Origin of the sequence: Flavobacterium ajazii (assembly GCF_010614725.1) — a bacterium.
Classification (GTDB): domain Bacteria; phylum Bacteroidota; class Bacteroidia; order Flavobacteriales; family Flavobacteriaceae; genus Flavobacterium; species Flavobacterium ajazii.
Genome location: NZ_JAAEHL010000001.1, coordinates 519,041 through 576,711, shown reverse-complemented (window position 1 = coordinate 576,711; position 57,671 = coordinate 519,041). Strand labels below are relative to the sequence as shown.

The 57,671-nt window shown below is 33.8% G+C and carries 40 protein-coding genes (2 of these 40 running past the window's edge); 39 read left to right on the top strand and 1 reads right to left on the bottom strand.

Annotated features, from left to right (window positions below; translation table 11 throughout):
- The 20 genes from GWR14_RS02175 to GWR14_RS02080 form a co-directional block, all read left to right on the top strand.
- On the top strand, positions 1-81 hold the final stretch of the coding sequence (locus tag GWR14_RS02175; RefSeq protein WP_163407308.1) for a glycoside hydrolase family 43 protein. Its footprint begins 1,656 nt before the window's first position; the window shows 81 of its 1,737 coding nt (coding positions 1,657-1,737); its start codon lies off the left edge, out of view; the stop codon is at positions 79-81.
- Between the two features lie 226 nt (positions 82-307).
- Positions 308-1,315: a GntR family transcriptional regulator gene (locus GWR14_RS02170; protein WP_163407307.1), complete on the top strand. Its 1,008-nt coding sequence runs from the start codon at positions 308-310 to the stop codon at positions 1,313-1,315.
- Between the two features lie 5 nt (positions 1,316-1,320).
- Positions 1,321-2,802: a xylulokinase gene (locus GWR14_RS02165; RefSeq protein ID WP_163407306.1), complete on the top strand. Its 1,482-nt coding sequence runs from the start codon at positions 1,321-1,323 to the stop codon at positions 2,800-2,802.
- Positions 2,803-2,811: 9 nt separating this feature from the next.
- Entirely contained in the window at positions 2,812-4,137 is a 1,326-nt protein-coding gene (gene xylA, locus GWR14_RS02160) for a xylose isomerase (protein WP_163407305.1), read from the top strand.
- Between the two features lie 234 nt (positions 4,138-4,371).
- A complete protein-coding gene (fsa, locus tag GWR14_RS02155) occupies positions 4,372-5,028 on the top strand; it encodes a fructose-6-phosphate aldolase (protein WP_163407304.1) in 657 nt (218 codons plus the stop codon).
- Positions 5,029-5,552: 524 nt separating this feature from the next.
- Positions 5,553-8,726, top strand: coding sequence for a SusC/RagA family TonB-linked outer membrane protein (locus GWR14_RS02150; RefSeq protein ID WP_163407303.1), 3,174 nt, complete (start codon positions 5,553-5,555; stop codon positions 8,724-8,726).
- A 12-nt stretch (positions 8,727-8,738) separates the two neighbouring features.
- The gene (locus GWR14_RS02145) at positions 8,739-10,373 is read left to right on the top strand and encodes a RagB/SusD family nutrient uptake outer membrane protein (RefSeq protein ID WP_163407302.1); all 1,635 of its coding nucleotides are present in this window, start codon (positions 8,739-8,741) and stop codon (positions 10,371-10,373) included.
- A gap of 18 nt (positions 10,374-10,391) precedes the next feature.
- Complete coding sequence (locus tag GWR14_RS02140) at positions 10,392-11,774, top strand: glycan-binding surface protein (protein ID WP_163407301.1); 1,383 nt, start codon at positions 10,392-10,394, stop codon at positions 11,772-11,774.
- 12 nt (positions 11,775-11,786) lie between these two features.
- Positions 11,787-13,994 carry an endo-1,4-beta-xylanase gene (locus tag GWR14_RS02135; protein ID WP_163407300.1) on the top strand — a complete coding sequence of 736 codons (2,208 nt, stop codon included), beginning with the start codon at positions 11,787-11,789 and terminating at the stop codon, positions 13,992-13,994.
- 102 nt (positions 13,995-14,096) lie between these two features.
- On the top strand, positions 14,097-15,752 hold the full coding sequence (locus tag GWR14_RS02130; protein ID WP_246236259.1) for a GH35 family beta-galactosidase: 1,656 nt from the start codon (positions 14,097-14,099) through the stop codon (positions 15,750-15,752).
- 37 nt (positions 15,753-15,789) lie between these two features.
- Positions 15,790-17,706, top strand: coding sequence for a sialate O-acetylesterase (locus GWR14_RS02125; protein WP_163407299.1), 1,917 nt, complete (start codon positions 15,790-15,792; stop codon positions 17,704-17,706).
- A gap of 284 nt (positions 17,707-17,990) precedes the next feature.
- Positions 17,991-18,737 (top strand): ThiF family adenylyltransferase, encoded by a 747-nt coding sequence (locus GWR14_RS02120; RefSeq protein ID WP_163407298.1) that lies wholly within the window; start codon positions 17,991-17,993, stop codon positions 18,735-18,737.
- A 226-nt stretch (positions 18,738-18,963) separates the two neighbouring features.
- The gene (locus GWR14_RS02115; protein WP_163407297.1) at positions 18,964-19,275 is read left to right on the top strand and encodes a TOMM propeptide domain-containing protein; all 312 of its coding nucleotides are present in this window, start codon (positions 18,964-18,966) and stop codon (positions 19,273-19,275) included.
- 99 nt (positions 19,276-19,374) lie between these two features.
- Positions 19,375-21,369 carry an adenylate/guanylate cyclase domain-containing protein gene (locus GWR14_RS02110; RefSeq protein ID WP_163407296.1) on the top strand — a complete coding sequence of 665 codons (1,995 nt, stop codon included), beginning with the start codon at positions 19,375-19,377 and terminating at the stop codon, positions 21,367-21,369.
- A gap of 77 nt (positions 21,370-21,446) precedes the next feature.
- Entirely contained in the window at positions 21,447-21,779 is a 333-nt protein-coding gene (locus GWR14_RS02105) for an NHLP leader peptide family RiPP precursor (protein ID WP_163407295.1), read from the top strand.
- 67 nt (positions 21,780-21,846) lie between these two features.
- Entirely contained in the window at positions 21,847-22,164 is a 318-nt protein-coding gene (locus tag GWR14_RS02100; RefSeq protein WP_163407294.1) for an NHLP leader peptide family RiPP precursor, read from the top strand.
- Between the two features lie 53 nt (positions 22,165-22,217).
- On the top strand, positions 22,218-22,541 hold the full coding sequence (locus tag GWR14_RS02095) for an NHLP leader peptide family RiPP precursor (RefSeq protein ID WP_163407293.1): 324 nt from the start codon (positions 22,218-22,220) through the stop codon (positions 22,539-22,541).
- Positions 22,542-22,593: 52 nt separating this feature from the next.
- Positions 22,594-22,917, top strand: a complete 324-nt coding sequence (locus tag GWR14_RS02090; protein WP_163407292.1) for an NHLP leader peptide family RiPP precursor — start codon at positions 22,594-22,596, stop codon at positions 22,915-22,917.
- 185 nt (positions 22,918-23,102) lie between these two features.
- Entirely contained in the window at positions 23,103-24,980 is a 1,878-nt protein-coding gene (gene lanM / locus GWR14_RS02085; RefSeq protein WP_163407291.1) for a type 2 lanthipeptide synthetase LanM, read from the top strand.
- A gap of 26 nt (positions 24,981-25,006) precedes the next feature.
- On the top strand, positions 25,007-25,894 hold the full coding sequence (locus GWR14_RS02080) for a hypothetical protein (RefSeq protein WP_163407290.1): 888 nt from the start codon (positions 25,007-25,009) through the stop codon (positions 25,892-25,894).
- Positions 25,895-25,912: 18 nt separating this feature from the next.
- Here the strand turns inward: GWR14_RS02080 and GWR14_RS02075 are convergent, their stop codons facing one another.
- Complete coding sequence (locus GWR14_RS02075) at positions 25,913-26,677, bottom strand: response regulator transcription factor (protein WP_163407289.1); 765 nt, start codon at positions 26,675-26,677, stop codon at positions 25,913-25,915.
- A gap of 337 nt (positions 26,678-27,014) precedes the next feature.
- Between GWR14_RS02075 and GWR14_RS02070 the strand changes: the two genes are divergently transcribed.
- The 19 genes from GWR14_RS02070 to GWR14_RS01980 form a co-directional block, all read left to right on the top strand.
- Entirely contained in the window at positions 27,015-27,674 is a 660-nt protein-coding gene (locus GWR14_RS02070) for a hypothetical protein (protein WP_163407288.1), read from the top strand.
- Between the two features lie 104 nt (positions 27,675-27,778).
- A complete protein-coding gene (locus tag GWR14_RS02065; RefSeq protein ID WP_163407287.1) occupies positions 27,779-28,429 on the top strand; it encodes a helix-turn-helix domain-containing protein in 651 nt (216 codons plus the stop codon).
- 52 nt (positions 28,430-28,481) lie between these two features.
- Complete coding sequence (locus GWR14_RS02060) at positions 28,482-28,820, top strand: NHLP leader peptide family RiPP precursor (RefSeq protein ID WP_163407286.1); 339 nt, start codon at positions 28,482-28,484, stop codon at positions 28,818-28,820.
- Positions 28,821-28,904: 84 nt separating this feature from the next.
- Positions 28,905-29,426, top strand: a complete 522-nt coding sequence (locus GWR14_RS02055; RefSeq protein WP_163407285.1) for a cyclic nucleotide-binding domain-containing protein — start codon at positions 28,905-28,907, stop codon at positions 29,424-29,426.
- A gap of 31 nt (positions 29,427-29,457) precedes the next feature.
- Complete coding sequence (locus tag GWR14_RS02050) at positions 29,458-31,029, top strand: TolC family protein (protein ID WP_163407284.1); 1,572 nt, start codon at positions 29,458-29,460, stop codon at positions 31,027-31,029.
- Between the two features lie 14 nt (positions 31,030-31,043).
- Positions 31,044-32,306: an NHLP bacteriocin system secretion protein gene (locus GWR14_RS02045; protein ID WP_163407283.1), complete on the top strand. Its 1,263-nt coding sequence runs from the start codon at positions 31,044-31,046 to the stop codon at positions 32,304-32,306.
- A 9-nt stretch (positions 32,307-32,315) separates the two neighbouring features.
- Positions 32,316-34,520: an NHLP family bacteriocin export ABC transporter peptidase/permease/ATPase subunit gene (locus GWR14_RS02040; protein WP_163407282.1), complete on the top strand. Its 2,205-nt coding sequence runs from the start codon at positions 32,316-32,318 to the stop codon at positions 34,518-34,520.
- Between the two features lie 12 nt (positions 34,521-34,532).
- Positions 34,533-37,445: an NHLP bacteriocin export ABC transporter permease/ATPase subunit gene (locus tag GWR14_RS02035; protein WP_163407281.1), complete on the top strand. Its 2,913-nt coding sequence runs from the start codon at positions 34,533-34,535 to the stop codon at positions 37,443-37,445.
- Between the two features lie 2 nt (positions 37,446-37,447).
- Positions 37,448-38,563 (top strand): DUF7005 family protein, encoded by a 1,116-nt coding sequence (locus GWR14_RS02030; protein ID WP_163407280.1) that lies wholly within the window; start codon positions 37,448-37,450, stop codon positions 38,561-38,563.
- Positions 38,564-38,975: 412 nt separating this feature from the next.
- Positions 38,976-41,150, top strand: a complete 2,175-nt coding sequence (locus tag GWR14_RS02025) for an alpha-N-acetylglucosaminidase (protein ID WP_163407279.1) — start codon at positions 38,976-38,978, stop codon at positions 41,148-41,150.
- A 29-nt stretch (positions 41,151-41,179) separates the two neighbouring features.
- Entirely contained in the window at positions 41,180-43,108 is a 1,929-nt protein-coding gene (gene nagB / locus GWR14_RS02020) for a glucosamine-6-phosphate deaminase (RefSeq protein ID WP_163407278.1), read from the top strand.
- A gap of 161 nt (positions 43,109-43,269) precedes the next feature.
- Entirely contained in the window at positions 43,270-46,281 is a 3,012-nt protein-coding gene (locus tag GWR14_RS02015) for a SusC/RagA family TonB-linked outer membrane protein (RefSeq protein WP_163407277.1), read from the top strand.
- 18 nt (positions 46,282-46,299) lie between these two features.
- Entirely contained in the window at positions 46,300-47,913 is a 1,614-nt protein-coding gene (locus GWR14_RS02010; protein WP_163407276.1) for a RagB/SusD family nutrient uptake outer membrane protein, read from the top strand.
- Positions 47,914-48,154: 241 nt separating this feature from the next.
- Positions 48,155-50,467 carry a GH92 family glycosyl hydrolase gene (locus GWR14_RS02005; RefSeq protein ID WP_163407275.1) on the top strand — a complete coding sequence of 771 codons (2,313 nt, stop codon included), beginning with the start codon at positions 48,155-48,157 and terminating at the stop codon, positions 50,465-50,467.
- A gap of 125 nt (positions 50,468-50,592) precedes the next feature.
- Positions 50,593-52,869 carry a GH92 family glycosyl hydrolase gene (locus tag GWR14_RS02000; protein WP_163407274.1) on the top strand — a complete coding sequence of 759 codons (2,277 nt, stop codon included), beginning with the start codon at positions 50,593-50,595 and terminating at the stop codon, positions 52,867-52,869.
- A gap of 6 nt (positions 52,870-52,875) precedes the next feature.
- On the top strand, positions 52,876-53,442 hold the full coding sequence (locus GWR14_RS01995; RefSeq protein ID WP_163407273.1) for a hypothetical protein: 567 nt from the start codon (positions 52,876-52,878) through the stop codon (positions 53,440-53,442).
- A gap of 56 nt (positions 53,443-53,498) precedes the next feature.
- Complete coding sequence (locus tag GWR14_RS01990; RefSeq protein WP_163407272.1) at positions 53,499-55,295, top strand: hypothetical protein; 1,797 nt, start codon at positions 53,499-53,501, stop codon at positions 55,293-55,295.
- A gap of 247 nt (positions 55,296-55,542) precedes the next feature.
- Positions 55,543-56,391 (top strand): DUF4861 family protein, encoded by an 849-nt coding sequence (locus GWR14_RS01985; RefSeq protein ID WP_163407271.1) that lies wholly within the window; start codon positions 55,543-55,545, stop codon positions 56,389-56,391.
- An 82-nt stretch (positions 56,392-56,473) separates the two neighbouring features.
- Positions 56,474-57,671: the 5' portion of a glycoside hydrolase family 28 protein gene (locus GWR14_RS01980; RefSeq protein ID WP_163407270.1), read on the top strand. Its footprint extends 380 nt past the window's final position; only the first 1,198 of its 1,578 coding nucleotides appear in the window; the start codon lies at positions 56,474-56,476; the stop codon falls past the right edge of the window.

Below are 57,671 nucleotides of genomic sequence, written 5' to 3'. Positions count from 1 at the left end.
GGATCTATTTTGAGTACAAAAGAGGCTGGTGGTTTTGTTGGGACGTATTTGGGGATGTATACTTCGAAGAATCATTTCTGAAAATAGTGTTACCGTAACTTCTTTTGAAACCGTTCGCGTAAGGGATAGAAAAGGAAAGCCCACAGCTGCGAGGAACGAGCGGGCGAGGACTTGAAACGGATAGCCCGACCCGTAGGGATACGCCCATATTTTAGCGGTGATAGAAAATTAACAATTTTAATATAAAAAATAATTTTTTGTAAAAGAATTTTATCTACTTTAGCATAACAGAACGGAACAGAACGGTATGCTAAAAGAAGAAGAGAAATTTGAATTTGTAATCAATCACGAAAGTGATATTCCGAAGTACCAGCAGTTGGTTGACGGAATTACGAATGCTATTGCTGAGAATATTTTACAAAAGGGAGATTTGCTTCCGTCAGTGAATGTAATCTGCAAGACATATCAGCTTTCGAGGGATACGGTTTTTAAGGCGTATTCGATTTTGAAAGATCAAAAAGTTATTGATTCAGTACCTAATAAAGGATATTATGTAGCTGGTGAAACCAGAAAAGTACTTTTGGTTTTAGACACTTTTAAGGCTTATAAAGAGGTTTTGTATCATTCGGTTGTGAATAATCTGCCTGAGAATGTGATTATTGATGTACAGTTTCATCATTATAATATTGATGTTTTTAAAACGATCATTAATAACGGAATCGGGAAATATTACAAATATGTGGTAATGAATTTTGATAACGCTGCGATTGGCCCGGCATTATCATCGATTTCGAATGATAAACTACTTTTGATTGACTGGAATATTCAGGCTAAAAAAGTTAGTAATTATATTTTTCAGGATTTTGGAAAAGCTTTTTATGATGCTTTGACACAGGCGGCTGATTTGTTTAAAAAGTATAAAAAAATAGAATTTGTATATCCGGATTTTACCAATCATCCTTGGGAAACGGTGGAGTTTTTCAAGAAATTCTGTGGTAATTTTGGTTTTCAATACGGTATTATCACCGATCCGAAAAAGTTCAATATCGAGAAAGAAATAGCTTATATCAGTGTAAGTGACAGGATTTTGGGACATTTTTTAGAACAGTGTAAAGAGAAAGATCTTGAACCCGGAAAAGATGTTGGTTTTCTGTCTTATAATGAAACGCCGATGAAGAAGTTTATCTATAAAGGAATTTCAGTTGTTTCAACTGATTTTAAAGAAATAGGAACCAAAATAGCTGCATTTATTACGCATGACGAAGAAACGCAGTGTTATGTACCAACGAAATTAATATTAAGAGAATCATTATAAAATTTATGTATTATATAGGATATGATATTGGAAGCTCTTCAGTAAAGGTTGCCCTTGTTGAAGCAGCTACAGGCAAAAAAGTTATTGTACTGAATGAGCCACAGAACGAAATGGAAATCTTGTCATTACAGCCTGACTGGGCAGAACAGGATCCTGAAATGTGGTGGCAGTATATTTGTACAGCAACAAAAAGAGCGATTAAAGAAGCGAATATTGATGCTTCTAAAATTCAGGGTATTGGTATTTCATATCAAATGCACGGATTGGTAATTGTGGACAAAGAAGGAGCTTCTTTACGAAATTCAATTATCTGGTGTGACAGCCGTGCGGTTGAAATCGGTAATAAGGCTTACGCTGAAATCGGAGTAGATAAATGTGCTGAACATTTATTGAATTCACCAGGAAATTTTACTGCTTCAAAACTGAAATGGGTAAAAGAAAATGAGCCTCAGGTTTACAGTAAAATAGATAAATACATGCTTCCTGGAGATTACATCGCTTTGAAATTGACAGGTGAAGTAACGACAACTAAAAATGGTTTGTCTGAAGGGATGCTTTGGGATTATAAAGAAAATAAAGTAGCCAACTGGCTTTTGGATTACTACGGAATTGATCAGTCGTTGACGCCAAATATTGTAGAAAATTTCACCAATCAGGGAATTGTTACTGAAAAAGCTTCGAAGGAATCAGGACTTCCTGTTGGAATTCCGATTGTGTACAGAGCCGGAGATCAGCCGAATAATGCATTGTCTCTGAATGTGCTGCGCCCGGGAGAGGTGGCAGCAACCGGAGGTACATCGGGTGTTTTTTATGCTGTTACAGAAACAAATTCAGGTAAAAGTACACGAGTAAACAATTTTGTTCATGTAAATTATTCAGAGTCAAACCCAAGAGTTGGAAAATTGCTGAATATCAATGGAGCAGGAATTCAATACAGATGGATGCGTAACAATACCGGAAATGAATCTTATGAAGAGATGAATGAAAAAGCCTCTCAGGTAAATGTGGGTTCAGAAGGATTGGTTGTTATTCCGTTTGGAAATGGTGCAGAAAGAATGTTTAACAATAAAAGCATCGGATCTCATATTTTAAATCTGAATTTTAATATTCATACCAACGCTCATTTATACAGAGCATCATTGGAAGCAATTGCATTTTCGTTTGTATACGGAATGGAATGTTTGAAAGATGACAATGCTACAATTAATGTGATCAGAGCAGGAAATGACAATTTATTCCGTTCAGAAATTTTCTCAAATACAGTAGCTACATTAATTGGATATGAAATAGAAATCTACAATACAACCGGAGCGGTAGGAGCAGCCAGAGCAGTAGGTTTAACTGATGGTGATTTTGAAAAGTTTGGTTCGGCAATTACAACCAACGATCATGTAATGACCTTTTTACCATTAAAAAATAAAGAAGAGTATGAAAAGGCTTATCAAAAATGGAAACAAGAATTAGAATTAATATTAACAAATAAATAAAAAAGTAAGATGATAATTTTAGGAGATAAAGAATACTACAAAGGTATTGGCCAAATTAAGTTTGAAGGAAAAGAGTCAGACAATCCTTTGGCGTTTAAATATTACAATCCAGACCAGGTTGTAGCTGGAAAAACAATGCGTGATCACTTTAAATTTGCTATTGCTTACTGGCATACTTTCTGCGGACAAGGTAGCGATCCATTTGGGCCAGGAACTCAAAATTTTGCATGGGATGCATCATCAGATCCATATCAGGCAGCTAAGGATAAGGCAGATGCTGCTTTTGAATTTATCAGCAAAATGGGATTCGATTATTTCTGTTTCCACGATTACGATTTGATTGCTGAAGGAGCGACTTTCGCTGAATCAGAAAAACGTTTGGCATTCATTACAGAATATCTAAAAGAGAAAAAAGCAGCATCAGGAATTAAATTGCTTTGGGGAACTTCAAACTGTTTCTCAAATCCAAGATTCATGAACGGAGCCGCTACAAATCCAGATTTTAATGTAGTAGCAAGAGCTGGCGGACAAGTAAAATTAGCTTTAGACGCTACAATCGCTTTAGGTGGAGAAAACTACGTATTCTGGGGCGGTAGAGAAGGTTACATGTCTTTATTAAACACAGACATGGGAAGAGAATTAGACCACATGGCACAATTCTTAACAATGTCAAGAGACTATGCAAGAGCACAAGGTTTCAAAGGAACTTTCTTCATCGAACCAAAACCAATGGAGCCATCTAAACACCAATACGATTTTGACTCTGCTACGGCAATTGGATTCTTAAAAGAGTACGGTTTAGATAAAGATTTCAAAATCAATATCGAGGTAAACCACGCTACTTTGGCACAGCATACTTTCCAACATGAATTAGAAGTAGCTGCAAAAGCAGGAATGTTAGGAAGTATCGATGCGAACAGAGGAGATTACCAAAATGGTTGGGATACAGACCAGTTCCCAAATAACATTCAGGAAACTACTGAAGCCATGTTGGTTTTCTTAAAAGCTGGCGGATTACAAGGCGGTGGAGTTAACTTTGATGCTAAAATCAGAAGAAATTCTACAGACTTAGAAGATGTTTTCTTAGCACACATTGGTGGAGCTGATACTTTTGCAAGAGCTTTACTGACTGCTGATAAAATCATTTCTTCTTCTCCATACGAGAAATTAAGAAAAGAAAGATACAGCTCATTTGATTCTGGAAAAGGTAAAGATTTTGCTGATGGAAAATTAGGTTTAAAAGATCTTTACACTATCGCTCACGAAAATGGAGAATTAAATCTTCAAAGCGGTAAGCAGGAATTGTTTGAAAACATTATCAATCAATACATATAATCTTAAAATAAATTCTGTTCATACAGTTGAGTTAAAAGAATAGTTACAATAATGATGAATCTTAAAGAGGTTCAATCTCAAAAAAGCCTTTATTTGAGATAATTTGATATAGCTATTTATAGAAAATTAGGGTCGGAGGTTTTAGTTAGTTCCGATGACCTTAATTTTTTTTGTACCTTTTTTTAACCAAATTATTGTTCAGTGAACTATCGAAACCATTAAAATTTAGAAAAAATGAAGTTTTTTATAGATACAGCAAATTTAGAAGATATTAAAGAAGCCCAGACTATGGGAGTTTTGGACGGAGTAACAACAAATCCGTCATTGATGGCCAAAGAAGGCATTACAGGGAAAGATAATATTTTAAAGCATTACCTTGATATATGTAATATTGTCGATGGTGATGTTTCTGCTGAAGTGATTTCAACAGATTTTGAAGGAATGATAAGAGAAGGTGAGGAGCTGGCAGCTTTACACAAACAGATTGTAGTGAAACTTCCTATGATTGGTGATGGAGTAAAAGCCTGTAAATATTTTTCCTCAAAAGGAATCAGAACCAATGTAACTTTGGTATTCTCTGCCGGTCAGGCATTATTGGCAGCAAAAGCAGGAGCTACGTATGTTTCTCCGTTTTTAGGAAGACTTGACGATGTTTCTACAGACGGGCTGAATTTAATTGCGGAGATCAGGGAAATTTATGATAATTACAATTATGAAACCCAGATTCTTTCGGCCTCAGTAAGACATACAATGCATATTGTAAATTGTGCCAAAATAGGATCTGATGTTATGACGGGCCCTTTGTCTGCTATCAAAGGCTTATTAAAGCATCCTTTGACAGATATTGGACTGAAGCAATTTGTAGAAGATGCTAAAAAAATGAACTTATAAATAGTTCATTTTCATTAAGTTTTATTTGCCCCACAAATCTAAATTTAAAAGTTATTAAACTCCTTTCAAATCTATTTTGGAAGGAGTTTTTCGTTTTTTGATTTTTCTTTCGCTTATTTTTTAAAACGCTGTTTTGTCTTTTGTAAGATTTTAGGGTTTATATCTTTATTTGGCAATATTTAAGCGTTAAAAATCTGGCAAAAATTTACTCGTATTTCGCTCTTAAGTAAATTTCTCTTTTTTATGTTTTTTTTAAGAAATAATTATAAAGGGTTAAATTAATGTAATGTTTAAGCTCTACAGGTTTCTTAAAATGAATAATATGTATCATTTTTCATTTATTAATATGTAATATGTTTTTTTAGTAAATATTTTTTTTGAAATTGATAAAAAAAATTAACGCAACCGATTGTGTATTGTTGTATTTTATATATATTTGTTTTTATAAAGGCCACCACAATTATTTTCATAAAATTTTAAAAACTAACAGACCATAACTTATTAACTAATTAAATCAATTATTTATGACTAACTTTTTAATTACTAAAAGCAAATCGAAATACTTCAAAAATTTAGGGTTCCTGATCCTAATGGCTGTATTTTCTGCTTCGGTAAATGCTCAAACAAATGTATCTGGAACAGTTTCAGATAAAAATGGTCCAATACCTGGAGTTAATATTATAGTTAAAGGAACAAAAAATACTACTGTAACTAATTTTGATGGTACGTTTAGTATTAATTCTGTTCCTGCAAATGCTATTTTGAGTTTTAGTTTTATTGGTTATAAAACCAAAGAAGTTTCAATTGGTAATCAGAATAAAATTAATGTAGTTCTTGAAGAAAACTTAAATGATCTGAAAGAAGTTGTAGTAGTTGGATATGGTACCATGAAGCGTAAAGATTTAACAGGTTCAGTATCTACCGTAACAAGCAAAGCAGTTACCCAATCTGTTACTACTTCTATTGAACAACTTTTGCAAGGTCGTGCTGCCGGGGTACAGGTGCAGCAAAATAGTGGTGCTCCAGGTGCCGCATCTTCGGTTCAAATTCGTGGTATTAGCAGTATAAATGGTGCAACCCAACCGATTTATGTAATTGATGGGGTTATTATAGATTCAAATAGTAACAGTAATGTAAATGTAAATCCAATTGCAACAATAAATCCTGCAGATATTGTTTCCATTGATGTTTTAAAAGATGCTTCTGCAACTGCAATCTATGGATCTCGAGCTGCAGCAGGGGTAATTATGGTTACAACTAAGAGGGGTAAAAAAGGAGAGTTAAGTTTGTCTTTTAACGGTTATGCAGGATGGCAGGAAATCCCAAAACATTTAGATGTGTTAAATCTTCAGGAATATGCAACTCTTAAAAATACACGTTCTGACTTAGGAATTGTTGAAAGGGATGCCAATTTTATTCGTCCTGATTTACTTGGAAAAGGAACAGACTGGCAAAATAAACTTTTTGATAAAGCTTTAATGCAAAATTATAATCTATCTGCTTCCGGAGGATCAGAAAAAAGTACTTATTATATGTCAATTGGGTATTTAGATCAGGAGGGTATTGCCATGGGGTCAAGTTTCGACAGGCTTAACTTAAGCAGTAACTTAGACTCACAGGTTAAAGATTATTTAAAACTAGGTTTAAATTTTGCTTTGAGTAATACAAAACAAAATACTACAATCAATGATGGGTCTTTAATCCTAACAGCTTTAAAACAGACACCAAACGTAGCAGTTCGTAATGCCGATGGAAATTTTGACGGTCCTGACACAGATCAGTTTGTACAAAATAACCCAATCGGATTGGCTTCTTTAAGAACTAATAATAATGAAAACATTAATCTTAGAGCCAATACATTTGCTGATATTACTTTTACTAAAGGTCTAACTTTTAAAACTCAATATTCCTTAGATTACGGTTTTTCAAATGCTTATACTTTTGATCCTTCTTATACATTTGGAGCTATCACTAATGAGATTCGTCAGGGGACCAGAACTAAAGGTTTTAGTAAAAACTGGATATGGAATAATGTATTAAGTTACAACCGTGATTTTGGAAAACATTCATTGAATGCAATGTTAGGACAGGAATTACAGGAAAATCATTGGGAAAATTTATACGGATATATCTCAGGATATTTAACCAATACTTCTACAGATTTGTCAATGGGAGATCCGGCTACAGCCAGAGTTGATAACCACAGTAGCAATAGCGCTTTGAGTTCTTATTTCGGAAGATTATTTTATTCTTTTAATGATAAATATTTATTAACGGCTACTATTCGTCGTGACGGATCTTCTAAATTTCATGAAGATAACCGTTGGGGCTGGTTTCCATCAGCTGCATTTGCCTGGAGGGTTTCAAATGAAAGTTTTCTAAAAGATAATAAAGTAATCAATAATTTAAAACTCCGTTTGGGATGGGGAGCTGTTGGTAATCAGAATGTACCAAATTATGCTTATACTTCAACGTATGGATCTAGTGCAACAGCGAATTGGGGGACTGGGTTACTGGCTTCAAATACAGCAAATAAAGATTTAAAATGGGAAACCACATATGCAACTAATGCGGGTATCGATTTAAGTCTTTTTAATAACCGAATAGAACTGACTGCTGATGTGTACATAAAAAAAACAATTGATTTAATAAACCAATTGGCTTTACCTGCGTATGTAGGAACATCTGGCCAGGGGGCAACTTCTTCGCCTTGGTATAATATTGGAGATCTTGAAAATAAAGGTTTTGAAATCTCTTTAAATACCATTAATATTGAAAATAAAGAGTTTAAATGGACATCAAACTTTACTTTTTCAATGAATAAAAATAAAGTTTTGAAATTAAACAGTGATTCTGGTCATTACGACGGAACAGTTCAGCAAGGTTCTGATGTTACTGTAGTTACCCGAACTGCTGTAGGCAAACCAATTAGTCAGTTTTATGGTTACAAAGTAATTGGACGTTTTGAAAAAGCGACAGATTTCTACTATAAAGATGCGTCCGGAAATATTTTACCAACTGCTTTACCAAAAGACATGCAAATTGGAGAAAACGGAGTATGGATTGGAGATTATATTTTTGATGATGCCAATAAAGACGGTGTAATTGATGATAAAGATTTGCAATATATTGGGAATCCATTACCTAAATTTACATACGGAATCAATAATACTTTTACTTACAAAGGATTTGACATCAATATTTTCCTTGATGGTTCTTACGGAAATGATGTTGTGAATTACCAACGCCGATGGTTAGAAAATCCAAGAGAAAACACTAATTTATTTAGTACAGCTTTAGGGTATGCGCAATTAGCTTTAATCGATCCAAATGGACCGAATGATTACCGAAATGTCGAAATAGTTGGAGGAGATCCTTATATGCCGCGTATAGCTGCTTCATCTGCTGCTTCTACATCGAATTATCGTTTCAGTGACAGATTTGTAGAGGATGGATCTTTCATTCGAATCAGAAATATTTCATTAGCGTATAATCTACCAGCATCATTTGCTAACAAATTAGGTGTTGCCGGTATCAAAGTATATTCTAATATGCAAAATGTGCTTACCTTCAGTAAGTATTCAGGTTATGAACCGGAAGTTGGATCCCTAAATAATAATGCTCTTTATTCAGGTATTGATAATGGACGTTATCCTTCTCCTCGTATTACTTCATTTGGAGTAAATGTTAATTTCTAAACATAAAATAAGATGAAAAATTTATATATAAAACGCATTTTCCTTTTTGTCACTTTATCTTTTTTGGGGACTAGTTGTAGCGACTTTCTTGAAGTTGAACCAAATGATCTGATTACAAAAGAAAATTTTTATAAAACCGAAGATGATTTTAAGGCAGCTACAGCTCCTTTGTATAATAAAGTATGGTTTGATTTTAATGACAAATTCTACTATGGTTTAGGTGATGGAAGATCTTATAATTTGTATGCTCCATATTCAGATTATATTTATCCATTTGCCGATTTGACTGAAACTGGGTTAACAGGTCCGTTAGTTTCTGCCTGGGGGTCTTTGTATAATGTTGTGCAGCAATCAAACAATGTTATTATAGGAATTGAAGGCAGTACTGTTAATGAAAGCATTAAAAATAAATACATTGCTGAAGCCAGATTTATGCGAGGAACAGCTTATTGGTATTTAGCTTCTTTATGGGGAAATGTCATAATTTCTACAAATCCGGCAGATTTGGTTAAAAATCCTGTAGTTAATACCAATCCGGTAAAAGATGTTTATGAATTTGCTATCCGTGATTTAGAATTCGCTGCAAAATATCTTCCGGAAACTGCAGGTCAGGCTGGGCGTCTGACTAAATACAGTGCTTTTGGAATGTTATCCCGTTTTTATTTATCGGTTGCGGGGTTAAGTGACAATCCAAATTCAGGAACCAGAAATCAGGATTACTTAGAATTAGCAAAAAAAGCGGCTTCAAAAGCTATCTCTGAAGGGCCATACACGATATTGCCTAGTTACGCAGATTTATTCAAAATTGACAATAATAATAATGTTGAGTCAATGTTTGCTTTGCAATGGGTTCCGAACGGGAGTTATGGCGTAAACAATACACAACAGGCCTATTTTGCATTAGGATCTGACATTACCGGAGATGATGCTGCCTGGGGATACTGGACAAGAGCTTCAAATGATATTTTATATGAATATGAAACAAAAGATATCAGACGTCATGCAACCTGGATGGCTGATGAAGATTTTTACCCGGAAATCAATGTAGCAAATGGCGGTTATACTGTAGATCATGCCAATACTTTTGTAAACGTTAAAAAAGGTGTCGTTGGTTCAACAAAAGATAACAGTAAAATTTCGAAACAAAACTCAGCTCTTAATACCTATATGTTGCGTTTAGGCGAGGTATATCTTAATTATGCAGAAGCAATTTTAGGAAACAGTACTTCTACAACAGATGCAACCGCTTTGGCAATGGTCAATGCACTTAGAACCAGAGGAGGTGTTGATTTAAAAACAAGTCTTACTTATGAAGACATTAGACACGAACGCAGAGTAGAGTTGTGTATGGAAGGACAATACTGGTATGATTTGGTTAGAAGATCGTACTATAAACAGCAGGAAGTTATCAATTACATCACAGGTCAGACAAGACAAACCATTGTTCCAATTACTTATAATGCGGCAACCAATACAGTATCTGTTGATGCAACAAGAACAAATTCACCAAGAGCAATCGGAGTAATTGATTCTTCAATCTTTTTGATGCCTTATCCGGAATCAGAGGTAATTCAGAATCCATTGTTAAGTGAGAGCCCTGTTCCTTATGAGTTTAAAGAAAGTAAAATAACTGATTTATTTAATTAAAACAGAAATTCAAGAAATATGAAAAATTATATTTTAAATAAAAATTACTGGACACCCATATTATTCCTTGGCTTAATGGTTTTCAGTATATTGTTTACGGCTTGCGACAATAGCGATTCTAATGAAGGCGGCGGACCAATAACGATTACAAAAGTGTTTTTGGAAGATGTAAATTCATCTGTACCAGACAGAGAAGTTTCTTTTGCAAGATTAGGACAGTTATTACGCATTGAAGGTTCTGGCTTTAAAGGATTAAAAAGAGTTTACATTAATGGCTATAATACTTATTTTAATGTTGTTTATGTAAGTGATAAATCAATGTTGGTGAATGTTTCGGCTGATACCCCTATTTTAGATGCTGATCCTTCAGTTAGAAATACTATTCGTTTTGCAAATGATTCTCACGAATTTACATTGCCTTTTGAAATTCGTGCCGGAAAACCAGTAATTACAAATGTTTCAAACACAATGCCTAATGTAGGCGAAACTATTACCATAACCGGAACTGGTTTGACAGAAGTAAGTAAAGTCATTTTTCCTGGAAATGTTGAAGTAGGTACTGGAATTACTTCAGATGAAGATGGTGAATTTTTTACTGTAACTATGCCAAATGGCGTTTCGGATACTGGAGGTTCATTATATGTACAAACTTCTAATGGAGGAGTTTATTCACCGGCTTATTTTAACTTTAAAAAAGGAATTATTTTAGATTTTGACGGAAACGGAACTCAGGGCTATTGGAGTACATCAACGATACCAGGTATGATCACACCGACAGATCTTGGGTCAGCTGCTATTGGTCAGACAAATTTGTCTCATGGAAAATATGTACCACATCGTCCTGATCGTATTGCTTCTATTCCGGCAGCAACTGTTAGAGCAACAGAAGTTTGGACCGCTGGAACAGGAGTAGACAATTGGAGAACACAATTAACACCTTATATTCCGGCAAATACTCCTCTTGATAAAGTAGCATTTCAGTTTGATATTTATGTTCCTGATGCCTGGAAAGATTCAGGTTACTTAAAAATATGTACCATCAATAATTTTAATGGAGGAACCTGGACTGGTGGAGTTTATAACTATATTCCATGGTTGATTGACGGAAAATCAGTTGCTTTTCAAACTACGGGCTGGGTAACAATTACTATTCCTTTTAATAAATTTTATCAATGGTCTAAAGCTGATTTCACTTTCGAAGCAGTACTGGCTTATCGTGAAGCGGCAACGTATCAAAATTTTGGAATATGGTTTGAAAATGCCGATGTAAAGATGAAAGATGTACTGGGGAATGACAGTGAAGTTGAATTTGCTTCAAAACCAACTACGGTAAAAGTTTATACTGATAACTGGAGAGTTGTATCATTAAACACACCGGTTTATGATGATTTTGCTAACTAAAAAAAATATCCAATGAAATATAAATATATAATACCAATAATCGCTTCATCCTTAATGTTACTGACATCATGCGATGATAATCTGATGGAGTGGAAAAAAGTTGAAGGACATGGTGAAATTGCATCATCTGAACTGCCTTTAGCATTAGCCGAAAAAATTACGAGATACGAACCTCTTAAAAATTATTCTACTTTTAATTTAGGAAACGGAATAGGGGTAAGTTTGTATTTAGAAGATGAAACCTATAGAAGTATTGTTAATGCAAATTTTGACGAAGTAGTTCCGGGTTACGAAATGAAACACGGGGCCATGGTAAAATCAAACGGAAGCATTGATTTTACAACGATGGATAAATTTGTAACAGAAACTAAAAAGGCTGGTTTATCACTTTATGGGCATACACTGGTTTGGCATTCCAATAATAATGCGAGTTACTTAAACGGATTATTAGCGCCAACTATTATTCCCGGATCAAGTGGGGCAAATTCATTGAATATTGCCGGATTAAAAGATGGTACTTTTAGCGGTTGGTCAAGAAATAATCCCGGTGCAGGAATTTCAATAGTTGATGGCGCCGGATTAACGAGTACCTCAAAGGCCATAAAATTAATTTCAAGTGCGACTTCATCACAAGCTTATAATTTGCAATTAACTTCACCAGCAGTTCCAATTGTGAGCAATCATAATTACGAAATCTCTTTTTACGTAAAATCAGATGTAACTGGTAAGGGACGTATTTCTTTCAACTCAAGTTTAACCAATATGTATCCTTGGAAAGATTGGTTTGCTACAGGTGGATCATTTACAGAAGCATTTTCAACAACATCAGCATGGAAACAAGTAAAAATTAAACTGGCTCCAGGTGATTTTGCTACAGGAGCTACCAGTTTTCAGTTCAATTTAGATTTAGGATATTTGCCAAACGTTACTTACTTGATTGATGTAAATACTTTGGCAGTTGTAGATCTTGATGCTGCGACAGGACCAGTTAATTTGATTGCTAATGGAACTTTCAATTCAGGCATTACCGGATGGAACAGAATCAATGGTGCAACTGACGCTTTAAGTGCAGGAACAGGAGCAGCAAATGTTTACGAAGGTAGTGGATCTATGAAAGTAGTAAATGCAACATCTGATGCTGGAGGCCAATGGAAAACTCAGATTCAGACCACTTTTATTTCTTCATTGGTAGCAGGAAAAAGCTATACGATTTCTTATATGATTCGTTCTGAAGCTAATGGATCAGTAAGATGTTCAACTACACCATCGACAAATGCAAGTTATCAGGCAGATCAGTCAACGACAACTACATGGAAACTGATAGAATGGAAAATCACAGCAAAAGGAGGTGAGACTGGTTTTGGATTTGATTTAGGAGGAACAGCAGGAACATATTATATTGACAATGTTTTGGTTACAGATGGATCATCTTCAGGAAGTGGACAAACGGATCCAATAACAATCGAAAAAACAGATGCAGAAAAAACACAGCTGATTGATGGAGCTATGACTGACTGGATTTCAAAAATGATGACACATTTTAAAAATGATGTTCATGCTTGGGATGTAGTAAACGAACCGGTAAAAGAAGATGGAAGTTTACGTGACGGAGTTGTTACTGATATGGCAAATGATGAATTTTACTGGGTGAAATATCTAGGAAAAGATTATGCTGTTAAAGCATTTAAACTGGCTCGTCAATATGGTAATTCTACCGATAAATTATTTATAAATGATTATAATTTAGAATCCAGACTGGATAAATGTGACGGATTAATTAACTATGTTAAATATATTGAAAGTCAGGGAGCTACTGTTGACGGAATCGGAACGCAAATGCACATATCTTTGACAACAGACAAAGCTAAAATTGATCAGATGTTCCAAAAATTAGCAGCATCAGGAAAACTAATTAAAATCTCTGAGCTGGATATTCGTTTAGGAACAAAAAGTCCAACAGCTGTACAATTAGCAGATCAGTCAGCAATGTATCAGTATGTTATTGATTCCTATAAAAAATACATACCAGTTGCTCAACAATACGGAATAACGATTTGGGGAGTATCAGATAACGAACAAGAACACGAATATTGGTTGCCTGACGAATCTCCAAACGTGTGGGATGCCAGCTATAAACGTAAACATGCCTATAAAGGGGTAGCTGATGGTCTTGCCGGTAAAGATGTAAGTAAAGACTTTTCAGGCGAACTGCAACCTTAATTTTTATTATTATAATGAATCCGTATTAAAGCCTCAATCCATATGAGGTTTTGATATGGATTCATTATTTTTAAATATTTGATTTTAAAGTGAAATTGAAAAATGATTTTTAATATTAAAAAAGACAGAATGTTTAATTTTAAAAAAGGCAGATTTATTTTATTAGTTTTCCTGGTAATTCAATTTGGATTTGCGCAGGATAAAATTCCTCATCTTCAAAAAAAAGGAAATAAAACTCAGTTAATTGCCAAAGGAAAGCCATTTATTATTCTTGGAGGAGAATTAGGAAATTCTTCTGCTACAAGTATGGAAAGTATGGAACCTATCTGGGCTAAACTTTCTGATATGAATCTGAATACAGTATTAACTCCGGTTTATTGGGAACTCATAGAACCTCAGGAAGGTAAGTTTGATTTTTCATTAGTAGATGATTTAATTACAAGGGCGAGAAAAGAAAACTTAAAGTTGGTATTTCTTTGGTTCGGATCATGGAAAAACAGTATGTCCAGCCACGCACCGGAATGGGTAAAATTAAACCAGAAGAAATATCCAAGAGTTAAGGACGATAAAAATAAAAGTCACGAAATTCTAACTCCTTTCAGCGAAAATAATTTAGAAGCCGATTTAAAAGCTTTTCAGAAATTAATGAGTCATATTAAAGATGTTGATCAAAAAGAACAAACGGTAATTATGGTTCAGGTTGAAAATGAAATAGGGATGCTACCAACTGCCCGGGATTATTGTGGATTAGCAAACGAAGCTTTTAATAAACAGGTTCCTGATGAATTGTTGAAATACATGCAGAAAAACAAAGAAAAACTAGTCCCTGAATTTTTAGAAATCTGGAAGAAGAACGGTTTTAAAACTTCAGGAAACTGGGAACAAATATTTGGTAAAGGTCTTCATACAGACGAAATTTTCATGGCTTGGTATTTTGCAAAATTCACTAATAAAATAGCCAAAGCAGGAAAAGATGTTTATGCATTACCACTATTTGTAAATGCAGCCTTAAATGCTCCTGAAAAGAAGCCGGGAGAATATCCGAGTGCCGGCCCATTACCGCATTTAATGGATATCTGGAAAGCTGCAGGTACATCAGTCGATTTACTTTCTCCTGATTTTTATAACCCTTTGTTTAAACACTGGAATGATTTGTTTACCCGTCAGGGAGATCCTCTTTTTATTCCCGAACATCGTTTTGATGAAAGTGCTCCATTTAAAGGATTATACGCTATTGGTCATTATGAAGCCATTGGTTTTTCTCCTTTTTCAATCGAATCTGTTGCTGATGCTAAAAAAGAGCCGCTCGGAAAAATTTATAATCTTGTAAAACAATTGACACCTGTTATTGAAGCGAAAAAAGGGCAAGGGAAAATCGATGGTGTTTTATTAGATAAAGAAAATCAATTACAGGTAATTAAGTTAGGTAACTTTGAGTTTACATTTAAACATGATTATACTTTAAACTGGTCCGATGGTGCAAAAGCAGATGTTTGGCCAATGTCAAGCGCTATTATAATCGAAATCGCTCCGGATGAATTTTATATCGCCGGATCCGGAGTTGTAGTAACTTTTAAATCCTTAAAAAGTACAGCTCTTAAAGTCGGAATTTTAAAAACAGATCAGGGGAAGTTTGAAAATGATGTCTGGAAGACGGTAAGGCATTTTAACGGTGATCAGACCCATCAGGGGAGGCATCTCAGAATCTCTGTTGGCGATTATGAAATTCAAAAAATCAAATTGTATACCTATGAATGATTTATCGGTTTAAGCAATAAAATTCAACGATCCTATGATGAAAAAAATAATAGTACTGATTATATTATCTATCAGCCTTGGTTTAAACGCTCAGATAAAACTGCCCAGATTAATTAGCGACGGCATGATCTTACAGCGTGATACCAAAGTGAAAATTTGGGGATGGGCTGCTGCCAAAGAAAAAATAGAATTAAATTTTAATCATAAAATATACAAAACTATTACAGCGGAAAATGGGACATGGGCTATTACTTTACCTCCGCAAAAAGCAGGCGGCCCTTACGAAATGACTTTTTCAGCGAATAATACTATCACATTAAAAAATATTCTTTTTGGTGATGTCTGGATTTGCTCGGGACAATCTAATATGGAACTTCCGATGGAAAGAGTTAAGGACAAATATAGTCATGTAATTGCAAAAGCAGACAATTCGGCTATCAGACAATTTTTAGTACCTGATCAATACGATTTTGAAAAAGAAAACACAGATTTTTCTTCAGGGAGTTGGGTTTCAGTAACTCCTGCTAACATTCTGCAATTTTCGGCGGTTGGTTATTTTTTTGCCAATGAAATCTATGAAAAGTATAAAGTTCCAATCGGATTGATTAATGCTGCTTTGGGAGGCTCTCCGGCCGAATCCTGGATTAATGCTGAAGGAATTAAAAAGTTTCCGGAATACTATAAGGAATATGAAAAGTTTAAGGATAAAAACCTGATAGCTCAAATTGAATCAAATGATAAAAAAATCAATAACGAATGGTATCAGTTAGTGAATAAAACTGATGAAGGTTTAAAGAATAAATGGTCAAATCCGGAATTAAATGATGCAGACTGGAATACGATGCATGTTCCGGGTTATTGGGCAGATAATAGTTTGGGAAATGTAAACGGGGCTGTCTGGTTTAGAAAAGAATTTGAAATACAGAAAGTTAAAGATAATTCAGCTAAACTTATTTTAGGACGAATTGTGGATGCTGATTCGGTTTTTGTAAACGGTCATTTTGTGGGAACAACTTCGTATTTGTATCCGCCAAGAAAATACACTTTTAATTCAAACATTTTAAAAGAAGGAAAAAATGAAATTACCATCCGTGTCATAAACAACTCAGGCAGGGGAGGTTTTGTTATGGATAAACAATATCAATTGGTAAATGGTAATGATTCCATAAATTTAAGTGGTTTATGGAAGTATAAATTAGGAACAAAAATGCTGCCTTTGCCATCGCAAACATTTATCAGATGGAAACCCGTTGGACTGTATAATGCTATGATTGCTCCGTTAAAAAATTATGCGATAAAAGGAGTTCTTTGGTATCAGGGAGAATCAAGTACCAAAAATCCTGCAGAGTATTCGGCTTTAATGGAAACATTGATTGCCAATTGGAGAGCAGAATGGAAACAAGGCAATTTTCCTTTTATATACGTTCAGTTGGCCAATTATATGGAATCGAAACCTGAACCGGTTGAAAGCAATTGGGCTGAATTGAGACAGCAGCAAAAAAATACTTTATCAGTTCTCAATACGGCTATGGCAGTGACAATTGATTTAGGGGAGTGGAATGATATTCATCCTTTAAATAAATACGATGTTGGTTACAGACTGGCTTTGCAGGCAAGAAAAATGGTTTACGGAGAAAAAAATCTGATTTCATCCGGACCACTTTTTAAATCAATGATGCAAAAAGAAAATAAATTAATACTAAGCTTTTCGGATATTGGAACAGGTTTAATTGCAAAAAATAATGTAGTTTTAAAAGGATTTGCGATAGCCAGAGCTGATGGAAAATTTATATGGGCAAATGCCAGAATTGAAAATGACAAAGTGATTGTCTGGAGCGATTCAGTTGCAAATCCGATAAAAGTTAGGTATGCCTGGGCTGATAATCCTGTGGAAGCCAATTTATATAATAAAGAAAATTTACCTGCTTCTCCTTTTGAAAGTACTCTTTTTTAATATTTAAAAATAATTTACTTTAACCCGTTGGGTGAAATTGATTAAAAAATTGATTTGGTTATAAAAAGTATAAAAATCGGTAGTCAAACATCATTTATAACTCAAGGAATTGATGTCATCCTGAGACGGAGTCGAAGGCTTTTGAACACGAAAAGGCTTCGCCTCAGCCTGACACTTATTTTTAGTTTCATTCAACGGGTTACTTTAACTTGCTGATATGTAAATTTTTAACTATTGTTTATTGAGCTAAAACTGCTTTTTTATTTATTTTTGTAAGAAAATATATGAAAAATAACTACAGCAGAAATAGACTTTATATATCTCAGGAAGAACAAAAAAAGCTAAAAAGAACTTCTATCCTTTTGGGTGGAGCGGGTATTGGTAGCGTTATTGCAGAGTGTTTGCTAAGATTAGGTTTTGAAAAAATTACAATAATTGATGGCGATGTTGTAGAATTGTCTAATTTAAACAGACAAAATTATGTTGAAAATAATATCTCAACAGCTAAAGTAGAAGCTATTAAAGAAAGATTACTTTCAATTAACAAAGAAGCTAAGATTACGGTACATAATTGTTTTTTAACACCTGAGAATGTTGATAAATATATTAAGGATCATAAAATTGCTATTAATGCTTTAGATTTTACCTCTGAAGTTCCATTGTTATTTGATGCTATATGTCAAAAGAAAAAAATTCCGGTTCTACATCCTTATAATTTGGGATGGGGAGCTCTGGTATTAATAATCCCGGAAAATCAGGGGTTAGATACTTTAGAAAAACCTGATGAAAAATTCAACGAAGTTAATGTAGTAGATTATGTTTCAAACTATATGAGATATTCCGGAAATCCTCAGGAATGGCTGGAGGAAATAATCGATAAATATAAAAAAGAAAATAAAAAACTTCCTCCTCCTCAGCTGTCAATAGCATCCTGGCTTGTAGCTGCTGTCTGTACTAAAATTGCGTTTGATATCAGTACCAACAAACCTGTAAAAAAATTCCCGGAATTTTACCTTACAACAATCAAATAGAATTTCAAAAATTAATTTAAAAGCTGTATTAGAATGAAAATTTTAATGCAGTTTTTTTGTGGTAAGAAAGGTCTATAGTATATGAAAAAAGAAATTATGTAATACTACAAAAAAAGGTAAAAAATAAGCTGTTTGATCTTTTGTCAGTCTATTTGGCAATTCTATATTATTTTATGCTGATAATTTTACAATAACAAAAAATAACTTTAATCATAAATATAGAAAAATGGAATTAACTGATGAAAGAATTTTAGAATCTATTGTTAAAAAAGCATGGACAGATCCTGTGTTTAAGAACAATTTAATAACCAGCCCGGTTGCAACATTAGAAAACTTTTTAGGACAGCCAATCCATTTGCCTGAAGGAAAAACAATTAGTGTTGTAGACCAGTCGAATACATCTGTAATATTTATTAATATTTCGCCTAATCCTAATTTAGTTGAAGTTGAAGATGATACAGAATTATCGGAAGAACAATTAGACATCATTTCCGGAGGCGGTGGTGATGGACAAACACCTCCAATTATTGTTAAATAGTCACTTTTTGCCGGATAAACAGAAAACTCATTGTGAAACGTATATGCTCCTTTTGAACATATACGTTTTAAAATTAAACATAAATGAATAGTGAAAGTTTTGCATACATATTCAATTTTATTTCTTTTTCTGATATTCGGAACAAGTATAAAATTACATGCACAAACAAATCAAGGCAAAAGAAGTGCAAATCTCAACCTTGAAAATATAAGAATTGCAGATAGTTTGTTGAGTATAGGGGAAAAGCAACAAAACGCAGGGAAATTTTCAGATGCGATGATGCTTTTTCAAAAGAGTTTTAAAATTTACCTAAAGTCAGGCAATCAAAAAGGTATTGGAAACAGTTACAATAAAATTGCAATAACATATTATTATCAGGGCGATTATTTAAAAGCCCTTTCTTTTTATACGAAATGTAAAGAAACTTATGAGAAGATTGATTACAAAAAAGGAGTTTCTTCTGCATTAAACAACATGGGGGCTGTTTATTATTATTTAGGTAATTATCCTAAAGCCCTAGAATTCTACAATCAGGCAATTAAAATTCAGAAAAAAATAGGCGATAAGAAAATTATTGCTGCAACAACGCAAAATATTGGTGGAATATATATCGATATAAAAGATTATTCCAATGCCATGATTTATTCTAAAAAAGCTAATGCCTTTTATAGGGAGTTAAAAGATTCTGCAGGAATTTCTCATAATTTAAACGGTGCAGGTAAAATTTACATGATGCAAAAACATTATGCCAGAGCTTATGAATACTTCAGTCAGGCTTTAGCGATTGCAGAAAAAATAAAGGATGAACAAAAAAAAATAGAAGTTCTGTATAATTTAGGAGAACTATTTAATTTTCAGGATGATTTTACAAAATCTCTTTCTTATTATAACCACTGTTTAAAATCATCGCAAAAAATCAACAGTTTACAATATACGAGTATCTCCGAAGTAGCCATTGGTACCATATTAAATAAGGATGGAAAAAGTAATTTGGCAATAAAAAAATGCAAAACAGGACTCAAAATTGCAGAAAATTTGGGAGCATTATCTGTTAAAAAAGAGGCTTGTAAGTGTCTTTATGAAGCATATAAATCTTCTGGAAAAACTACATTAGCCTTAGAGTATTACGAAAAATCCAATGCATATAACGACAGCTTGCAGTCTGAAGAAACTTCCAATAAAATTCTTAATATGGAATTTCAAAAAGCACTATTAATGGATAGTATTGCTTATGTTACCAAAGAGCATAAAATTCAGCTTAAACATAAAGAAGAAGTCCAGAAAAAAGAAAAACAAAGGAATATCATTATTATTTCTTTGGGCTTTTTACTCTTAATTGCTATTGCTTTATGGAACAGATTAAACTATGTGAGAAAATCCAGAGAAGCATTAAAAATCGAAAAAGACCGTTCAGAAAAATTGTTACTGAATATCCTTCCTGAAGATATAGCCGAAGAATTAAAAGAAAAAGGGTTTGTTGATGCCCGGGATTTTAATTTGGTTTCTATTCTTTTTACCGATTTTAAATCCTTCACTCAGACAGCCGAAAAAATGTCTCCACAGGATCTTGTTGAAGAAATCAATGTTTGTTTTAAAGCATTTGATTTAATCTCTGAAAAATACAACATAGAAAAAATCAAAACCATTGGGGACTCTTATATGGCAGCAGGTGGTATACCTAATCCAAACAAAGATTCATTAAAAAATATTGTATCTGCAGGATTGGAAATGCAGGAATTTATGATACAAAGAAAAATTCAAAATTCAGTTATAAACAAACCAGCTTTTGAAATGCGTCTCGGTATACATGCCGGACCTATTGTTGCCGGAATTGTAGGGGTTAAAAAGTTTCAATACGATGTTTGGGGAGATACAGTAAACACTGCCAGCAGGGTAGAAAGTAACGGAATGGAAGGCAAGGTGAATATAAGTGAATCCCTTTATAATTTGATCAAAGACGAAAAATGCTTCCTGTTTCAATACCGTGGTCATATTTATGCTAAAGGGAAGGGAGAAATTAAAATGTATTTTGTTGAAAGGAATAATTTTTATATCGATAAAAATACATTTTTAGTCGACAAAATACATAATTAAGTATTTTTTGTCAGTTTATTTGGCATTTTTATAATGTAAGACAATTCTAATTTTACATTGTACAAAAGGAATAAACGATGGAACAGAAAAAAGAAGAAGAAGTTTTACGATTAATAATCTCCAAAGCCTGGGAAGATATTAATTTTAGAAAAAGCCTGGTTTCAGATCCTATAAAAGCAATAGAAAATCTGACAGGAGCCAAGATTGTTTTACCAGAAGGAAAAACACTGGTAATTAATGACCAGACAGATAAATCTAAGGTTTACGTGAATATTCCGAGTGAACCAAATATCGATGATATAGAACTTACAGAAGATCAATTAGAAATAATTGCAGGAGGAGGACAGGCCATTTGGAGAGATTTGGTAAATAGTCTTTTTCCAACATTAAAAGATTATATCATAGTCTAGATTAAATAATGCGATCATTCATTTTTATTTATAACTATTAATTAAAAACCATTAAAATTTTAAAATTATGAACACAAATCAAGCAAATTCAGAAGCAAACTTCAAAAAAATCATTAGCAAATCTTGGGAAGATGAGTCTTTCAAACAAGAATTAGTAAGTAATCCGGTTCAGGCTATCGAAAAATTATTTGGTCAGCCAATTGATTTAAAAGGAAAAAAAATAGTAGCTGTCGATCAAACAGATCCATCTACTTTCTACATTAATATTCCTGTAAATCACGAAAGCATGGAGTTAACTGAGGCAGAATTAGAAGCTATTGCAGGTGGTTTTAAATTTGAATTGGGATGGACATTACTTTGTCTTGACACATCATCAAGTTTCTAATCAATAACATCAAAATAAACCAATAAAATATTAATATTATAAAATTTAACATCATGGACGTAAATCAAGCACAATCGAATACAGAAGCAAACTTAAAAAAAATCATTACCAGAGCCTGGGAAGATGAAGCTTTTAAACAAGAACTAGTAAGCAATCCTGCTAAGGCTATCGAAAAATTATTTGGTCAGCCATTAGATTTAAAAGGAAAAAAAATAGTTGCTGTTGATCAGACAGATCCATCTACTTTCTACATCAATGTTCCTGCTAACCCGGACAATGTAGAGCTAACAGAAGCTGAATTAGAAGCTGTTGCCGGAGGCTTTAAATTTCAATTGGGATGGACATTACTTTGTCTTGATACATCATCAGATTTCTAATCAGCATCATCAAAATAAATCAATAAAATATTAATTTTTAAAATTTAACATCATGGACGTAAATCAAGCACAATCGAATACAGAAGCAAACTTAAAAAAAATCATTACCAGAGCCTGGGAAGATGAAGCTTTTAAACAAGAACTGGTAAGCAATCCTGCGAAGGCCATCGAAAAATTATTTGGTCAGCCATTAGATTTAAAAGGGAAAAAAATAGTTGCTGTTGATCAGACAGATCCATCTACTTTCTATATCAATGTTCCTGCGAACCCGGACAGCGTAGAGTTAACAGAGGCTGAATTAGAGGCTGTTGCCGGAGGTTTTAAATTTCAATTGGGATGGACTTTATTATGTCTTGATACATCATCAGATTTCTAATAAAAAATTCCCTTTGTGTGTTATATAGAAAGCTATAATTCAGGTTATTAAAAATCAAATTTGCTTAAATATACCACGCTAAACAATTGGTAATCAAAAAAGCATTGTTAATTTATGTGGTTTATTCACATAGATTAGCAATTCTTTTTAACAAGATATTTTATAACCCTTTAATCTTAAAATCTATGGTACATTATAGATTTTTGAAAGAATTATATTTTAAATCTCTAACTCCTTTTGAAATATTGGCAGTTAGTAAAAAAAATAAATATGATTTTAATAAAAACGAAAGTTTCGATTATCTGGATTATTGGAAAAAAACAATATCTACAGAGGATTCAGATCTGGCTTTTCAAAAATATTGTACAGTAAATAATCTGGATCATTTAGACATTTCTATAATGCTGTCTAACATAAACGAAAACGATCAAAAAATCAATTTTCCTGCCTGGATTCTTTCTTTAGAAGAAATTTTAAGTTTAATAGATGCAAAATGCATACAATCAATTGCAGAATTGAAAAACGCTACAGATGCATTCTATCATCTATTTATTCCCTTTATAGATTATTTTTTAAAAAAATTAAATCAAAATTTAACTAAATCAAATGTAGTATTAATGCATGATCTTATCGATCAGGTAAAAATAGCTTTACATAAAGATTTATTAAATGTTGCGTATTTAATTTTATTTGACGAATTCGATCAGTTTAAAAAAGAGAATTTAAGTAAAGATTCTGGCGACGATTACAATTATAAAAAATTTGTCTCAGAAAATTTATCTAATAAATATCAATATTTATTTTTTAAATATCCGGTATTGGCAAAAAAACTGGTGACAAGAACAGATAAATATATTCATTTTATAACCAATATATTTACAAGGTTTGAAGCAGATAAAAGAGATCTGGAGGTTTTATTTAATAAAAAACTGGATTCGATTTTTAAAATATACTTTAATTCTGGAGATTTGCATAATGGTGAATCTACAGTAATTATTGAATTTAAAAACGCAAATAAAATAGTTTATAAACCCAGTAATATTGGTATTACAAAAGCTTACAATCAATTTTTGAACTGGATTAATATAAGTTTAAAACAAGACCTGAAAACGTTTAAAATACTTGATAAAGAAACGTATGGCTGGATAGAATTTGTCGAAAATTCTCAGTGTAAAACGATTGACGATGTTAAACTTTATTATGAAAGAGCGGGTATTTTATTAGGAATTGCTTATTTTTTGAATTCCAGAGATTTTCATTTTGAAAACATTATAGCATCCGGAAACAGTCCTGTTTTAATAGACCACGAAACTATACTTAATCCTTTAATAGCTTTACAGAGTGATGAAACTTATGATGATACTATTTCAGGAACAGTTTTAGAGTCTTCGCTTTTACCAATAAAAAAATTAGAATTACCTTATTATATGTACGGTTTTGGGTCTTCGACCTCATTAGAAGGTAAAATTCAGATGCTGAAAATTAAAGATTATAATAAGGATAAGATGGTTGTAATATCTGAGATAGAAGACAAAAAATTATACAAATCAAATAAGCCTCTTTTTAATAATTCAATCGAAAATCTTGCCGATTATGAAGAAGAATTTAAAACAGGATTTGAAAAGTTGTATCATTTAATTTTAGAAAATAAAAAATACCTTCAATCTGAAAATTCTCCGATTATTAATTTCTATAATTTTAAAATTCGTTTTATCAATAGGCAAACTAAGGTTTATTCTAAAATTTTAAAATTTCTAAACAAGCCAGAGTATCTGTCTGATGCTATTAAGTATGGTATAAAACTCGAGATTCTGGCCAAAGCATATCTGGTATCAAATAATTGGTCTTCTCTATTAGATTTTGAACGAGAGCAAATGTTGCAAGATGATATTCCTGTATTTTATATCGATGTCCTGGACAATAAGATTAATGTACCCCACAAAAAAAGTGTCAATTTAATCAAACGTAATGCTATCGAAAATATATATGACAAATTAAGAAACGCAAGCATTGAAGATTTTAAGAATCAAATGATACTAATTGATGATTCTATTAAACTTTAATCAGAAATTGAATAAAAAACAAATTTATGAAGTTGAATAAAACACATTACTTTTTGTATACATTTTGTCGCTATTTTATGGCAACAATGATTTTATCTTATGCTTTTGCTAAAATTTTAGGAACACAATTTGTAGCCCAGCCCAGCACGTATGATAAACCTATAGGATCATTAAACGGGTTTGAATTAACCTGGTATTATTATAGCTTTTCTCATTGGTACGGCATACTTATCGCGGTATTGCAAATAGTAAGTGCCTTTCTGTTATTTTTTAGAAAAACAACAAGAATAGGTGTTGTGTTGTTTTTATCTTTTATGGTCAATATTCTTTTGGTTGATTTTGCCTACAGCATTAGCGGTGCGCAAGGCATGGCAGTTTTATTGACTATAATGGGGCTTTTTGTTTTCTTTTCAGAATTTCCGCTTTTTTATAAATGTTTTTTTATAGAACCTCCATTGTTTTCTAATCAGGAAAGACCAAATTGGGTTAATCGATTAAAAAAAATAAAATGGTTTTATATTATAGTAGTTGTTATAGGATTATTTTGTGGATTAAGTTATTTGAAAAATAAATTTATGGGGCAAAATCAGTTTTATGGCACATGGAAGAATACAGATGCATCATCTGAATTTGAGCGATTAAACTTTGAAGCTCTTACTACTTTCTCTATCAATCAAAAATGCAATAATATCAAAGTAAATGAAGGAGTGTACTCTTTTACCAAAGATTCCATATTTTTTAAGAATTTAGTAAAAGATCATAACAAGAAATTGAATTACGATGAAGGAAATTCGATTGTAAATCAAAATGCTGCAAAGGTAATTTTGCTTAAAGGAAAATATCAGATTAATGATAAGTATTTAACGATTGTCACTAACGGAAACAAAAAATTAAATTTTAAAAGAGTTCGTTAAATAAAAGTTACGAAGTTTTTATATTAATTTATTGCCGGTTACAAATGCAATTGCTTCTGAAATATTAGTGACTTCTAATTTTTCAAAAAGTTTTCGTCGATGAAATTTTACGGTATCAGGCGAAATAAATAAAACATCTGCAATTTCATTTATAGTAAAACCACGGCTGGAAAGCTGCAAAATTTCTGTTTCTCTTTTAGATAAAGAAACTTTTTTAGACTCTTCCCAATGATCTTTAGCCAGATTATAATTGTGAACTTTATTCTCGCCGTTTTTATGAATTTTAATATTTCCCGCCTTACGTTCAGACGATAACGAAATAACACAAATAGCTTTCCATATTTTTCCGGTATTGGTTAAAAAAACCGGAGTAAGTTTTTGGTTGATCAAAATCAATTTCCCTTCTTGGTTTTTTAAATGAAAATCATAAGAGATCGTATAGAGAATCCTCTCTTCGTGTGGTATTTTTTCATAAAAATCAAATCCAACAGAATTGACTTTCAATAACAACTCCAGGTCTACCGGAGGAACATGTTTAAAATAAAAAGCATATCCCATTTCCAGAACTTCTTGTGGCGTATTTCCACATAAAAATAGTGGATTATCTGAAACAAACTCAAATCCTTGTTCTAAATAATCTATAACGTAAATGCTTGTATATGTAGCTCTTGCAAATGCTTTTATAGGCTCTAAATAATCATTTTTTTGTGCCTTCTCTTCGTTTGTTAATCCTTCAATTATATTTCTGGAATCAAAAAACGAATTTAAATTTGGGTCTTTCATTTACCTAATTTTTATCAAAGTTACTTTTTTTTTATTATGTATGAAAAAAATTACATTATTCTTGTGTAAATAAGAATAATAACACTTTATCAGTCTTGAAAATTTTGTAAATGTTTTTTAGGTTTAAAATTGATCTAGGATTTCCTTTAATCCTGTAAAACTGCATTCGTATTGCAAAACAGCTTTTTTCTCACAATATAATTTTTTTATATGGTCTAAAATTAACAACTACACTAAAAGGTAGTTTGTTGGTAATCAGTAAACTACTATTATTTAGTGTAGTGATATAACGCCATATGAAAATTAGATTTGTTACTAACCAAAAGAAATAAGCATCATGACTATAACTCAAAATTACCTGGAAAGATTAGAATTAAATCAGCTCACAGAATTAGCCAAATTCGTAGTTGAAGAAAATTTTAGTCATCATTGCGAAGATGTAACTACAACGGAACTTGTAAACGACACTCAGGAAGTGTACGATGAAGAATTAAATTACTTTAAGGATTCTGAAATTTTTGTGGCCAAAGATGTTTCTGGAAATATTCAGGGCTCAATACGGGTGATTAAGTGGGATTATAAAGTTAGGCTTCCCATCCAGAAAATTTTTGATATAAATCCATTAAGTGTTTTGAATTACCCCGAAAATTTATCCTCAGTATGGCATATAGGAAGATTTGCAACCAGAAAGAATATTAAGGACAGAACTTTGTTCAGAAGATTAATGGTATGTGCAATCGCTCCTATATGTGAACAAAAAAGTGGCGTTGCTTTTGCAGAATGTGACAGCAAGTTATTAAGAATCATGAACCTGCTCGGAATAAAAACAGATGTTATAGGAAATTCAGTCAATTATTTAGGCTCTGAAACCATTCCAATAGCAATGAGTTATGACGGATTAAAAGAGTTCTATTCTAATAACAAGGATTTGGTAACATCTCAATATATTGATAAAATATCCAGCTTTGAAAATGCTGAATATAAACTTCAGGCTTAAAATCTCAATAGAAATCTTTTTTTTAATTATAAAATAGATTTACACTTAAAGAACCTTCAACTATCATTTAGAATTATTGATTAACCAATTAATTAAACTGTAAAATGATTAACCAAATAACAAAAAATACGATAGATTGGTCATCTCCGGATATTTTGATTCAGATTGTTCAAAATATTAAAAGCCCTTTAGATACAATTATTACAGCAAGTACTGATACTGTGGATAATAAAACTCAAAATGAAATTATATTTTCCAGCAGCAAACAAATAAATGATCTGATTGAGGAAATTTTAAAAGAAATCAAATCAAAATCTGTAAGCCTGACAATCCAGGGTCGTCCTGATATTTTTGAAATATATGAATCCAATAAAAATGTTCAGAGTTTGTGCCTGAATAAAATAAATCCACAGAAAGTCACAAAATTAGATCAGGACTGGCTTATAAATTTAGAAAAAGAAATTTACAGTTCAATCAATCAAAATGATATGAACTTGTATGAACTATCATATAAAATGGCAGTTAGTGAAAGACAATTGCATAGAAAAATAGCCAATTTGGTTCATTTGACACCCAATAAGTATATACGCATCCTGCGATTGCACAAAGCAAAGCATCTGATTGATAATTATATTCAAAATTCAATATCGCAAGTTGCTTATTCTGTAGGATACAATGATGTGCATTATTTTTCAAAACTATTTTCAAGTCAATATGATATTTCACCTAAAGAGTTAATAAATTCTTTGAGATGAAAATATAAAAGACATAAACTATCAGCATAAATAAAATTTAAATAAGAGAAAAATGATATTAACAGAAGAACAAAAAAAGGGACAGGATGTTTTTTTCAGAATTATCACAGAAGCCTGGGAAAATAATGATTTTAAAGAATCACTAATTGCAAATCCTGAAAAAACATTGGAAACGTTTTTTGGAAGAAGTCTCCCAACAGGAAAAAAAATAATGGTAGTTGATCAGTCTAATCCAGAGTATATATACATTAATATTCCTGTAAGACCAAATATTAAAGATGTTGAATTAGATGAAGAAAAGCTGGATACGGTAAACGGAGGCATCTCAAAAGGTTCTGTAATTACTGATTATGAAAGTTTATATGATTCTTTAAGGAGAATGCATAAATAAATTTTAGTGTCAGATATATCAGTTTTTTTGTCTTAATCAACAGTATGGATTCAAATAAATTAGTATAACCTTAAAAAAAACATTATGAAACGAGCACTTTTTTTCTTAGGCCAGTTAGATAGCAGAGATGTAGAATGGATGATGCAAAATGGTCAAAAAATAGAATTAGGAATTGGAGAAAAACTAATTCAGAAAGGCAATTTTATTGACAGTTTGTTTATAATATTATCTGGTCAGTTATCTGTATGTGCAGAAAATGGAGATAAAGAGGATATTGCAACTCTAGGATCAGGAGAGGTTGTAGGAGAAATGTCTTTTTTGGAAACGAGACCTCCTTCAGTTTCTGTAATTGCAAAAAAAGCATCAACAGTGTATAAAATTTCCCGGCAGGCTGTAGAATTAAGACTTTCTACTAACCCAGATTTTAAAGCCAATTTTTATTATGCACTGGCATTATTTCTTTCCAACAGATTAAGAAAAACCACAGATCAGTTAGGATACGGTACGGCTGAAGAAGAAGATTTAATTGATACAAAAATATTAGATGGCGTCGCTCAGGCAGGTTCTCGCTTCGGGCAAATTTTGAATAGATTTTCTCAGGCATAATAAAGTATAAATCATAAAGATCAGCATTTGTATGAGGGCTTACTATTTCTTTTTTATGGGATTGATCGTTACCGTTAACAGTCTATATGGTCAATCTAAAATTAAATGTGATTTGATCGAAATTTCGGGTATAGCATTTAATAAAAATCCAAATATTATAAGCACTTATTATACAATACAAAATGCAGAAGCCAGTGTACAGGTACAGTCAGGTACATTTGATTATAATTTAAATTCAGGACTTTCTTACCAGCGGAGTAATTATAATTTATACGATGCTGATCCCAGAAACGAATATGTTGATAGTCCTTTAAAATCCAATTCAGTTGAATTTTCGGCTAACCTGCAAAAAAAATTCAGGACATCACAAATTGCAGAAGTAAGCCTAAGATATCTTTATAAAGACAGCAATTTTCCATTCAATAACTTTAATGAATATGTGGGACCTTTTTATGGCAACCATACCGGAGTCGCTAATTTTTCACTGACTCAGCCACTTTTAAGGGGGCGAGGAAGAAGAATTGCAACCACAGGAGAGAGAATTTCAAATCTTTATACTGATAAAAATAAATATGATTATGAGTTTACCAATTCATATGAAATTTTACAAATAGGGACTGCATACTGGAGTTATTACACGGCATTTAAAAGTTTAGATGTTTATATCCAAAATGAAACCAGAGTACGAAACCTGCTGGAAATGACAAAAGAATTAATCAAGGCAGATAAAAAACCTCAGGGAGATCTGGCTCAAATTAATGCAGATTTGACTAATCAGGAAAGGCTAACCTTTGTGGCCAGACAAAATCTATACAATGCAAGGTTAACCCTGGGAAGAGCTATCGGATTATCTGATGAAGAAAGCCAGCAATTGGATGTTCCTGTAAATGATTTTCCGGAAGTTTCACAAAGCGGTTACAGGGAAAATATCAATAAAAATCAATTTATTAAAGCAGCTCAGGAGAACAGAGGCGATTTAAAAGCTATAAAAAAGATTTCTGAAGCTGTAGAACTTCAATATCAATTGGCTGAAAATAATTTAAAACCTCAACTGGATTTGACCGGATTTGTTTATTACGGAAGTACTAGTAATGGAAATGGAGTTGATAAAACCTTATCCTCATTTGTAAACAATCAGGGGCAGGATGTTGGGGGAGGAGCAAAACTGACGTTTTTATTTCCATTAAATAATAATGTTGCAAAAGGAAATTATTCAATCAGTAAAATTGCTGTAAAAGATCAGTTAGTTATAAGTGATAATGCACAGAGAAACATTGAGTTAAATGTTAATATCGCATTTAATAATTTAACTAATAGTGTTTTTATTCTGGAAAAAGCAAAAGAATCTATGGCATTCTATCAGGAAGCTTTTAATAATGAACAAACAAAGTTTCAGATGGGTTTGACAACTCTTTTCAATTTGATGCAGTTTCAGGAAAGATATACTTATTCAGAACTCGAATACCTCAATGCAGAACAACAGTTTTCAAATGCAATTATAAGCATCAGACACGAAACAGGAACTCTTATATCTAAGGATAAACTTGATTTTAATGTTATTCAAAACGCATTTTATACTGTTCCTACAATAGAAAATCAATAAAAAAACAGGAAATCATGTCAGCAAGTTTTTTCAGAAAATCGGCGTTAGAAAAACTTTCTACTCCGGAAAAATTAGATCAGCTAATTAAAGTTACAGGTCCAAAAGCATGGATTGCCCTAATTACAGTTGCACTGGCATTGTTTACAGGTGTAATTTGGGCATTTGCGGGTACCGTAAAAACAAAACTGGATGTAATTGGAGTAGTATTGGGCGGAGAGGTTCATGAAGTTGTTGCTACTTCAGAAGGGCAATTGGTAGAATTAAAAGTTGCGATAGGTGATAAGGTAAAAAAAGGAGATATTATTGCAGCCATCAAGCAGCCTGAGCTTTTTCAGCAAATAGAAGATGCTAAAGCCGTTGTCTCTGACAGGAAGTTTGAAATGGGAAAATTATCAACTTATGGAAGCCAGGGTACACAGTTACAGGGAGAAATGATTAGACAGACACAGACAAGTATTCAGGGGGAAATTGAAACAGAAAAAAAGAAACTATTATTTTTAAATACTCAGCTGGAATCTGAGAATGGTCTTTTAAGTAAAGGACTGATAACAAAATCTGAAGTAGCCAATACCAAACAGCAAATTGAAAATTCAAAAAATACTATTCAGAGACTGAAAGGTCAAAAAGTAGAAACTTCTAATCAACAGCATAATCTGGGATTTGATCTGCAGCAAAAAGTTACACTGCAAAATCAAAGAATAGCTGAGGCTGAAAGAAATCTGCAATTTTTAACAGAACGATATGATAATCAAAGAAATATAAAAAGCCCGTACGATGGAGAAGTGGTAGAAGTTTTAACCGATGCCGGGGTGGTGGTTGGTGCAGGAACTCCTTTATTTAAGGTTAAAAATAAAACTAAAAATAAATTGTCCCAATTAAAAGGTGTGCTTTACATTCCTTCAAAAGACGGTAAAAAAATTAAAAAAGGGATGGAAGCTTTAGTTGTTCCATCAACCGTTCAGCCACAGGAATATGGATTTATAAAAGGAAAAGTAACGTATGTTTCTGATTTTCCTGTGACACAGCAAGGGATGCTTATATCGGTCAAAAATGATCAGCTTGCAAAAAGTCTTTTGGCTTCAGGAACATTATTTGAAGTTCATGTGGATTTTGAAAGTGATCCTGAATCTTACAGTGGCTTTAAATGGACTTCGGCAAAAGGACCTGATGTTTTTATTAAAGAAGGTACTTCATGTATGGGAAAAGTTACTATCAAAGAAGAACCTCCTGTAACGATTGTGGTTCCGGCATTCAAGAAATTTTTTGACTTATATTAATGAATACAGATGGAAATTAGCGCAAACTTTGTTATCGAAAAACAAGCCAGACCCGTTAAGGTTCCAACTGTTTTACAGATGGAAAGTGTCGAATGCGGTGCAGCGGCTCTAAGTATTATTTTAGGTCATTTTGGTAAGTTTGTTCCTCTTGAAAAATTAAGAATTGCCTGCGGGGTTTCGAGAGACGGTTTAAAAGCAACCAATATTTTAAAAGCGGCAAAAGAATTCGGATTGGAAGGCAAAGGCTATGCAAAGTCTATCGAAAAACTGATGCAGATTAAAACACCTGCCATTATTTTTTGGAATTTTAACCATTTTCTGGTTTTAGAAGGTTTTACTAAAAAGAGAGTATATTTAAGTGATCCTGCTCAGGGAAGATACCATGTAAGCCACCAGGAATTTGATGATTCGTATACAGGAGTTGTCTTAACTTTTGAAACGAATGAAGCTTTTGAAAAAGGCAACGAAAAAAGAGGTTTAATAGCTTCATTGCTTTCAAGAGTAGCTAATTCTAAATTAAGTATTTCTTATATCATTTTAGCAAGTTTGTTTTTAGTAATTCCCGGTTTAGTAATTCCGTCATTTCTAAAAGTGTTTATAGATAAATATCTGATAAACAGTTTTTCAGGATTTGTAATGCCATTATTGTTGATAATGGGAGGAATATTGATTATCAATTCAGTCCTGGTTTATCTTCAGCAATACTTTTTACTCAAATTAGAAACTAAACTCGCATTAGTGACTTCCAGTAAATTTCTATGGCATGTTTTTCATCTTCCAATAGCTTTCTTTACTCAGCGATACAGCGGTGAAGTGGGTAACAGGGTTTCACTGAATGATAAAGTTGCTAAATTATTAAGTGGAGATTTAGCAAATGCAGCACTAAATGTTATCGCGGTACTGTTTTATGCAGCCTTAATGTTTTCATATGATGTTATCCTGACCTTAATTGGAGTTTTCATGGCAGGGTTAAATATATTAATTCTCAGATATGTTTCGACTGCACGAAAGGATGGAAGCCGCAGATTAAGCAATGAAACAGGAAAGTTATTGGGAACCACAACTTCGGGAATTAGTATGATTGAAACCCTAAAAGCCTCAGGAAGAGAAAATGATTTTTTTACGAACTGGATAGGATATCTTGCCAAAGTGATGAACGCGCAGCAGGAATTAGGATGGCTGACTATAAGGCTAAATATTATGCCTAACCTCATTACCTCATTGACAAATTCTTTGATCCTGGGGATTGGAGCTATTCAGATTATGAACGGAGAAATGACTTTGGGAGCCTTAGTTGCTTTTACGTATTTAATGTCCAATTTCATTAATCCTGTTAATCAGCTCGTAAGTGTAGGAACCATGCTTCATGAAACCGAAAGCGATATGGGCCGGATTGACGATGTACTAAATTATGAAATCGATAATCAGTTTATTAGGGAAAAGGAGCAAAATAAAGCCCGTTCAGATGCAAATAATGAATTACCTAAAAACAAACTGATAGGCTATTTTGAAATGAAAGATGTCACATTTGGGTACAACACAACAATGCCGGCATTAATTGAAAATTTCAATTTAAAACTAAGACCCGGAAGCAGGGTTGCGCTGGTAGGCGGTTCCGGAAGTGGGAAATCGACAGTAGCAAAAATTGCTTCGGGACTTTATGATCCGTGGAAAGGAGAAATTTTGCTGGATGGAAAAAACAGAAAAGATATTCCAAGACACATTATAACTAGTTCGTTGGCAGTAGTAGATCAGGATGTAATTGTTTTTAACGGTACAATTAGGCAAAACATCTCTTTTTGGGATACAATGATTCCTGAGAAACATATTATCAATTCTGCCCGCGATGCTGTTATTCATGATGTGATTGCTGCCAGAAATGATGGATACGACAGTGCCGTAATGGAAGGCGGAACCAATTTTAGTGGAGGACAGCGCCAGCGTATTGAAATAGCAAGAGCGTTAGCTGGAAATCCGACTATTTTGGTAATGGATGAAGCAACCAGTGCCTTAGATCCTACAACTGAAAAAACGGTGATGGATAATATCAAAAAAAGAGGATGCACCTGCCTCATTGTAGCTCACAGATTAAGTACTATAATGGACTGTGATGAAATTATTGTTATGGAATACGGTAAGATAGTAGAACGGGGATCTCATGAGGAACTATTAAAATTGAATGGTACTTATTCTCATTTGATAGAAACTAAATAAATCTAAAAGAATATGTCAGCGAAAGAGAAAATACATATCGGTGTTGAAAAACCATTAATTCTTGATAGTACAGACCATTTTTGGATGATTATTTCGGGCGAGGTAAATGTATTTTATACCAAAATTGATGAACGGGGAGAATATTTATGTGCCTTAAAATATCTTTATTCTGCAAAACAAGGAGAATTATTGTTTAGTTTATTGCCTAAGGAATGTAACAATAACATCAGGCTGATTGTTTTTTCGAATGAAGCGAAACTGTTATCAATTCCGAAAAGAGAACTCCTGAATGTTGATCATTTCTTTTTAAAAAACATGATCAATAAATGGATTTTAAAAACATCCACAGAATTAAGTTTCAACAAAACTCCAAGAGTTTATACTGTACTAAACGATTATGGTTATGTTTTTTTAAGAGAAAAAAATATTGCATATCCTTCAAATGGAATAAATTGGATTAGTTTAATTAAAGGAAATATTTCAGTATTTTCAGATGAAATTAAGATCAGTACCGCTGTTGATGAACTGGGTTTTCCAATACCGGTATCCAATAAATTATGGATAAAATCCTTGTCAGATGATTCCGAGATAAAAGTCTTAAGTACCAGAGAAGTTATAGAAGAAGAAATCCATTTTTTAATTTCTTTAGAAAAAATGCAATCCTATTTTTATAATCAGCTTAGTAAAGACATAGAAAGCAACAGCTTATTAGAAAACATACATTTTATTGATAAAATTGCCAACGAGGAAGATGAACTAAAAAATACGTTAGAGAAGATAAAATCAATAGTATCAGGCAGCAAAAAAAATGTTCCGCAGATAACGCTCAAAAATGCAAATAAGCAAAGCATACTTTATTCGACATGCCAACTGATTGGAGATTATAGCGGATTTAAATTTGAAGAACCCAAACATATCGAAACAACTCAGAACAGTGCAAATAATTTACTGTATGCCATCGCAAAAAGCTCTAAAATAAGAGTACGCAAAATTATTTTAAGAGATACCTGGTGGAAAGAAGAAAACGGCCATTTACTCGCTTTTTTGAAATCTAATAACGAACCTGTTGCGTTAATGCAAAAAACGTCAGATTCTTATTTAATAAAAAATTTGGGAACAGGAACGGAATCTGTGGTTAATCAGCAGATAGCAGAATCTTTAGAACCGATTGGTTATATGTTTTTTTCAGGATTTAATGTAAAAATGGATTCCATGAAAAAAGTACTGGGTTTTGCCATGAATGGAGTTCAAAGGGATGCTAAACTATTAATTTTAGCATCTTTTGCAGGCAGTTTAATTGGTTTACTGGTTCCTATATTGTCAGGGATCATATTTGATGATGTTATTCCGACAGCAGACAGGTCAATTCATTTTGAGGTATTAAGTATTATGATCATAATAGCTCTGGTTACTGCTGGTTTACAGCTTGTTCAGGGAGTTTTGCAAATGCGTGTGGAATCAAAATCAAGTATTAACCTTCAGGCCGGTGTTATGGATTATATACTAAGATTACCGGTAACTTTTTATAAAAAATATACAGCGGGTGATCTTACTAACAGAGTTCTGAGTATTAATTCAATAAGGCAAATTCTTTCTACTACTCTGATGACAGCTGTATTGAGCGGGGCTTTTTCGTTCGTTAATTTGATACTTCTTTTTTATTATGACTCGGGTTTAGCCTGGGTTGGGGTAGGATTGGCCTTAGTTGCCGTGGTATTTATGATTGTTATGGGCTGTTTTAAATTAAAATATGACAGGGAAGTTTCTAAATATCAGGGGGAAATTCAGGGTTTTCTTTTTGAATTTTTATCCGGAATCAGTAAAATAAGAATAACGGGAGGAGAAAAAAGGGTTTTTGCTCTTTGGGCAGATAAATTTTCAAAACTAAAAACCTTAGGTTTTAGTTCCGGCAGTTATCAGAATTTCGTAGAAGTTTTTAATAGTTCGTATCCGCTCTTTACGAGTATTTTCTTTTTTTCATTTATCTATTACACAGTTTTGAATGCGGATAAAGCAACCAGTATGATAACCGTAGGTGCTTTTATGGCTTTTATAACAGCATTTAATAAGTTTTTAAGTGATAGTTTAAGGTTAAGTATGGCTTTTATAACTTCGCTCAATGTTATTCCGTTGTACGAAAGGGTAAAACCAATTTTAGAAGAAGAAACAGAATCTGTTGAACAAAGTGTTGACCCGGGGGAATTGGCAGGTGAAATTGAAATGAATTCAGTTTCATTTAGATATAACGAAAATCAGCCTTTGATTTTAAAAAATATTACCTTCAAAATTAAGCCAGGCGAAATGGTGGCTTTTGTTGGTGCTTCGGGTTCCGGAAAATCTACCATCATGAGGCTGCTGCTGGGATTCGAACATCCCGAAATGGGATCTATTTTTTATGATGGAAATACTTTTGATTCCATGAACAAAGAGTTGGTAAGACGGCAAATTGGGGTAGTTTTGCAAAACGGTTCATTGATGTCAGGAAGTATTTATCAGAATATTGTTGGAAATTCAGAGTTAACTTTGGATGATGCCTGGGAGGCTGCACGTATGGCCGGAATGGAAGAGGATATCAAAACCATGCCAATGGAACTGCATACTTTTATAAGCGAAGGAGCTGGAACATTTTCCGGTGGACAAAGACAAAGACTTATGATTGCAAGGGCGATTGTACATAAACCAAGGTTACTTTATATGGACGAAGCAACAAGCGCACTTGATAACAGAACACAAAATATTGTGGCAGAAAGTTTAGACAAACTACAGGCAACCCGAATTGTGATTGCGCACAGATTGAGTACCATAAAAAATGCAGACCGAATTTTTGTTCTGGATAAAGGAGAAATCACTGAATCGGGTACTTATGACGAATTAATGCAGCTGGATGGTTTGTTTACCCAGCTTGCTAAACGTCAAATTGCATGATAATGAATTATTCAACTCCCATAAAAGTTAATCAGAAAGTTTCTTTGGAAGTGTCAGGAAATCTTAAAGAATATCTTTTCAATAAATTTGATTCATCTAAAAAGAATTCTTTTTCGAAAGAATTTGATGTTGAATTTTGGGAGAACTGTTTTAAAAAGGACAATTCAGAAAACACTTTTGATACATTAAAAAGATGTTATCCTCAATTAAACTTTCCAATTGAAACCGGAATAGAAAAATCAGAAATATACAAAGACTTTGTACTAAGAGGTAAAATTGATTGTTCAAATTTGAAAACTTCGCTTGAACTGATTGATCCAAAAAATATAAAATTTGAAATAAATGATTCTATTGCTGGCAAAGTACCCCTTTTGACAATTTCTAATGAAGAAGATTTTATAAAAATAATCCAGTCTTTACTGCACAAAAATAATCCGGTTGAAATTCCGCTCTCAATGGGAGCTGTATTAATAAATGGTATCAATAACTGGGAAAAACTTAATGTTTTAAAAGAAAACTGGATGGGAAATAATCCTTTAGGGAACTGGAATGCCGAATTTTCGAATGTTATACGAAATACCTCTTTATATAAAGATCAATTAATTGTTTTAAGTACAAAGCCTTATAGTAACGTTCCTGCAAATCAACTAGGTCTGCCTTATGATTTATGGATTTCACACTCTGTCTCAATTAGAAGAGAACATGAATTTACCCATTTATATACATTAAAAAAACATGGACTTGCTTCAAACAACCTGCATGATGAGTTAATTGCAGATTATATCGGGATCATTAAAACTATAGGATATTATGATAAGACGTGGATGCTTAATTTCATGGGACTTGAAAAATACCCAAAGTATAGAAAAGGAGCAAGGCTGGAAAATTATGTAAAAGAGAGTAAGCTTTCTGAAGATGATTTTAAGCAACTAACAACGATTGTCAAAAATGCTATTGAAACGATTAACGCCTTTGACAAAAACTTAGGGAAATTAAATTCAGATAAAGATCAGATTTGCAGAATGGATGCCTTGTGTGAAACGGGTCTCATGGAATTAGCTTCTCAAGACGGTAATGCTTCACTTTTGGAAAAGTACTATGAAAACTTCAATAGCTGAAAAAATTCTTCAGCATTTTATATTAAGAATAACTACTCTTTAAAATAACTACTCAAAGGGTTTAATAATCTTAATAACATTTCCAAACAAAATTATTGATTCACCCTAGTGGCTTCTTCATCCTTAGGGGTGATTTTTCAATTTTAAACAATGGATAATACGTCCATAGTTTTGAACAATTCGTCCATTTCTTAAAGATTCTTTAGCAGTAATTTTATCATTAATTAATCATTAAAGTTGTTAGAAAGATTAAGTGTTTGATGTCAGTATTTTTCATAAAGAATATTGAGCTTAAATTTTGTGTTAGTTTTTAAGTTGATTTGAAGGGAGATTAATTGATTAATCTCCCTATTTTTTTACGTCAGTGTTTTTAAGAAAATAAAATTGTGTTAATCTATAAATAGGTATTTGTATGAAAAGTGAGTGTTTGGAAATTAAAAACGATTATTCCTTAATAAATGATGTTATACTGGTTTTTGTAATGTTATTTCTTTTTGGTTCAAAAGCGTATTGTCAAAATGAAGATAATACAAAAAGTGCCCGGACCGTAATTGAAAGGCTAATTGGTAACCGGGCAAAAGAGTTTGATTTACATATTATTGAAAATCAAAATTCAGATTCTTTTGAAGTCGAAACGACAGGAAATAAAGTAAAAATTAGCGGCACATCTAATACTGCTGTTTGTTATGCGGCTTATACTTTTCTTAATGATATTGGAGCAGCTTCGGTAAGTTGGGAAGGCAACAGAATCAATCTTCCTAAAACATGGCCTGAATATTCAAAAAAGGAATCTACTCCTTTTAAATATAGAAAATATCTGAATGCCTGTACTTTTGGGTATACAACTCCATGGTGGGACTGGAAACGCTGGGAACAGGAAATTGACTGGATGGCACTTCACGGAATCAATCTGCCAACAGCTCTGGAAGGACAGGAAGCTGTTTGGCAGGAGTTATGGAAAGGATATGGACTTACAGATAGTCAATTACAGGCACATTTTGCAGGGCCTGCATTTTTACCATGGCAGCGAATGGGCAACATAAACAGCCTTGACGGGCCTTTACCTCAGGAATGGATCAATAAAAAGAAAGAAGTTCAGAAGAAAATTTTGCAAAAAATGAGAGCTTTAGGCATGCATCCCGTTGTGCCTGCTTTTAGCGGATATGTGCCAAAAGCATTTGCAGAACAGCATCCTAATTCAAAAATAAGTGAATTAAAATCATGGTCAGGAGGAGGGTTTGAAAGCACTTATCTGTTAGATCCTAATGATCCTTTATTTAAAGAAATTGGAAAACGCTTTATAGAAATCTACACAAAAACATACGGACAGTCTGATTTTTATCTGGCTGATTCTTTTAACGAAATAACACCACCGGTTTCTGAAGAACATAAATACGAGGAGTTGTCAGATTATGGCAGTACTATTTTTGAAACTATTAATGAAGCATCGCCCGGAGCGACCTGGGTAATGCAAGGCTGGCTTTTTGGAGATAACAAAGAATTTTGGACTAAAGAGGCTACTAAAGCTTTTTTGAGTAAAGTACCAAACGACCGAATGATTGTTCAGGATTATGCAAATGATAGATACAAGGTTTGGGAAAATCAGGAAGCTTTTTACAGCAAGCAATGGTCTTATGGTTATGTTCATAATTACGGAGGATCAAATCCGGTTTACGGAGATTTAAATTTTTACAAAAAAGAACTTACCGGCTTATTACAAAACCCTAACAAAGGAAATATCGTAGGTTATGGTGTAATGCCTGAAGGTTTAAATAACAATTCGATAGTTTACGAATATATTTATGATCTTCCATGGACACAAGGGAAAGAACCTGTCAATGAATGGTTAAAGAAACATTTGAATGCCCGATACGGAAAAACTTCAGAGACCGTTATTGAAGCCTGGCAATTACTGACAGAATCTGTATATAGTACAAAATACTGGGAAACCCGCTGGTGGAATGACTGGGCAGGAGCTTATTTGTTTTTTAAAAGACCTACATTAAAAGTAACCGAATTTAAAGGAAATCCGGGAGACAAGGAAAAGCTAAAACAGGCTATTGCTCTTTTGAAAAAAGAAGCTAAAAATTTCGATAAAAAGAATCTTTATAATTATGATGTAATAGATGTTTCCAGACACTATTATTCACTATGTATTGATGATTTGCTAATGGAATGTGTTGCCGCCTATGAATCAAAAGACATTAAAAAAGGAGACGATTTATTCAGACAGATTGAAAAACAGGCTTTGGATATTGATACTATGATGTCAGGTCAGCCTTTGAATAATCTGAATTACTGGCTGAAATCTGCATCAGATTACGGAACAACTTCTGAAGTATCCAGATTGTATATAAAAAATGCCAAAGCTTTAATAACATTATGGGGCGGAGAAGGACATTTAAATGATTATGCCTCAAGAGCCTGGAAAGGTATGTACAAAGATTTTTACTGGCCAAGATGGAAAATGTTTTTACAGGCGCAAAGAGAGTCAGCTATTAACAACACGCCATTTGATGAAGCGAAAGTAAGAGCATCAATAAAACAATGGGAAGAAAAATGGTGCGAAAGCAAAGAAATGCATTAGAAAATTATACTAACTAAAAAATAAAAGCAATGTTAAAAAGCAGTATAGACAAAGCAACAAGCTTTGAAAAGCGATTTGAGAATATTGGTACTGTGGTTTATGAAAATTCAGTGATAGCTTCTAAATCAGTAGCCAATGAAATAGCGAATCTGATCAGAGAAAAACAAGCCCAAAATCAGTTATGTATATTGGGGTTAGCAACAGGATCAAGTCCTAAAAGCTTATATGCAGAACTCGTGAGGCTTCACAAAGAAGAAAGACTGAGTTTTAAAAATGTAGTGTCATTCAACCTGGATGAATATTACCCAATGGAACCGGATTCTATAAACAGTTACGTACGTTTTATGAACGAATTATTATTCAATCATGTGGATATTTTACCAGAGAACATTCATATTCCGGATGGTACTTTATCCAAAGAAGCAATTGGGGATTATTGTGCTGATTACGAAACGAAGATTGAAGCATTGGGCGGTATCGATTTACAGGTTTTAGGAATTGGAGGTAATGGTCACATCGGATTTAATGAATCAGGATCACTTCAAAATTCAAAAACCCGTTTGGTGGCTCTGGATCATATTACACGTGTAGCGGCAAGCAACGATTTTTCGGGTCTGAATAATACTCCAAGAACTGCAATTACTTTGGGGGTTAAAAAAATTATGGAAGCCAAAAGAGTAATACTGTTAGCCTGGGGTGAAGGAAAGTCAAATATTATTAAAGCTTCGGTTGAAGGGTCGGTAACCAATTTGGTACCGGCTTCTTTTTTACAGGAACATAGCAATACCACTTTTATTTTGGATAAAGCTGCTGCTTCAAAATTAACCCGCATCAATACACCTTGGCTGGTTGAAAAAGTAAACTGGACAGATACATTGATTAGAAAAGCAGTTTTAGGTCTTGCAATGCATTTGAAAAAACCAATACTGATGCTAACGGATGCCGATTATATTGAGAACGGGATGAGTGATTTACTTGCAGATTTAGGTCCGGCGTACGATATCAATATTCAGATTTTTAATAAACTTCAAAATACCATTACCGGATGGCCGGGCGGAAAACCAAATGCAGACGACAGCAAAAGACCTGAAAGGGCAGAACCTGCAAAAAAACGTGTCCTTATATTTAGTCCGCATCCTGATGATGATATTATAAGTATGGGAGGAACTTTCAAGCGCTTACACGAGCAGGGACACGAAGTACATATAGGGTATCAGACTTCCGGGAATATTGCTGTAGCCGATGATGAAGCTTTGCGATTTGCGAGTTTTGTCTGTGACTACAATGATAAATTCGGAATCAAAAGTGCTGAAGCCGATAACATTTACAAAGAATCACTTCGATTTCTTCAAAATAAAAAGAACAGTGAAATTGATATTCCCGAAGTACGAAACATTAAAGGATTAATCCGAAAAGGAGAAGCACAGGCTACGTGTTACTTTGTTGGATTGCCAGATAGCCAGATTCATTTTATGGAACTTCCTTTTTATGAAACCGGTACTATTGAGAAAAAACCATTAGGTGAAGAGGATATTCAGATTACAATGGATTTGATTGAGAAAATAAAACCACATCAGATATATGCTGCCGGAGATTTGGCAGATCCGCACGGAACTCATAAAGTATGTCTGGACGCTGTTTTTGAAGCTGTAAAAAGATTAAAGTCAAAAGATTTTATGAAAGACTGTTGGGTTTGGCTGTACAGAGGTGCATGGCAGGAATGGGGAATTGATGAAATAGAAATGGCTGTACCAATGGGACCGGATCAGGTACTTGAAAAGAGAAAAGCCATTTTTAAACACCAGTCACAAAAAGACGGAGTGGTTTTTCAGGGTTCTGACAGCAGGGAATTTTGGCAGCGTGCCGAAGACAGGAACAGAGAGACTGCACATTTATATCATCAGCTTGGATTATCTCATTATGCAGCGATGGAAGCTTTCGTGAGATGGATATATTAATAAGACTTTTGTTATAGATTTTAACAAGACGACCTTCTGTAGCCCTTTAATTTACTGGGGTTAACAAAAAAATCCATGTTTATGAATAACATGTCCATTTCTTAATAATTCTTTAAAACTAATTTCGTCTAAACTATTTAACCAATTAACTAATACTGAGTATGGAAAAATTAAAACTTTTATTGTTAGCCTTCTTTTTAGGTCTTTCAATTAATTCATGGGCACAGAAAACAGAAGTGTCCGGTGTAATTTTAGATGAAAAGAATTTACCCTTGCCCGCGGCTAATATTCTTGAAAAAGGTACTACCCATAGTGTAGTAACAGATTTTGACGGTAAATTCAAAATGTCTGTTTCAAATCCTAATGCAACCTTAGTGGTTTCTTTTATCGGATTTACAGATCAGACAATCAAATTAGACGGATCAAAAACAAATTTTACAATTAAACTGGCTTCTGCTACTACTGCTTTGGAGCAGGTTGTTGTTGTTGGTTATGGTAAAGGATCCCGTAAAAATTTGACAACTTCCGTAACTTCTGTAAAAGCAGATCAATTAAATAATGGAGTAATCAGTGACGTTGGTCAGTTACTTCAGGGTAAAGTGGCAGGTTTGAATGTTTCTACCAGTGGAGATCCTACTAAACAGTCATCAGTAGTATTGCGTGGAGCTTCTACCTTAAACAGTTCTCAGGGACCTTTTTATGTAGTAGACGGAATTCCGGGTGTTGATATTTCTATCATCGCGCCAGAGGATATTGTTACTATCGACGTACTTAAGGATGCTGCTGCAACTGCTATCTATGGTAACCGTGCTGCAAATGGGGTTATCATGGTAACAACAAAAAGAGGAGGAAAGGATAAAACTCAAATTAGTTACAGCAATTATTTTGGTAAAGAAAATGTTTCTAACCAGCTAGACATGATGAACGCTAAACAGCTTAGAGCATTTACAACTAAAAACAATCTGAATTTTACTCCTGAAAATGACAAAGGTGCAGATACAGACTGGCAAAAAGCAATTTTGAGAGAGAACGGTGCTTTGTCAAGCAGCCACAACCTTTCGATGAGCGGTGGAGGTGAACATGGAAATTACTTTGCAAGTATCTCTACCATCAATAAAGAAGGAGTTCTTTTGAGCAGTAATTTTTCAAGATTGATTGCCCACTTAGCTGTTGAACAATTTGCATTTGATGATAAGGTTAAATTTGGATTGAATGTAACGAACTCAAACAGTAAATATACTAATGTTCCTCAGCGTAACACAGTGCTTTTACAGGCAGTAAATCACCTTCCGGTTTCTCCGGTTAAAAACGAGGATGGATCATATTTTGAGAATTTCATTCAGACAAGTTATTTTAACCCTGTTGCCATGATCAATCATGGAGATGATGATACAAAAACAAATAATTTTGTTGGTAGTTTCACTACAGAGGTAAAACTTCCTTTTGGATTCTCTTATAACTTAAATCTGTCTTACCAGCAATTAAATTCGTTACATGGTGAGTTTTATGACAGTTATTATCAAAAATACAATAGTGCTAATTTCTACAATAATCCTGATGCACCACTTGTACATACATTAATGAATTTTGGAGTAAACGGATCAGCATTGAGAAGTTCATATCAGAACACTAATACAATTATTGAAAGCTTCTTAAACTGGGACAGAGATTTTGGTGATCATAAAATTAAGGCAGTTCTTGGATATTCATGGCAGGAAGATGTTTTAGGAGATGGATTTCAGTCTACAACAACTAATTTTCCTGTAGATGCTGTAAGTTATAATAACCTTGCTTTAAGTAACTATAATTCAGTTGCCGGTTACATAGTAAATTTTGGTGACAGCAAAGCGTATCAGAAAAAACGTTTAATTTCTTACTTCGGACGTCTAAATTACAATTATAAAGACAAATACCTTATTCAGGGAACACTAAGAAGAGATGGTGGTTCTGTGTTTGGAGCAAATAATCGTTGGGGTTATTTTCCTTCTGTAGGGGGTGCCTGGAGAATCGATAAAGAAGGTTTCATGAAAAACCAGGGAATTTTTACCGATTTAAAACTTCGTGCAAGTTATGGTGAAACGGGGAACTCTTCAGGATTTAATGCTTACACAGCACAGTTTATTTCAGGAAGCCTTGGAACATTCTATTACAATGGACAGCAGATAGGAGCTTACGGTCCAAATCAGGCAGCTAACCCGGATTTGAAATGGGAAAAAACAGCGACAGCAAACATTGGTCTTGATTTTACAATCTTAAAAGGAAGAGTATCCGGTTCTGTCGATTTATACGACAAGAAAACTACAGATATGATCTTTAACTATTCTGTAAACCCGGTATTGGTACCAGTAGGAACAATTGTTGCCAATGGAGGTAATATGTCTAATAAAGGTATTGAGGTTGGTTTGAACATCAATGCAATTAAAACTAAAAACTTTAGCTGGACAACCAATTTGAATGGTTCTCATAATAAAAATGAGATTACTAAATTAACAAATCCATATTTCATTGGAGGAGATTCTATTCGTAGAGTTCAGCCGGAAGGTGCTGGACAAACAGGAAGTACTTTACAGATTTTTAAAGAAGGAAAACCTCTTGGTCAGTTCTTTACACTTAAATATGCAGGGAAAAATGCAGATGGTGTTTCTCAGTATGTTGCAAAAGACGGAAGTTTAACAACTACACCTGCAATTGGTACAGATTACCACTATGCAGGAAGTGCACAGCCTAAATTTTTACTGGGATGGGATAATAATTTCACATACAAAAAATTTGATTTGAACATTTTCTTCAGAGGAGTATTTGGTAACAAAATTTTCAACGCGACCCGTGCAGATTTGTTCAGACCTACTACGGCAATGACAACTAATATTCTGGCAGATGCAGCAAATGAATCTCCAAATGATTTGAATGCTTATAAATATTCATCTCGTTTTATAGAAGACGGTAGTTATATAAGATTAGATAATTTGACTTTAGGATATGATTTTGGTAAAGTAGGTAAGTACATCAAAAAAATCCGTATTTACGAAACAGTAAACAATCTTTTTGTTATTACTAAATATTCAGGAATTGATCCGGAAGTAGAACAGGGAGGAACTGCTCCTGGTGTAGATTCAAATAACTTCTATCCAAAAACCAGAACCTTTTTGTTTGGTTTAAATGTGGTATTCTAAAATTAAATTGTAAAAATTATGAAAAAGATATTAAAATATTTAGGACTTCCATTACTTGTAGCTGGCTTATTATCTTCCTGCAGTGATTTGGATGTTCCAATTGAAACACAGCTTACCCCGGATGTATTTCCGCAAAATGAAGCACAGTATATTCAGACAGCAGGTCCGGTATATGTTGCTTTCCGAGGAGAATATTCATTTGCATGGTGGTTTACACAAACATTAAGTACAGATGAGTCTATTATGCCTGCCCGTGGAGGAAACTGGTATGATAACCAAAACTACAGAATGCTGCATTACCACGACTGGACACCGGATAATGGATGGGTATCAAGTCTTTGGGATTGGTCTTCAAAAGTTATTGGAACAAGTAATCAGGCGATTTCAATACTGAATCAGGCAATGCCGGAAGGAGCAAGTAAATCGACTATGATTGCAGAATTAAAAACAATGCGCGCCATTTCTTATTTTATGAAGATGGATAGTTATGGTAACATTCCTTTAGACACTGTTTATGGAGATTTTACAGCTCATGCTAAAGTTGACAGAAAAGTAGTTTTTGAATTCATTGAAAAAGAATTGAAAAAAGCGTTGCCAAATTTAAATGCTGCATCAGGCATTACTACTTATGGAAGACCAAATAAACAAACTGCAAACGCATTATTAGCAAAAATGTATCTGAATGCACAGGTTTATACAGGGACTCAGCGTTATAACGATTGTATTGCTGCTTGTGATGCTGTAATCAATTCAGGATTATATGCTATTGAACCAAGAGCATCTTATCTTCAGATGTTTTATCCAACAAACGGACCATTGATGAAAGAATTCATTTTTGCAGTTCCTTACGATCCGGCTGCTACTGCTGTAGGCTATAACGGTCAGATGTATCATGCGCGTTATGATGTGCCTCGTTCTGAAAGAGCAAAATTTGGATTACCTTTTACGCCTAGTGCACCAAGAAGTACCCTGCCATCTTTTTATGCTTATTTTGATGATGCTAATGATATTCGTAACAAACAATGGCTGACCGGTTTACAGTATATGAATGATGGAGTTACTCCGGTAACTGTTACTACAACTAAAAAAGGTTATGATCAGTTTTATACAGGTTCAGATGGTAGCGCTGCTTATACATATCAGGTAAATTTAACTCCGGATATTGTACTGCGTCAGAATCCTACTTTGTTCGACTGCGGAAATGATGAAATTGCATGGAATATGGGATACAGAAATATTAAATTTTATCCTGACGCTACTTCTACAAGCCGTAACCAGAATAATGATGTACCATTTTTACGCTATTCTGATGTAATCCTTATGAAAGCTGAAGCGATTCTTCGCGGAGGAAGTGAGACTTTAGGTCAGACAGCACTTTCATTAGTTAATATGGTTCGTTCTAACCGCAGTACATCTGCAGCATGGACAAGTGTAACTTTAGAAGATCTTTACAAAGAAAGATGTCGTGAATTTACTCATGAAGCATGGCATAGAAACGATATGATTCGTTTTGGAAAATATGAAGGACAATGGGGCTTTAAAACTGATGCAACAACTAATCGTCGTATTTTTCCAATCCCAACTAATGCTTTGGTTTTAAATCCTGCATTAATCCAGAATGACTGGAATTAGAAATATTATGGATTGTAAATAGATTAACTCATAAAAAGGAGAAGATAATATTCTTCTCCTTTTTATTAAAAACCTGCTTGTCCTTTTTTTGAATATAGTTTGCTTTTGATATATCTATTCATTTTTAAATAAATATAATATTTTACTTGTTAAATTTTGATGATTTTCAATTGAATGCAAAATCATCAAAAAGCTTATTCAATATACAAATTAATAAGATCTGCCAATACCTTTATAATAGATGAGACTCAATAAAATTTATAAAACCGGATGCATTGGAATAAGTTTAGTTCTTATTCTTTTAGTGTCATGCAAAGCAGAAAAGAGTGTTTCCTTACCAAAGGAAGAGCCAGTAAACATGGTGTATCCTTTGCTTGATACCGAAAATTCAAGATGGTTTTACTTTTCGTCTGCAAACCGTCCGTTTGGTATGGTCAATCTAAACCCTGATACTGAAATCAAAGGAGACTGGGGAGGCGGATACAAATACACTACTGATACAATTAAAGGTTTCAGCCATGTTCATGAATGGCAAATGTCTGCACTTTCAGTAATGCCTGTAACGATCACAACGGAAAATAGTGCAAATATCTTTTCAGATTTTTATTCTAAATTTAGTCATGAATCTGAAAAAATATTTCCAGGTTATCATTCCGTAGTACTCGACAGGTATCAAATAAAAGCAGAACTAACCAGTACAAAAAGAGTTGGCTTTCATAAATATACATTTCCAACGAACGCCCAAAAAGCAATTCTTTTCAATCTAAACACCATTTTAGGACCTTGCGAAAACACTAATGGAACACTTGAAAAAAACAATGATTATGAACTTTCAGGATCGTTGGTTTTAAGTACCAATTTCAGACGCCCAAAGCCTTTAACAGTATATTTTAAAATTAAATTTAATGAACCGATTACTTCAATTGAACGAAATGCAGTGACAGGAAATTATTTGGTATATTTTGGCAAGACCAAAGACAAAATATTGATGAAAGCAGGTATTTCATACACTTCGGTTGAAAATGCAGCAAACAACATACAGCAAGAATTGACTCACTGGGATTTTGATAAAGCAGTTGCTGATTCAAAAAATGAATGGAATAACTTATTGGGCAGAATTAAAGTTGAAGGCGGTACCGAAACCGATCAACGAAGATTTTATACTGATCTCTGGCATGCTTTGCAGGGAAGAAAAATAATTAGCGATGCCAACGGTGCGTATCCTGACAATACAGGAGAAAAGTTCAGAATCGGACAATTACCGCTTGATGAAAATGGAAAACCAAAATTCAATCACTATAATTCAGATGCATTCTGGGGCGCTCAATGGACAATTAATACGTTATGGGGACTGGTTTATCCCGAAATTATGGATGAATTTGTGCATTCTTTAATGCAATATTATAAAGATGGCGGTATGATTCCGCGTGGTCCATCAGGAGGTAATGATACGTATGTGATGACAGGAGCTTCAACGACTCCTTTTATAGTGACAGCCATTCAAAAAGGGATCGTAAAAGACGATTTAGAGGCTATTTATGTTGCGCTGAAGAAAAACCATATGCTAAATGGTATCATGGGAAAAGCTGGATACGAACATAATACAAATCTGGGTGGCGGATTAAAATATTATATCGAAAAAGGTTTTGTCCCTTATCCAATTCCGGAAGGCGATTTTGGAAGCCATCAGGACGGAGCCAGCCAGACATTGGAATATGCTTATCAGGACTGGACGCTGGCTCAATTAGCCAAGAAATTAAATCATCAGGAAGATTATGATTATTTCATGACCAGATCTAAAAACTATCAAAATGTGTTTGACAAAAATGTAGACTGGATGCGTCCTAAAAATGTAGAAGGAAAATGGCTTGAAAATTTTGATCCGTATAAATATGAAAACGGTTTTATAGAATCAAACGGAGCTCAGTCAACCTGGTTTGTACCGCACGATATTGATGGTTTGGCAGAATTGATGGGAGGAAAGGAAAAAGCAGTTGAAAAACTGAATAAGCAATTTGAAACGGCAAAGGATTTAAAATTTACATCAGGAACATCTCATGATGCGGAATTACACCCTGAGTTCAGCCGTATTCCAATCAATTTCGGAAACCAGCCTTCTATTCAGACATCCTTTATTTTTAATTTATTAAGAAGACCTGATCTCACACAATACTGGACCAGAAACGTAATAAAAGAAACTTTTAGCGGATTATCTCCGGCTACAGGGTACAACGGAGATGAAGATCAGGGATTAATGGGAAGTCTGAATGTCTTACTTAAAATTGGTTTGTTTCAAATGAATGGAGGAACTGACAAAGAAGCTGAATATCAAATAGGAAGTCCTCTTTTTACTAAAGTATCCATTCAACTAAATCCAAACTATTACAAAGGCAAAAACTTTGTTATTGAAGCTCCAAAAAACAGTCCTGAAAACATTTATATCAACAGAATAAATTATAATAATACAGCTGTAGAAAAACAGACTATTTCGCACAGTGCAGTTACAAACGGAGGAAAATTGATTTTAGAAATGTCTAATAATTCTAAGCAATAATATTTTTTTTATCCATTGGATTTGAATGTCATCCTGAGTCCATTCGGCTTCGCTCAGGATAAACTCCGTGGAAGGCTTTTAACAGTAGAGGCTAATTATAAATTACCGAAAAAATAAAATGAGCAATGAAAATATCTACTAAAACGATCATTTTTTTAGGAATATCATTATGCTGTACGTCAGCAAATTATGCCCAGACAACGGTTCACAATTATGTAGATCCTATGATTGGTTCTGAAGGAGTAGGCCGTGTTTTTATTGGTCCGTCATGTCCATACGGAATGGTTAAACCTAGTCCCGATTGTACGGTAAGCCCCAACAGTGGCTGGTTGCCATTGCCTAAAGAAGTAACCGGATTTAGTCAGGTTCATGTGAGCGGAACTGGTGGTGGACCTAAATACGGAAATATTCAGATTATGCCTTTTTCTGGCGTTTTGGATAAGCTTGATCAGGCTTCTCACAGGACTGAAGAAAATGTAAAACTGGGTTATTATGAAACGGTTTTTAAAGAAAATCACATTAAAACTGAAATTACAACCGCCGAGAAAGTTTCATTTTACAGAATTACGTATCCAAAAAATGCAACAAAAGATTTAAAAATTGACCCGGGATTTTTTCTGGGAGAATCTCATGAACCTGAAGGAAGGGAAGCTCAGCAGTTTGTGGGTTCTCAGATTGAAATTGTTTCAGATACCGAAGTTCGTGGTTACAGCAGAATCAGAGGCGGATGGAATAACGGACGTGCTTATACTGTTTACTTTTGGGCAACATTTGATCAGCCAATTGCAAAATACGTTACATGGAAAGACGGCAAATTTTATAATAATCAATCGGCTCAATTTGATTCAGGAAAAAAAACAGCTGCTTTGGTTTCTTTTGGGAAAGACGGAAAACAGGAACTCAATGTGAAAATTGGTATTTCTTTTTTAAGCGAATTAAAAGCAAAAAACAATATTGAAGTCGAAATTCCACATTGGAATTTCAATACGGTTTTGTCATCCTTAGAAAACAAATGGGAACAGTTACTAAGCCGTATTCAGCTTTCTCCCGATACTTCTGCAGATTATAAAAAGATGTTTTACACTGGTTTATATCACACCATGATTATGCCTGTTGACAGAACCGGAGAAAATCCTTTATGGACGAATGACGAACCCTATTACGATGATTTTTATTGTATCTGGGATACTTTTAGAAGTTCGAGTCCATTGATTACGCTTATCGATTCTAAACGTCAGGTAGAAATTGTCAATGCAATGCTGAACATTTACAAACGAGAAGGTTATTTACCGGAAGGCAGAAGCGGTAATGATAACGGTAGAACTCAGGGTGGCTCAAATGCAGAGACAGTTCTTGCTGATGCATTTGTAAAAAACTTAAAAGGAATAGATTATGAACTGGCATTAAAAGCAATGCTTAAAGATGCGACAATACCGCCTGGTGGAAATGAAGAGAGAGAAGGAAGAGGCGGTTTATTGGATTATTTACGTTTAGGTTATGTTCCGTTTGGTACAGATCGTGCCGGAAACCGTACCATGGATTATGCTTACAACGATTATAATATTGCCACGGTTGCCAAAGGTTTAAATCATACTGAAATTTACAATCAGTATATCAAACAGGCTGATAACTGGCAAAATTTATGGCGTTCAGATTACGTGAATAATGGTGCCACAGGATTCATTATGCCAAAAGACGCTTCTGGTAACTGGCTGGATGATGTTGTTTTTGGCGAATCAAAAATTCAGAAACCGACTTATAAATATACCCCAGTCATTACAGAATCCCCATGGTACGTTTGCCACTGGTGCGTATTCTTTTATGAAGGAACTTCATGGGAATATTCGTTAAGTGTTCCGCATGATCTTCCCGAGGTTATTCGCAGATCAGGTGGTGACGTTGCTTTCAAAAACAGACTGGATACTTTTTTTGATTCTAAATTGTATGACGTTTCGAATGAACCTTCCTTTTTGGCGCCTACAATGTATCACTGGATAGGTAAACCGTATTTGAGCAGTGACCGAATCAGAGCCATTATAAAAGATAATTTCAATACGTCACACGAAGGGTTGCCTGGTAATGATGATTCAGGTGCTATGTCGTCCTGGCTGGCTTTTCATATGATGGGATTGTATCCAAACGCCGGTCAGCCTTATTATTTACTGAATACACCCTTGATTAAAGAAATTACTTTACAAGTAGGAGAAGGCAAAAACTTTAAGATTATGACCAAAAAAATGAGCGAAAAAAATAAATACATCAAAACTGCTCTTTTAAACGGACAGCCTTACAACAAAGCCTGGATTTCGCATGAAGATATTGTTAAAGGAGGTGAATTGATTTTCGAAATGGATTCAAAACCTTCTGTTTGGGGAACAACTATTTTACCACCAAAAAAATAAGCAATGATGAAAAATACAATTTTTACCGTCCTTTTTTGTGGAATAATTCAGTTAGTTTCAGCACAGGGTTTTGTTCCAACAATAAAAAACAATACCGAATTGCATTACATCTGCAAACTCCACGGTCAAACCCGAACTTTAACACTGACGTCTAAAATAACGGCAGATGCACTTGTTTTGAAGCTCGACACAAGAGATGTCAATAGCAATATTGTTACTACTACTGAAGCTCTGAAAAACGGTAATGCTTTAAGTTATAATCAAGGCGAAGATGCACCGATTTTAAATCTGAAATCAAACGAAACTTTCTTTATGATTTCACAGTCAGCTTATCAGGATTTAGTGAAAAACAACAAATTCGTTTACAATAATACAACTTATGTTTTAGATCAAGACACAGATAAAAACAGTATAACCATTGAAGGAAAATCTGTAGATGCTCTGCATATAATCGCACAGATTGATGAAACCGAAATGTGGATTGTAAAAAATCCTGAGTATCCTTTAATCTGTAAAATAACTAAAAACCCGTTGGGAATCAACTGGACATTAGTAAAAATTGTAGATAAGTAATTAGGGATATTTTTAATAAACCAAATCAAAAAGTTAAATCAGTAATAAATAACAATATGAAACATCAAATGAGCCGAGGAGAGTTTATAAGGCTGGGAGGCCTTTCGCTTGCAGGAGCTTTAGTGAGTAATGTTGTTTTTGCAAATGATTTTTTTTCAGACAACATTACTGCGAAAGAAGATACTGAATTAATGAAAAAGCTCATTTTGAGCAATGATGCGAAGGTTAGAAGCATATTAAACAAAGCTCCGGTTGATCCGGCTGTGAAACTCAATAATTTTCGCGGAATTGCAGCTGCTATAACCACAATGACAGCTTCCATATCTAATCAGCAATCAGAATTTTATAAGTCAAAAATTTTGACTGAGAAACTGAATGAAGCTATTGATGTTTTGTTAAAGGAACAATACAGCGATGGTACACTGGATGCAGGAGGAAACAGGCAGTCTCCGCCAGACACGGCTTTTATTTTAGAATATATTTGTCCTGCTGCAATCATTTTAAAAAACAACAAACAAAAAGATTTAGAAGGATTACGGGAAAAACTGAAAAAGTTTATTCTGAATGCAGGAGAGGCTATGGTTACCGGAGGTGTTCATACACCCAACCACAGATGGGTGATTTGTGCTGCTTTGGCTAATATTAATTTTTTATATCCTGATGCCAGATACGTGCGAAGAATTGACGAATGGCTGGCTGAGGGGATTTATATGAATGAAGACGGGCATTATGCTGAACGAAGCGGAATTTATTCAGCTGTGATAGACAAGGCTTTGATTACTATGTCCCGATTATTAAACAGACCGCAGCTGCTGGAAATAGTAAATAAGAATCTGATCACTTATTTTTATTACACTGAACCAAATGGTGATCTGGTTACAGTTGATTCAAAAAGACAGGATCAGTTTATGAATTTAAAGGTTTCCAAGTTTTATCTGCAGTACCGATATATGGCAATCCGAAACCATAATCCGGTATTTGCTTATATGATTAATGTTATTGAAAAACTTCCGGATTTTGCCAACGAAATTTTGCCCGATTCTTTGGCCTTTTTTATGGAAAATGAAGAACTCAGAAAACAAATTTCTGTAAAAGGAACGGTTGAAAATGATTTTGAGAAGTTTTTTGCCATTTCAAATCTGGCAAGGATTAGACGCGGTAAAACTTCGGTAACATTATTTGGAGGGAATGACAAGCCGGTAATGATTGTTTCAGGAAGATCCTCGAATCCGAATTTTTTAATGTATCGAAAAGGAGAAGCAATACTAAAATACATGCGCCTTTCTACTTCGTTTTTCAGGATGGGATATTTCAGCAGTGACGGAATCATAAAAGAGGGAAATAAATACATTCTGAAAGAAACTAAAGAAGCCGATTACTATCAGCCACTTACCGAAGAATTTCGCAAAGCAGATGGTGATTACAAACTATCCGAATCTCCTGATGGACGTTTTTGGAATAAAATGGATTTTGATTCCCGTATAAAAAGCAACGTAAAAACGCAGACAACTGTTATTGAAATTACAGAAAATAACGGTGCGTTAAGTCTTGATTTTAAAGTGGACGGGCCTCCAAATGTGGAAGTAACTATCGAAATGTGCTTTAAAGAAGGAAGCAATGTAACCGGTGCGATAATGGATGAAAAAAAGAATTTTTTCCTGAAATCAGGACAAGGAACACTTTCAGCAGGAGGAGATACCATACAATTCGGCCCGGGGAAATGTGAGCATTTAAATATAGAAAATCTGGATAGTGAGGAATATACCTATCATCAGGGAAGTCTGCGCACAAATGGTGAACATGTATACATTACCGGATTTACGCCATTTCATCACAAAATGGTTATTTCTTAATTAAACACTACTTACATGAATTTTCAATAAGTCTTAGTCAGTTTTAAAATTTAATTTAATGAATTAATAATTTAATTTAAGAATTAGTTTCAATTAAAAACAGATTTGAATTTGTGTGAATCTGTGAAATTTATATTTAACTTTTTTAAACGATTAATTTCTTAATATTATAAAAAATGTTGTGGTATTATTGAAAGGTTGTTTTATTTTTACGGAAATTAAATTAATCTTATAAATAATTGAAATTATGAAATTATCATTTTTAGCTGCTTTACTGTTTTGCTGTATTGGTTTTGCACAAAATAATACAGACACCAGTTTGTATATGAAGTCCGATAAAATAACGTATTTAACAGATATTGGTTCAGAGTCGGGAGATTTGTACAAAACAATCGGGCATCACGGACCGGCAATTGAAAACGAGTGGATGGCATTGAGAATTTATTTTAGCGATAAAGTAGCTATTGATGTATATAATAAAGCTAAAGCAGGATTAGAACTTAAAAAAGCACAGTGGTACCCAACTCCGGAACAGCAAAAAGAAGGCTGGGGAGCTGATTATTATAAAGTAGCAGCAACCAGTGGTTTAGGAGGTGTAAAACTTTGGGACGGTGAAAAAGTAGTTCCGTTGAACCCTGTTACAAACCGTTTGGCCCGTGTTGGAAAAACAGATACTACTTCATGGATGGAAATGATTTCAAAAGGTGTTCCTTACAAAGGGAAAAAAGTAGATATCATGGTTCGTGTAACTGTATTTTCAGGAAAAAGAGATGCTAAAGTAGAGGCTTTCAGTTTAACCGGTGAAAAAGTACAATTTGTTACAGGAATCAATTATTTTAAAGATTTCGGAATTAAAAAAGGTGCAAATTATATTGCGGTATGGGGAAAACACCCTGAAGACGTAGCAGCAGAAATTATTGAAGTTGGGGCTGCCATTATGTACAATCCTAAAGATTATGTAAAAACTAATGATGATGGAACGCAATATTTGTTAATCTCTAAACCAACAAAACATTTAGAAACAAAAATTATATCTTCTTGCGCAAGAGAAACAGAACTAAACACTTTAGATAAATTAGAAGCTTACATTAAATAGTAAGATTATCTGATTTATATTTTATTACAGACAGTTTTAGTTTAATTTTTTTTGTTTGACGGTATTTACTAAAAGAATAAAAATGTCAAAAATTAAACTAAAACTGTTTTTTATTACCTCATTAATCAGTCTTTTTACGTTTGGTTTTGAATCGAATGCGCAGAAATCTCAAAAGGATTTTCTAATTACCCAATATGGTTCAAAAGCAGATGGAAAAACGATTAACACTATTGCAATCCAAAAAGCAATTGATGCCGCTTTCAAAAATAAAGGAGGCCGTGTAGTTTTTCCCAAAGGAACCTTTTTGTCAGGGAGTATCTTACTAAAAAGCAATGTAACTTTATATTTTGAAGAAGGATCGGTATTACTTGGAAGTACAAATCCGAAAGACTACCCAAATATGACTTTTGAAGGAAGACCTGATTCTCCTAAGAAAGACGACAACTCCCAAATGGCTTTGATTATTGCTCATAAAGCCAAAAACATTTCGTTAAAAGGCCAAGGAACTATTGACGGTCAGGGTTTACAACTGGCTTTAAATATTGACAGTCTTCATCATGCAGGTATTGCTGTAGATCCAAAATACAGTCTTCGCAGAAACAGACCAAATGAAACCATGAGGCCAAAATTATTTCGTTTTTCACAATGTCAATCTATTGTAATCGAAGGACTGAAAGCAGGAGAAGCTTCCTGCTGGGGTTTGTCCTTCGAATTATGTAACAACTTAGTTTTGGATAATCTCAAAATAGTAAACCGTTCTTACTGGAACAATGACGGAATAGATATCACAGATTGTAAAAACGTAAAAGTAACCAACTGCGATATCAACGCTGCCGATGACGGAATTTGTTTAAAATCCTATTACCCGGGATTTTATAATGATTCGGTTTGTATTTCTAATTGTACCATAAGATCCAGCGCAAGTGCCATAAAGTTTGGAACTGCCTCTTTTGGCGGATTCAAGAATGTTATCATCAGGGATATTAAGGTTTATGATACATTTCGTTCAGCCATTGCAATAGAATCTGTTGATGGTGCTTTTATAGAAAATATAGAGGTTTCAAATATAGATGCCGTGAATACAGGCAATGCTGTTTTTATACGTTTGGGACAGCGAACAGGTGATAAACCCGGAAGTATAAAAAACGTACACTTGAAAAATATAAAAGTACAAGTACCGTTCGGACGTCCCGACATTCATTATGATTTAAGAGGACCAGAAGTCGATTTCTTTCACAATCCTTTTCCGTCATCGATTGTAGGCTTGAAAGGGCATAATA

Bases quoted from the DNA above. Each gene is read 5' to 3' on its own strand.
- GWR14_RS02170 (WP_163407307.1), top strand. From the start codon at position 308: ATGCTAAAAGAAGAAGAGAAATTTGAATTTGTAATCAATCACGAAAGT.
- GWR14_RS02165 (WP_163407306.1), top strand. From the start codon at position 1,321: ATGTATTATATAGGATATGATATTGGAAGCTCTTCAGTAAAGGTTGCC.
- xylA (WP_163407305.1), top strand. From the start codon at position 2,812: ATGATAATTTTAGGAGATAAAGAATACTACAAAGGTATTGGCCAAATT.
- fsa (WP_163407304.1), top strand. From the start codon at position 4,372: ATGAAGTTTTTTATAGATACAGCAAATTTAGAAGATATTAAAGAAGCC.
- GWR14_RS02150 (WP_163407303.1), top strand. From the start codon at position 5,553: ATGACTAACTTTTTAATTACTAAAAGCAAATCGAAATACTTCAAAAAT.
- GWR14_RS02145 (WP_163407302.1), top strand. From the start codon at position 8,739: ATGAAAAATTTATATATAAAACGCATTTTCCTTTTTGTCACTTTATCT.
- GWR14_RS02140 (WP_163407301.1), top strand. From the start codon at position 10,392: ATGAAAAATTATATTTTAAATAAAAATTACTGGACACCCATATTATTC.
- GWR14_RS02135 (WP_163407300.1), top strand. From the start codon at position 11,787: ATGAAATATAAATATATAATACCAATAATCGCTTCATCCTTAATGTTA.
- GWR14_RS02130 (WP_246236259.1), top strand. From the start codon at position 14,097: ATGATTTTTAATATTAAAAAAGACAGAATGTTTAATTTTAAAAAAGGC.
- GWR14_RS02125 (WP_163407299.1), top strand. From the start codon at position 15,790: ATGAAAAAAATAATAGTACTGATTATATTATCTATCAGCCTTGGTTTA.
- GWR14_RS02120 (WP_163407298.1), top strand. From the start codon at position 17,991: ATGAAAAATAACTACAGCAGAAATAGACTTTATATATCTCAGGAAGAA.
- GWR14_RS02115 (WP_163407297.1), top strand. From the start codon at position 18,964: ATGGAATTAACTGATGAAAGAATTTTAGAATCTATTGTTAAAAAAGCA.
- GWR14_RS02105 (WP_163407295.1), top strand. From the start codon at position 21,447: ATGGAACAGAAAAAAGAAGAAGAAGTTTTACGATTAATAATCTCCAAA.
- GWR14_RS02100 (WP_163407294.1), top strand. From the start codon at position 21,847: ATGAACACAAATCAAGCAAATTCAGAAGCAAACTTCAAAAAAATCATT.
- GWR14_RS02095 (WP_163407293.1), top strand. From the start codon at position 22,218: ATGGACGTAAATCAAGCACAATCGAATACAGAAGCAAACTTAAAAAAA.
- GWR14_RS02090 (WP_163407292.1), top strand. From the start codon at position 22,594: ATGGACGTAAATCAAGCACAATCGAATACAGAAGCAAACTTAAAAAAA.
- lanM (WP_163407291.1), top strand. From the start codon at position 23,103: ATGGTACATTATAGATTTTTGAAAGAATTATATTTTAAATCTCTAACT.
- GWR14_RS02080 (WP_163407290.1), top strand. From the start codon at position 25,007: ATGAAGTTGAATAAAACACATTACTTTTTGTATACATTTTGTCGCTAT.
- GWR14_RS02075 (WP_163407289.1), bottom strand. From the start codon at position 26,677: ATGAAAGACCCAAATTTAAATTCGTTTTTTGATTCCAGAAATATAATT.
- GWR14_RS02070 (WP_163407288.1), top strand. From the start codon at position 27,015: ATGACTATAACTCAAAATTACCTGGAAAGATTAGAATTAAATCAGCTC.
- GWR14_RS02065 (WP_163407287.1), top strand. From the start codon at position 27,779: ATGATTAACCAAATAACAAAAAATACGATAGATTGGTCATCTCCGGAT.
- GWR14_RS02060 (WP_163407286.1), top strand. From the start codon at position 28,482: ATGATATTAACAGAAGAACAAAAAAAGGGACAGGATGTTTTTTTCAGA.
- GWR14_RS02055 (WP_163407285.1), top strand. From the start codon at position 28,905: ATGAAACGAGCACTTTTTTTCTTAGGCCAGTTAGATAGCAGAGATGTA.
- GWR14_RS02050 (WP_163407284.1), top strand. From the start codon at position 29,458: ATGAGGGCTTACTATTTCTTTTTTATGGGATTGATCGTTACCGTTAAC.
- GWR14_RS02045 (WP_163407283.1), top strand. From the start codon at position 31,044: ATGTCAGCAAGTTTTTTCAGAAAATCGGCGTTAGAAAAACTTTCTACT.
- GWR14_RS02040 (WP_163407282.1), top strand. From the start codon at position 32,316: ATGGAAATTAGCGCAAACTTTGTTATCGAAAAACAAGCCAGACCCGTT.
- GWR14_RS02035 (WP_163407281.1), top strand. From the start codon at position 34,533: ATGTCAGCGAAAGAGAAAATACATATCGGTGTTGAAAAACCATTAATT.
- GWR14_RS02030 (WP_163407280.1), top strand. From the start codon at position 37,448: ATGAATTATTCAACTCCCATAAAAGTTAATCAGAAAGTTTCTTTGGAA.
- GWR14_RS02025 (WP_163407279.1), top strand. From the start codon at position 38,976: ATGAAAAGTGAGTGTTTGGAAATTAAAAACGATTATTCCTTAATAAAT.
- nagB (WP_163407278.1), top strand. From the start codon at position 41,180: ATGTTAAAAAGCAGTATAGACAAAGCAACAAGCTTTGAAAAGCGATTT.
- GWR14_RS02015 (WP_163407277.1), top strand. From the start codon at position 43,270: ATGGAAAAATTAAAACTTTTATTGTTAGCCTTCTTTTTAGGTCTTTCA.
- GWR14_RS02010 (WP_163407276.1), top strand. From the start codon at position 46,300: ATGAAAAAGATATTAAAATATTTAGGACTTCCATTACTTGTAGCTGGC.
- GWR14_RS02005 (WP_163407275.1), top strand. From the start codon at position 48,155: ATGAGACTCAATAAAATTTATAAAACCGGATGCATTGGAATAAGTTTA.
- GWR14_RS02000 (WP_163407274.1), top strand. From the start codon at position 50,593: ATGAAAATATCTACTAAAACGATCATTTTTTTAGGAATATCATTATGC.
- GWR14_RS01995 (WP_163407273.1), top strand. From the start codon at position 52,876: ATGAAAAATACAATTTTTACCGTCCTTTTTTGTGGAATAATTCAGTTA.
- GWR14_RS01990 (WP_163407272.1), top strand. From the start codon at position 53,499: ATGAAACATCAAATGAGCCGAGGAGAGTTTATAAGGCTGGGAGGCCTT.
- GWR14_RS01985 (WP_163407271.1), top strand. From the start codon at position 55,543: ATGAAATTATCATTTTTAGCTGCTTTACTGTTTTGCTGTATTGGTTTT.